Origin of the sequence: Streptomyces sp. WMMC1477, assembly GCF_027460245.1 — a bacterium.
Taxonomy (GTDB): Bacteria; Actinomycetota; Actinomycetes; order Streptomycetales; family Streptomycetaceae; genus Streptomyces.
The window spans coordinates 4,280,284-4,337,128 of sequence record NZ_JAPZBD010000003.1; the positions used below are offsets into that span (position 1 = coordinate 4,280,284).

Genomic DNA, 56,845 nt, shown 5'->3' on the forward strand with positions numbered 1-56,845 from the left:
ACCGCGGGACGCCGAGGGCCGGAACCCCGCCGGCGAGGAGGTCGGGGGCCGGGAAGGCCCCGGCGGGGACGGCTCCCGGTCCGGCGTGCTGCGCGACCGGCTGTTGCTCGCCCTCATCTGTCTCAACCTCGTCAACGGCGTGGTCGCCGCGCAGATCACCGTCGGCCTGCCCCTGGCCATCAAGGACGACGGCCTCAGCAGCACCGTCTACGGCTCGGTGTTCCTGGCCAGCGGGGTGATCATCGGCGTCAGCCAGCCCCTGCTGAGCGCCTGGCTGGAACGCTACGACCGGCTCACCGTCCTGTCCGTCTCCTGGCTGGTGTTCGGCGTCGGCATCGCCTGCACCGGGCTGGCCGACTCGGTACCCGAATACCTGATCACCGTCGTCGTCTGGACGCTCGGCGAGATCGGCGCGGCGAGCTTCGTCGGCTCGCTCGTCGCCGACCTGGCCCCCGACCACGCCCAGGGGCGTTACCAGGCCGCGTTCGGCTGGTCGTTCGCCGCCGCCCAGTTTCTCGGACCGCCCCTGGGAGCACAGCTGTACGTCTCCGTGGGGCCGGACGCCCTCTGGTGGACGTGTGCCGCCCTCGGCGTCGCCGGGCTGGCCGGCGGGCTGGCCCTGACCCGTCCGGTGCGCCGCAGGCTGCGTCCGGACACCAAGCCCCTCACCCTGCAGAAGGCGTTGTGAACCCGCAGACACCCAGCCCCGAACCGTCCCTCCACCCGCCTACCGTCCCGCTCCTGGAGCTCTACCGCCGGATGTGCCTGTCCCGACACATGGACGAGACCCTGCCCCGCCTGGTGGCCGAGGGCCTCGTCCGCGGCCCGATGCACCTCGGCGTCGGCCAGGAGGCCGTCGGCATCGGCGCCACCGCCGCGCTCCAGCGGGGCGACATCGTGACCGGAACCCACCGCCCCCACTCGCTCTACGTCGGACTCGGGCTCCCCCTGGGCCGCACCTTCGCCGAGATGATGGGCCGGGCCGACGGCCAGTGCCGGGGCCGCGGCGGCCACATGCTCGTGGGCGACCGGGAGCACGGGCTCCTCGGCCCCTCGGGCATCGTGGGCCACTCGCTGCTGCTCGCGGTCGGCCACGGCACCGCCCAGCGCCGGGCCGGGGACGCGCGCGTGACCCTGTGCATGACGGGCGACGGCTCCGTCAACTCCGGTGCGTTCAACGAGGCGTTGAACATGATGGCCTTGTGGCGGCTCCCCGTCGTGGTGCTCGTCGAGAACAACGGCTACGGACTCAGCGTCCGGCTCGACCGGCACGTTCGCGAGACCGAACTGCACCGCAGGGCCGCCGGGTTCGGCATGCCCGGCCGCCAGGTCGACGGCGGCGACCCGGAGGCGGTGCGGGACGCCGTCGCGGAGGCGGCCGAGCGCGCCCGCGCGGGCGACGGACCGACGCTGGTCGAGGCCGTCACCTTCCGGGACAGCGCCTTCTCCGGCTCCGACCGCGGCGGCTACCGGCCGGACGAGGAGTGGGAAGGCTACGTCGACCCGCTGGAACGCGCCGCGGCCCGGCTGCGCGAGCGCGGCGTCCCCGCCGAGGCTCTCGCCGGGGCCGCGGCCGACGCGGCACGGCGGATCGCCGACGCCGTCGACTTCGCCCGGGCGAGCCCCTGGCCGGACCCGGAGGAACTGCTCGCCTACGCGGCGGCCTGGGACGAGGGAGGTGCGCGATGACGCGCATGACGTACAGCGGAGCCCTGAACGCCGCCCTGCGCGAGGAGATGCGGCGCGACGAGAGCGTGGTGCTGCTGGGCGAGGACATCGGCGTCTACGGCGGTGTCTTCTCCGTGACGCGCGGCCTGCTGGAGGAGTTCGGCGCCGAGCGCGTCATGGACACCCCGATCTCCGAGAACGGCATCGTCGGTGCGGCGGTCGGCATGGCCATGAGCGGTCTGCGGCCCGTCGTCGAGATGATGTACACGGACTTCATGACGCTCGCCCTGGACAGCATCGCCAACGCCGCCTCGGTGTTCCCGTTCGCCTACGGCGGCCAGGTGCGCGTGCCCCTGGTGATCCGCACGCAGGGCGGCGCGGGCGTCAACGCCGGTCCGCAGCACTCCAAGTCGCTGGAGGCGTGGACGGCGCACCTCCCCGGCATCCACACCGTCATGCCGAGCACGCCCGCCGACGCCAAGGGCCTGCTGACCGCCGCCCTGCGCGGCGACGACCCGGTGGTGCTCGTCGAGCACAAGCTGCTGTACGGCACCGAGGGCCCGGTGCCCTCCGGTGAGCACGTGGTGCCCCTGGGCACCGCCCGGGTCGTCCGGCCCGGCCGGGACGTCAGCGTGCTGGCCCTGTCCCGCATGGTGGGGGAGGCGCTGACCGCCGCCGAGCGGCTGGCCGAGCAGGGCGTGGAGGCCGAGGTCGTCGACGTGCGCTCGCTGCGCCCGCTCGACCTGGGCACGCTCACCGACTCGGTGCGCCGGACCGGGCGGGCCGTCGTGGTGACCGAGTCCTGGGTGCGCTACGGCCCCACCGCGGAGATCGCCGCCGCGGTGACCGAGTCGGTCTTCGCCGAACTCCGCGCCCCCGTCGTCCGTCTGGGCTCGCTGGGCGTGCCCTACCCGGCCAGCCCCGCGCTGGAGCCCAGGGTGCTGCCCGACGCGGCATCCATCCAGCAGTCCGTCGAACAACTGATCAAGGAGTAGTCATGCGGTTTCAGGACCGGGTCGTGCTGGTCACCGGAGGTGGCACCGGCATCGGCCGGGCGGCGGCCCTCGCCTACGCCCGGGAGGGGGCGCGGGTCGTGCTGAGCGGCCGTCGGCCCGAGCCGCTCAAGGAGACGGTCGCGCTCATCGAGGCGGAGGGCGGCAGCGCGGACGCCTGCCCGGCCGACGTCACCGACGAGAAGCAGATGTCCGACCTCGTGGACACCGTCCTCGACCGGCACGGCGCCCTGCACGTGGCCTGCAACAACGCCGGCGCCCCCGGGTCGGGGCGCAAGCTGCACGAGTTCGGGGCGGAGGACTGGCGGCGCGTCGTCGACACCAACCTCCAGGGCGTGTGGCTGTCGATGAAGTACCAGGTGCCCGCCATGCTGGAGCGGGGCGGCGGCGCCATCGTCAACGTCTCCTCCATCGCCGGGGTGATCGGCTACCTCAACGCCGCCCCCTACACGGCGGCCAAACACGGCGTCGTCGGCCTCACCCGGAACGCGGCGGTCGACTACGGCCCGCAGAACATCCGGGTCAACGCCGTCTGCCCGGGCCCGGTGCTCACCCCGATGCTCGAACAGGCGCGCCGCGACCGGGGGCCGTCGGCCGACACGTTCTACCTGCGCAACATCCCCCTCGGCCGGCTGTGCCAGCCCGAGGAGGTCGCGGGGCCGATCCTGTGGCTGTCCTCCGACGAGGCCGCCTACGTCACCGGCCAGGCGCTCGCCGTCGACGGGGGCTGGACCGCGCAGTGACGCACCCGCCCGGCCGTGCACCGACCCGTGCGCGGCCGGGCCGGCGGCCCCCGACGCGGGTGGGGACGCCCGGCACCGCACCGGGGGCCGCGGGTCAGAAGCCGCCGAAGTCCCCGCCGAACCCGCCGCCGAAGCCGCCGACGTCGCCACCGCCGCCCCAGTCGCCGCCGAAGTCGCCGGAGTCGAAGTCGGAGCCCGAGACGTCGCCGCCCGCCGGGCCCGTGCCGTCGCCGTAGCCGTAGCCGTAGGCGCCGGGTGCCGTCATCATGCTGCCGAGCATCGTGCCCATGAGCATGCCCGGCAGCAGCCCGCCGCCGAAGTAGCCGCCCGCCCACGGCCCGTAGACGGGACCGGCGTTCCAGTACGGCTGCCGGCCGCCGTCCGTCTCCACCATGCGGGCGGCCGGCTCCTCGCCCTCCGCGAGCCGCGCCGCGTCCGCCGCGCAGGCCGGCACCGGCCGACGGGCGCCGCCGTGCGGGGCCCACTCCACATCGGTGACGGACGGGCCGTGCCGGGGGTCGAAGAAGCACGGCCTGCGCTCCTCCTCCGGCAGCGGCTCGCCGGTGCGCCGCGCGTCCAGGGTGGCCAGGGCGAGGCGGCCCTCGGCCAGCTTCTCCGTCACCGGCTGGACGTCCCGGGGGCCACGCGCCAGCTCCATGCGGTCCTTCGCGGCGTCGTAGGCGTCCAGCGCCCGGGTGTAGTCCGTGCTCATGGCGTCCGTGGCGCCCGCCTCGCCGGGGTGGAAGTCGAGCCGGTTCAGCTCCTCGCCGAACGCGGTGATGTCCTCGTCGACGACGACGCGCAGCTTCTCCAGGTCCGCGCGCTCGCGCCGCTCGCGCTGCCGGTCGGCGCGGCGCCGCAGGGCGACGAAGCCCGCGCCGCCGACCAGCAGCAGCCCGCCGAGCGTCAGCAGCCCCGCCGCGCCGGAGCCCGCGTCGCCTGGCCCGCCCTCGTCCCAGGACGCGGGCGCCTGCCCGCTGACCTGCGGCAGCGCCTGGTCGACGAACGCGGTGAGCTGCGCGGTGGCGTCGTCCTGGTCCCGCTCGACGGCGCCCTCCAGGTTGCGCACGGCGTCGCGGGACATCACCTGGTCGTCCGCCCCGGCGCTGAACCGGTCGCCGAGCTGGACGGCGTACAGCCCGGTGACGCCGGTGAGCGCCCGCAGGTCCGCCAGCACGGTGTCCGGCGGGAACTCCTCGGACTGCGGAAGCACGGCGACGAAGACCGGCTTGTCCGCGCGCTCGATCCGCTCCTCCAGCGCGGACTCGTCACCGCGGGACAGCTCGTCGCGGGCCTCGGGGTGGACGTAGACGGGGTCCTGCCGCAGCTCCTCGGCCACCGTGCCGACGCCCTGCGCGGGCGCGGCCGGTGCCGCGGCGGCCGGTGCCGCCCCCACCGCGGTGACGAGGACGGCCAGCACGGCCAGTACGGCGAACAGGCCGGTCAGGGCCGCCGGGGGTGAGGGGGCCCGCAGGGCCGGAAGCGGGGACGGCGCGGGCGCCCGGACACGGCCGGGGCGGGCGCGGAGCGTCGACGGGGCTGACGGGGCGGAGGTCATGGCGCAACTCCTCGGGGCGACCGCCCCGCGGCGTCCACACGGCCGTCGTCGGGGCCTGCGTACCCCCACGGTAACCCGTTCGGCGCCTTCGGGGCCCGGCCCGCCACCGGGCCCCGCGCCCGGCTCAGCGGCCCGGGTGCAGGGCTTCGAGGTGGGCCCAGAAGTGCTCGCCGACCTCGTCGAGGAACTGCCGGCCGGCGTCCACCGAGTTGCTGCCCGTCTCCGTGGAGGTGTCGATCCAGCTCAGCGAGGAGAAGCTCCGCTTGTGGAACTCGTCGTTGAGGCGCTCGAGTACCCGTTCGACCGTCGGGCGGTCCAGTGCGGGCAGCAGCTTGTGCACCGGCCGTACGTACGCCTGCCAGCGGGAGCCGGCGGCGCTGCGCAGGTGCTCGCGCAGCTTGCGGTCCTTGCCGGTCAGCTCGGTGTGGGTGCGCACGGACAGGCCGAGAATCGCCGCGAGCGTGGCGGCCTGCTGCTCGTTGCCGGTCCAGGTGCCGGTGCGCTCCACCTCCGCGTACTGGGCGGTCGGCATGCCGACCTGGAGCGCCACGTCGGACAGGGCGACGCCCTTGACCAGGCGGTATTCGTGCAGGGTGCGGGGTGTGCCCAGCAGGTCGGCGGGGGAGCACCACAGCGCTCCGGCCAGCGCTGCCAGCTCCGTCTCGTTCGGTGTCTCCTCCTGGAGCTCCCAGGCGGCGATCGTCTCAGGGGTGATCCGTAGCCCGAAGGCGGCCCACATGCCGTAGGAGACGTGGGCCGGGGTCATGCCGAGGGATTCCCGCAGCCGGCGGGCTTTCGCGGCATCGAAGGGCGGTCGTGCGTGCATTCCCGCAACGTTAAGACCAGTAACTGCGAGTAACCAACAGTGTGAACCCCTGAATCAACAAATTGTAGAAAGCTCTAGCCGGGGCCGGCGGCGGGCCCCGGACCGGCTCATCACCCGGCGGTGCACTCCCCGCGCCTTCCAAGATCACCGTATCCACGTCCGGCCGTCGGCGGCAGCCCTCCGCAGCGGGCAAAGTGGGAGACGGCCGGTGGACCCGTCCGAGGGCCGGCCCGGTGCCCATGCATTTCGGCCACTCTCGCCGCGCCCCCGGTTGTGCGGGGTCGCATCGGGGGTAGAAGCGGCCACGGACGAGCCGCAGCCACCACCAGCGCGGGGGCGAAGCCCGCGCGCGGGAAGGACCGCGACCACGTGGACAAGGATCTGGAGCACCACTACGAGCATCTGGCCGCCGCCTACGACGCCAACTGGGCGAGACGCCAGGAGTACGTGGACTGGATGGAGGAGCAGATCCACCGGCGGCTGAGCCTCGCGCCTGGCCGCCCCCTCGCCGACATCGGCGCGGGAACAGGACTGTTCCTGCAGCGCCTGATGGAACGTTACGCCGCCCCCGACCGCCCCATCACCTGCGTAGACCCGTCCCAGGCGATGCTCGACCGGCTCCCCGACGACCCCCGGCTGCGCCCCCTGCGGGCCACCGCCGAGGAGCTGGCCTCCGGTGCCGTCCGGCTGCCCGGCGACGCTCCCCTGGGAGGGCTGCTCATCAAGGAGGCCGTGCACCACTTCGCCGACCTCGGCCGCACCCTCACCGGCCTCGCCGAGCTGCTCGCCCCCGGCGGGCGCATCGTCATCGTCACGCTGCCGCCGAAGATCGGCTACCCGCTGTTCCAGTCCGCCCTCGACCGCTTCGCCGAGCGCCAGCCGGAGCCGGCCGCCCTGGCCGGCATCCTGCAGGACGCGGGCCTGACCACCACCGTCGACCACGGCGCCTACCCGGTGCGGCTGGACCGCGACGAGTGGACGCGGCTGGTCCAGGGCCGCTGGATGTCCGTCCTCTCCTCCTTCCCCGACGCCGAGCTCGCCGCCGGCGTCCAGGAGATCGAAGAGCGGTACCCGGCCGGCGAGCTGGAGTTCTCCGACACCTTCGCCTTCGTGGTCGCCACCCGCGAGGAGCGGCCGCACGACGAGGCGCCCGTTGCCGGCTGAGGCACCCGGCACGCCGGTGCGCGGGGCGGGCGGGACGCGGCGGCACGGCACCGCGACCGCCGCCCCGCGAGCCCTCGCCCTGTGGTGGAACCACTTCGACGCCGCCGACGGCTGGCTCGCCGACCAGCACGCCCGCATCGCCCGGTTCCTCGGCGAGGACGACAGCGCCGGTCACGACGCGGGGGCACCGCTGCGCGACCTCCCGGACACCCTGCCCTGGGCCACCCGCCGGCTCCGCTGGGCCCGCCGCGTCACGCTCGACCGCCACCTGGCCAACCTCGGCAGCCACTCGGCGTTCCTGGTCCGCGGCGCCGAGGCCGCCCACGCCTTCCTCGCCGAGGAGCGCGCCCGGCTCGCCCGCCTCTTCCCCGACGGCCACGTCGAGGAGCGCTACCTCGTCAACCTCGCGGTGGCGCGCCGCTGAACAGCGCGCGCCACCAGGTGCGCAGCACCAGCGCCAGCGCCGAGGCGCCGAACAGGACGGCGCTGATCAGCAGCCACCGCCCGAGGAAGACGTCGTCCGGCAGCGCCGTGTAGCGGGTGAAGTGGTCCACCCGGCCCAGGATCAGCGGATACCAGGTGAGCAGCAGCAGCCCGGACAGGAACGCCGGAACCCGGACGAAGTTGACCACCCCGCGCGGCGGGACCCGCAGCACGCCGCGCCCCACCCGGTCGACGGTTCCGTACAGCGGCAGGAAGACCAGGTCGTGCAGGAGCGCCGCGCCCACGAACCACACCAGGACGCCGACCGTGTCCCCGTCCAGCAGCCGCACTCCCGCGTACATCGTCAGCGCGAACGAGGCCAGCACCACGAGCAGATGCAGCGGCGAGGCCCCGTACCGGCGCCGGAACAGCCCGCGCATCAGACCTCCCCGAACGTCAGCCGCGTCACCCACTTGGTGTTGTGCACACCTGGAGCCGCCGGAACGATGACCCGCGCCGGATACCCGTGATCCGGCGACAGCTCGGCGCCGTTGACCCGCAGCGCCAGCAGCGAGCGCGGATCGCGCACCTGGTTGTCCCGCAGCGACGCCGAACGGAACGCCCCCCGCCGCTGCACCGACTCCACGAACACCCCGGGCGCCGCCTCCGCCTCCTCGTACCCCACCAGCGCTGCCAGCCGCGTCAGCCGCACCCCGCCCCACCGCTGGTCCACCGTCGACCAGCCCTCCACGCAGGCGATCGGCAGCGACGCCTCGTCCTGTGGCAGCTCCAGCAGCCGCGCCCGCGTGAACACCTCCTCCCGCCCCCGGCCCCGCACGACCAGCCGCCAGCCGTCACCGAGTTCCTCGGCCCGGATGCCCACCGCCGCCGGCGTCTTGTTGACCTGGAAGCCGTTCGGCCCCGGCCCGGTGTCCTGCCCGTGCGGTGCGAGGAGCGCCGTCCTGCGCAGCGACCCACCCAGCGACTGGCCCGCCGTCACCGCGAACAGCAGCACCGACCCCGCCCCCACCAGCCCCAGCGCACCCCGCCGCGAGACCGTCGCGGCCGCAGGACGCGGCGTCGCCAGCCCCGCGCTCTCCTCCGCGTACTCCGCCCGCCGCCCTCCCCGCAGCGCCCGCACCACCACCGGAATCCGAAAGGCCACATGGACGACGAACGCCGCGGCGAACACCCACGAACCGTAGAAGTGCAGCGGGTAGAACGAGCCCGGGAAGACGTAGTCCAGCTGCACGTTGAGCACGCCGGTCGCGAAGACGAACAGCGCACCGCCGACGAGCAGCAGCAGCGACAGCCGTTCCAGGGCGTGGGAGAGCGACCGCAGCGGCGGCCACACGAACAGCCTCGGGATCACCGACCACAGCTTCGCCAGCAGCACCGGGATCAGCACGATGCCCAGCGTCACGTGCACCCCTTGGGTCAGCCGGTACAGCCAGTGCGGGTCGGTGGGCCAGGCGAACAGGTAGAAGCCCAGCCAGCCCCGGTCCGGCGTCGTGTCGTTGCCCCGCAGATCGGGGTTGTACGCCGCGTACGACAGCAACCCCGTCAGGAACAGCACCGGAACGCCGACCAGCAGCACCACACCCAGCACCGAGGTGAACCGCACCCCGCGCACCGGGGACCGCCAGAACCCCGGCCGCGTCGGCCCCGGCGGCGCCCGCCGCGGCCCCCGGTGCCTCCCTCGTCCGGACTCCTCCCTCGTCGTCCCGTGCCCTGACGGCTCGTCGTCTCGTCGCCCCTCGTCCTGCTGCATGGCACCCTCCGGCGGCAATGGCCCCGCCCGACGCTAACCACGCCGAGCCCCCGCACCCCTGCGACACACGCGGCCGGTACGCTGACCGGATCAAGCACGGAACGAGGAGGTGGGACCCATTACCGCCGTTGCAGGCCGGGTGCTCTCGCCACCTCTCCGCGTGTGAGGAGCGCGACCGCGAGAGCGCCCTTCGGTACCCCGAAAGGCAGTCACCATGCGCCCCGCGTACGCGTACTCCCCACCGCCCTTCCCGTCGCCCGAGATCGTCACCCGCCTCCGGGCCGCCGGCTGCGTCTTCGCCGAGGACGAGGCCGCGCTGCTGGCCACCGCAGCCCGTAACCCCGCCCACCTCACCGCCCTGGTGGACCGGCGCGCCTCCGGGCTCCCGCTCGAACACGTGCTCGGCTGGGCCGAGTTCCGCGGTCTGCGGATCGCCGTCGACGAGGGCGTCTTCGTCCCGCGCCGCCGCACCGAGTTCCTCGTCCGGCAGGCGCTCGCCGCAGCCGGGCGCCCCGCCGTCGTCCTCGACCTGTGCTGCGGCTCCGGAGCCGTCGGCGCCGCGCTCGGAGCGGCCGTCGCCCCCACCGAGCTGCACGCGGCCGACCTCGACCCCGCCGCCGTCCGCTGCGCCCGGCGCAACCTCGACCCCTACGGCGGCCACGCCCACACGGGCGACCTCTTCACCCCCCTGCCGCCCGGCCTCCGCGGCCGCGTGGAGCTCCTGACGGCCAACGTCCCCTACGTCCCCACGGACGAGGTCGCCCTGCTCCCGCCGGAGGCCCGCCTCCACGAGCCGCGCACCGCGCTCGACGGCGGCTCCGACGGCCTCGACGTCCTGCGCCGCCTCGCGGCCGAAGCCCCCGCCTGGCTGGCCCCCGGCGGCGTCCTCCTGGCCGAGACCACGGACCACCAGACCCCGGCCGCCGTCGCCCTCCTCACCGGGCACGGCCTGACGCCCCGCGTCCACACCTGCCCCGACCTCTACGCCACCGTCGTGACCGGCACGGCTCCCGAGGGAGCGGCGTGACCCGTGCACGACGCTCCCCGTTGAGCCACGCGACAGTGCGATCCAGCGGTCCTGGAAGGGGCGGCATGGCGGACGACACCGTCGATGAACAGATTCTGGACGATCTCTTCGCGCGCCTGGAACGCATGCCGACTCCCGAGGGGTACACGCTCGACATCGTCGACGGGGCCATCCACATGGCGCCGAAGACGCGAGCGCACCAGCGGATCATCCTCGGTGTGGCGCTCCAGCTCGCAAAGCACCACGGCCGCAACGAGGACATCGACTCCGGTGTTCGGGTCGACTTCCCCGGCTTCAACGGCTTCGCCCCCGACCTCACGAAGGTGCGGGCGGGGGCGGAGGCCGACGCCAAGGAGCGCCTGTCGCCGGACGACCTCGAAGGTGTGCTGGAGGTCGTCTCGGAGGCGACGGCCGCCAACGACTATGGCCCCAAGCTGCGGACGTACGCCGCCGCGAAGGTGCCGGTGTACCTCATCGCGGACCCGTACGTGGGCCGCTGCCACGTGTACGTCCACCCCAAGGACGGCGCGTACGGCACGCAGATCACCGCCGACTTCGGCGAGCCGCTCGACCTCACGGACACGGTCTTGGGCCTGGTCCTCCAAACGGACCGCTTCCCCCGGGACTGAGCCGGGGGAGGCTCAGGCGAGGGCGTCGGCCAGGAGCGCGGCCGTCGCGGCGACCAGCGCGCTGTCGTTCGGGCCCTCGGGCAGGGTGGGCCTGGTCGTCAGCACGGCCATGACGATCGGCGGGGCGCCCGGCGGCCAGACGACGCCGACGTCGTTGGCCACCCCGTAGTCGGAGCCGCCGCCCGTCTTGTCGGCCAGGACCCAGTCCGCGGGGAGCCCCGCGCGAAAGCGCTGACGGTTCGTCGTGTTGGCCTTCAACCAGCCGGTGAGCAGGTCCCGGTCCGGGCGCCGGAGCGCGTCACCGAGGACGAGGCGCGCGTACGACCCGCCGACGGCCCTCGGCGTGGTGGTGTCGGTGACCCGCCACGGCTCGGCGGAGTTCAGCTCCGACTCCCAACGGTCGAGCCGTGTCCGGCGGTCCCCGACGGACCGGGCGAACCGGGTGACGGCCGTGGGCCCGCCCAGCTCGCGCAGCAGGAGGTTCGCGGCGGCGTTGTCGCTCTCGCTGACGGCGGCGGCGCACAGCTCGGCGACCGTCATGCCGTGGGCGAGGTTCTCCTCCTCGCCGGTGACGGGCGCGTAGCCCGCCCGCTCGACGCACTCCCGGGTGTACCGGACGCGCCGGGCGAGGAACGCGCCGTCCCGGTCGAGGTCCCGCAGGACGGCGGCCGCTGCGAGGGTCTTGAACACCGAGCACATCGGGAAGCGCTCGTTCGCCCGGTGGACGACGGTCCTGCCGGTGGCCAGATCGCGCGCGAAGACGCCCAGCCGGGCGGAGTGCTCCCGCTCCAGCGCCCGCAGCCGCCTGCCGAGGGCGGACCCTTCGGGCGGTGACGACGCCTCAGCGACCCCCGCCGGGGCCGGGGCGAGCGCGGCGGCGAGCGCCGTGCCCGTGCCGAGCGCCAGCACCCTGCGGCGCGACGGCCGGACCGCCGAATCCCTCCCCGTCAACGCTCCTCCTCCGGGCCGAAGCGGCGCACGAACCGGCGCTGCCAGGGGGTCTCCACCGCGCGGGGGTGGTAGTGGCGGCGGACGTAGTCGACGGCCTCACCGGGCGGGACGCCGTCGAGCACGGCCACGCAGGCCAGCGCCGTGCCCGTCCGCCCGATTCCGCCTCCGCAGGCCACCTCCACCCGCTCGGTGGCGGCCCGCGCCAACACCTCCTCGAAGAGGATCCGGGCCTGCAACGGGTCCCTCGGCAGCCGGAAGTCCGGCCACGGCACCCAGCGGGCCTCCCACGTGGTCGGCGGCGGTTCCCTGCCGAGCAGATACACGCCGAACCGGGGCTCCGGCCCCGGTGGCGCCGGCTTGCGCAGCCCGCGCCCGCGGACGAGCAGCCCCGAGGGCAGCCGGAGCACCCCGGCGTCCCCGGGCTCCCACGTATCGCTCCCCACTCCCGCCCGCGTTTCCATGCACCCAGGCTGCTCGCCGACCGCGGTCGGGAAACCCCGGCCGAGCTGTGGCGCGGGTCAGGACTCGTCGAGGCGGAAGCCGACCTTGAGGCCGACCTGGAAGTGCTCCACGCGGCCGTCCGCGATGTTGCCGCGCACCTCGGTGACCTCGAACCAGTCGAGGCCGTGGAGGGTCTGGGCGGCGCGGTCGACGCCGTTGCGGATGGCCGCGTCGACGCCCTCGTGCGAAGTGCCGACGATCTCCGTCACCCGGTAGGTGTGCTCGCTCATGGGTCGTCCTCCGTATTCCGTGGCTCCCATCCACGGTGCCCCAGGGGAGGACGACCCGCGAGCGGAGCTCAGGCCGGGCGGAGCCAGACGGTGGCGAGGGGCGGGAGGGTGAGGGCGATGCTGGCGGGGCGGCCCTGGGACGTCACGGGCTCGCTCCTGACCAGCTCGGGCACCTCCACGCCGGAGCCGCCGTAGCGGGCGGCGTCGGTGTTGAGGGCCTCCCGCCAGGCGGGGACGCCGTCGGGCACGCCGAGCCGGTAGTCGTGGCGGACGACGGGGGAGAAGTTGCTGACGGCCAGCAGGGGGCTGCCGTCGGCGGCGTACCGGAGGAACGCGAAGACGTTGTCGTCGGCGGCGTCGGCCTCGATCCAGGCGAAGCCGGCCGGCTGGGTGTCGCGCTCCCACAGGGCGGGGGTGGCCGCGTAGACGGTGTTGAGGTCGCGGACGAGGTCCTGCACGCCGGCGTGGTCGCCGCGGGCGGAGTAGGCGGGGTCGAGGAGCCACCAGTCGGGGCCCTGGTCCTCGCGCCACTCGCCCCCCTGGGCGAACTCCTGCCCCATGAAGAGGAGCTGCTTGCCGGGGTGGGCCCACATGTAGCCGAGGTAGGCGCGGTGGTTGGCGCGCTGCTGCCACCAGTCGCCGGGCATCTTGGCGACGAGCGCGCCCTTGCCGTGGACGACCTCGTCGTGCGAGATGGGCAGCACGTAGTTCTCGCTGTAGGCGTACACCATGGAGAACGTCATCTCGTTGTGGTGGTACTTGCGGTGGACGGGCTCCTTGGAGGCGTAGACGAGGGAGTCGTGCATCCAGCCCATGTTCCACTTCAGCCCGAAGCCAAGGCCGCCGACGCCGTGCGGGCCGGTCTCGTGGGTGGGCCGGGTGACGCCGTCCCAGGCGGTGGACTCCTCGGCGACCGTGACGACGCCGGGGCAGCGCCGGTAGACGGTCGCGTTCATCTCCTGGAGGAACCGGACGGCGTCCAGGTTCTCCCGGCCGCCGTGCTCGTTGGGCGCCCAGTCGCCGTACTCGCGCGAGTAGTCGAGGTAGAGCATGGAGGCGACGGCGTCGACGCGGAGCCCGTCGATGTGGAACTCCTCGCACCAGTACACGGCGTTGGCGACGAGGAAGTTGCGGACCTCGGTGCGGCCGTAGTCGAACTCCAGGGTGCCCCAGTCGGGGTGTTCGGCGCGCCGGGGGTCGGGGTGCTCGTAGAGGGGGGTGCCGTCGAAGCGGGCGAGGGCCCAGTCGTCCTTGGGGAAGTGGGCGGGCACCCAGTCCATGAGGACGCCGATGCCCTCGCGGTGCAGGGCGTCGACGAGGTACCGGAAGTCGTCGGGGCCGCCGAGCCGCGCGGTGGGGGCGTAGTAGCCGGTGACCTGGTACCCCCAGGATCCGCCGAACGGGTGCTCGCACACCGGCATGAGCTCCACGTGGGTGAAGCCGAGGTCCTTGACGTAGCGCGGGAGCTGTTCCGCCAGCTCCCGGTAGCCGAGCCCGGGGCGCCAGGAGGGCAGGTGCACCTCGTAGACCGAGAACGGGGACGTGTGGACGGGGCGGGCGGCCCGGCGGGCGAGCCACTCGGCGTCCTGCCACGCGTACGTCGAGGACGTGACGACGGAGGCCGTGTCCGGCGGGCACTCGGTGCGCCGGGCCATGGGGTCGGCCCGCAGGCTGCGGACGCCGTCGGGGCCGTGGACGTCGAACTTGTAGCGGGTGCCCTCGCCGACGCCGGGGAGGAACAGCTCCCACACCCCGCTGGAGCCCAGGGAGCGCAGGGGGCAGCCGGTGCCGTCCCAGTAGTTGAAGTCGCTGGCGAGCCGCACGCCGAGCGCGCCCGGTGCCCAGACGGTGAAGCGGGTGCCCGCGACGCCGTCGACCGTCATCGGGTGGGCGCCGAGCGCCTGCCAGAGCTGTTCGTGGCGGCCCTCGGCGATGAGGTGCAGGTCCAGCTCGCCGAGGGTGGGCAGGAAGCGGTAGGCGTCCTCGGACTCCACGACCGCGCCGCCCTCGTAGGCGACCCGCAGCCGGTATCCGGAGGGCCGCGCGCCGGGCAGCAGCCCGGCGAAGAGCCCGTCCGCCTCGTGCGGGAGCTGGGCCGAGCCGTCCGGTGTCACGACCGTTACGCTGCGGGCGAAGGGGCGCAGCACGCGTACCACGTGGCCGTCGGCGGCCGGGTGCAGGCCCAGCAGTCCGTGCGGGTCGTGGTGGGCTCCGGCGAGGAGCCGGGCGCGCTCGCCCTCGTCCAGCGCGGGGGCGACGCGCACGGCCAGCGGCGTGGCGGGCACCTCCTCGGCAGCCGGGGTGCGGGGCCGGGGGGCGGCCTGGCCGTCCGTGGCCGGTTTGCCGTCCGTGGCGGCCTCGCCGCCCGTGCCGGTCCGGGGGGTCTTCGCCGCCCTGGACGCCGACGACGCCGAGGGGGGTGCGGAGCGGAAGGTGTCGGGAACCTCGGGGCGGGGGGTCACGAGAGTGTCCTCCTGGGGGAACGCGGGGTCTGTGCGAGGCGACGGACCGCGGCGAGCGGGATGGGGAGCCAGTCGGGGCGGTGGTGGGCTTCGTAGAGCACCTCGTAGACGGCCTTGTCCGTCTCGTAGGCGCGCAGCAGGGCGGTGTGCTCACGGGGGTCGGTGCCGCTGCCCTCGGCGTAGCCGACGCAGAAGGCGTCCCGGGTGGCCTCCGCCCAGTCGCGGGCGAAGGGGGTGGCGCCGCGCTGGCAGGCGGCGTAGTCGAAGGAGCGCAGCATCCCCGCGACGTCCTGGAGGACGGGCTGCGGGCGGCGGCGCTCGGAGAGCCGCTTGGCGGGTTCCCCCTCGAAGTCGATCAGGGACCACCGGCCCTCGGTGTCCCCCGCGGTGCGCAGCACCTGGCCGAGGTGCAGGTCGCCGTGGATGCGCTGCACCGGGCAGCCGCGGCCGGAGTGCGCGAGGTCGTCCACGGCGGCGAACGCCTCCCGCAGCCCGGCGCGGTAAGGGCGGAGCTGGGGTACGGCGTCGCAGGCGACCTTGAGCCGGGCCGCCATGTCCCCGGCCAGCGAGGCCAGCGGGGCGCCGCGCAGCTCGGTGGTGGGCAGGGCGGTGGCCAGGGCGGTGTGGACCTCGGCGGTGGCCCGCCCCAGGGTGCGGGCGGCGCCGGTGAAGTCGGCCTGCCGGTGGAGGGCGTGCAGGGCGAGCCGCCAGCCGTCGCTGGAGCCGGGCAGGTAGGGCTGGAGGACGGCGAGGGTGACGGGGTCGTCCGCCTCGGCCTCGATCCAGGCCACCGGGGCGGGCACGCGGGCGCACCCGGTGCGGGCGAGGGCGAGGGGCAGCTCCAGGTCGGGGTTGAGCCCGGGGCTGACCCGCCGGAACAGCTTGAGGATGAGCCGGTCGCCGTAGACGAGCGAGGAGTTGGACTGCTCGGCGCGCAGCGGGCGGGCGGGCAGCTGCCCGGGGATGACGGTGCCCTCCTCGCGGACGAAGCGCAGCGAGCCGAGCCTGCCGGGGGTGCGCAGCCGTTCCAGCAGGACGGCCGTGAGCCGGGCGTCGGGGACGGCGTCGTAGACGGCGCGTCCGGCGAGCGGGCCGGAGGCGGGCCGTCCGATGAGGGCGGGGGACAGCGCCGGCGGCAGCACGTCGCGGACGCCGAGCAGCAGTTGGTAGCAGTCGGCGCTCTCGCCCTGGTGCGCGGTGAGCAGGAGGTGCAGCAGCCCCGGCCTCCGCCCGGTGCCGCTGCCGCTTCCGGTGCCCGGACAGGGGAGCAGCTCGGTGGCGGCGGTGAGGGTCAGGCCGTCCAGCGCCCGTCCCTTCCCGGCGAACCAGCGCTGCCGGGGCAGCCAGTGGGTCAGTATGGGGCTGAGCGAGCGCAGCAGCTCGGGTCCCGCCCCGCTGCCGGTGAGCAGGGTGGTGCGGAGCGAGGCGCCGTCCGGCGTCGCGGTCAATGGATTCCTTCCCCCGGGCACACGAAACGTAGGCAGAGTGTCCCGGAATGCGGCATCGGCTGTCCGGCTGTGCGGGACGTGTTGCGGGAGATCGACCGTGCGGAGGATGCGCTCACTGGGCCGCACGGGTGTCTCTACATGTGCCTGCGGCGATGGGGACGTAACCGGTCCAGTCCTGGTATTGCGGATTCGCCCCGGTCCGGGGCCTTCGCCGGGGCGGGTCCGTCCCTCCCCGGTCGGGAGGGACGGACCCGAGGGGGCGTCAGCGCATCGGCGAGGTGGGCCGGACGGGGACGCCGGGGGTGTCGGGGCCCACCGGTGCGGCGGGCGGAACCGACTCGGCGGACCGGGTCAGCTCGGGCGCCGTCGCGTGGGTGGGCCGGCGGCGCAGCCGGAACCAGTAGAAGCCGTGCCCGCCGAGGGTGAGCAGGTACGGCAGGTCGCCGATGGCCGGGAAGCGCACGCCGCCGATGAGTTCCACCGGGTGCAGGCCGCGCCACGGCCCCAGGTCCAGCTCGGTGGGCTGCGGGAAGCGGGAGAAGTTGTTGACGCACATGACGAGGTCCTCCTCGCCGCTCTCCAGCCGCACGTGACGCAGGAACGCGAGGACGGCCGGGTTGCTGGAGGGCAGCTCGGTGTACTCGCCGAGGCCGAACGCCGGGTTCTGCTTGCGGATCTCCACCATGCGGCGCGTCCAGTGCAGCAGCGACGACGGGGAGCTCATCGACGCCTCGACGTTGGTGACCTGGTACCCGTAGACCGGGTCCATGATCGCGGGCAGGTACAGCCGTCCCGGGTCGCTGGAGGAGAACCCGGCGTTGCGGTCGGGCGTCCACTGCATCGGGGTGCGGACCGCGTCCCGGTCACCGAGCCAGATGTTGTCGCCCATGCCGATCTCGTCGCCGTAGTACAGGATCGGCGAGCCGGGCAGGGACAGCAGCAGGGCGGTGAACAGCTCGATCTGGTTGCGGTCGTTGTCCAGCAGCGGGGCGAGCCGGCGCCGGATGCCGATGTTGGCCCGCATACGCGGGTCCTTGGCGTACTCGGCGTACATGTAGTCGCGTTCCTCGTCCGTCACCATTTCGAGCGTCAGCTCGTCGTGGTTGCGCAGGAAGATGCCCCACTGGCAGCCGGACGGGATCGCGGGCGTCTTGGCCAGGATCTCCGAGACCGGGTACCGGGATTCGCGCCGCACCGCCATGAAGATGCGCGGCATGACGGGGAAGTGGAACGCCATGTGGCACTCGTCGCCGCCCTTGGCGTAGTCCCCGAAGTAGTCGACGACGTCCTCCGGCCACTGGTTGGCCTCGGCCAGCAGCACCGTGTCGGGGTAGTGGGCGTCGATCTCGGCCCGCACCCGCTTGAGGAAGTTGTGCGAGGCGGGGAGGTTCTCGCAGTTGGTGCCCTCCTCGGCGTACAGGTACGGCACGGCGTCCAGCCGGAACCCGTCGATGCCGAGGTCCAGCCAGAACCGCAGGGCGGAGATCATCTCCTCCTGCACGATCGGGTTCTCGTAGTTGAGGTCCGGCTGGTGCGAGAAGAACCGGTGGAAGTAGTACTGCTTGCGGACCGGGTCGAAGGTCCAGTTGGACGCCTCGGTGTCGACGAAGATGATGCGCGCGTCGGCGTACCGCTTGTCGTCGTCCGCCCAGACGTAGTAGTCGCCGTAGGGGCCCTCGGGGTCCGTGCGGGACTGCTGGAACCACTCGTGCTGGTCGCTGGTGTGGTTCATCACCATGTCGATGATGACGCGGATGCCGCGCTGGTGGGCGGCGTCGACGAACTCCACGAAGTCGGCCAGGTCACCGAACTCGGGAAGGACGGAGGTGTAGTCCGAGACGTCGTAGCCCCCGTCGCGCAGCGGCGATTTGAAGAACGGCGGCAGCCACAGGCAGTCGACCCCCAGCCATTGCAGGTAGTCGAGCTTGGCGGTGAGGCCCTTCAGATCGCCGATGCCGTCGCCGTTGCTGTCCTGGAAGGAGCGGACCAGGACCTCGTAGAAGACGGCACGTTTGAACCACTCGGGGTCGCGGTCCTTGGCAGGAGTGTCCTCGAACGTGTCGGGGACGGGCTCATTGACGCTCATCGTTGGGTGACCCTCCGGTCGGTGAGGACGGTCGCAGGGTCAGAACGTGGGCCGGGGCCGGGGAGCCGGGCCGCCCGGGTTCCAGTCGCACGTAGTTGTCCCTGCCCCAGTGGTAGGTCTCGCCGGTGAGCTCGTCGCGCACCGGGAACGGCTCGGCGCCGCTCTCTTGCGCCGCGGTCAGTCCGAGCTGTCCCGTATCCAACGACACCGTGGCCTCGTGGGTGTGGTACGGATCGAGGTTCACCACGACCAACACTGAGTCGGCGTAGGGTTCGATGCTGCGCTTGGAGTACGCGATGATCTGCTCGTTGTTCGTGTGGTGGAAGTGGAGCGAGCGGAGCTGCTGCAGCGCGGGGTGCCGGCGGCGCAGCCGGTTCAGCGTCGTGAGCAGCGGGGCGATCGAGCGTCCCGCGCGCTCGGCCGCCGCCCAGTCGCGCGGGCGCAGCTCGTACTTCTCCGAGTTCAGGTACTCCTCGCTGCCCTCCCGCACGGCCGCGCTCTCGCACAGCTCGTAGCCGGAGTACACGCCCCAGGTGGGGGAGAGCGTGGCCGCGAGCACGGCCCGCACCTCGAAGGCCGCCCGTCCGCCGTGCTGGAGGTAGGCGTGCAGGATGTCGGGCGTGTTGACGAAGAGGTTCGGCCGCATGTAGGCGGCGGTCTCCTGGGAGAGCTCGGTCAGATACTCCGTCAGCTCGCGCTTGTCGTTGCGCCAGGTGAAGTAGGTGTACGACTGCTGGAACCCGATCTGGGCGAGTGCCCGCATCATCGCGGGCCGGGTGAAGGCCTCGGCCAGGAAGATGACGTCCGGGTCGGTGCGGTTGATCTCGGTGATCACCTTCTCCCAGAAGCGGACGGGCTTGGTGTGCGGGTTGTCGACGCGGAAGATGCGCACGCCCTGCTCCATCCAGAAGCGCAGCACCCGCAGCGTCTCGGCGACCAGGCCGCGGTAGGCCTTGAGGCCGTTGTCGAAGTGGATCGGGTAGATGTCCTGGTACTTCTTCGGCGGGTTCTCGGCGAAGGCGATCGTGCCGTCGGCCTGCCGGCGGAACCACTCCGGGTGCTCGGTGACCCACGGGTGGTCGGGGGAGGCCTGGAGCGCGAAGTCCAGGGCCACCTCCATGCGCAGGTCGCGGGCGGTCTCGACGAAGTGCGCGAAGTCGGCGAAGGTGCCCAGGTCCGGGTGGATGGCGTCGTGTCCGCCGTCCGCGGAGCCGATCGCCCACGGTGAGCCGACGTCCTTCGGCCCGGCCGTCAGGGCGTTGTTCCGGCCCTTGCGGTAGGCCGAGCCGATCGGGTGAACGGGCGGCAGATAGACGACGTCGAAGCCCATCGCCGCGATGGCGGGCAGCCGCTCGGCCGCCGTCCGCAGCGTGCCCGAGCGCCGCGGCTCGCCGTCCTTCGCGACGACGGCGCCCTCCGAGCGCGGGAACATCTCGTACCAGGAGCCGACGAGCGCCCGCCGCCGTTCCACCTGCACCGGCATCGCCCGGGAGGCCGTGACCAGCTCGCGCAGCGGATGCCGCCGCAGCACCCCGGCCAGCTCCTCGTCCTGGGCCGCCGCCAGCCGCTCGGCGTCGGGCATCGCGGTGTTGCGCAGGGCGTCCACGACGTCCAGGACGACGGCGCGGCCCTCGCTCTTGGGCACCTCGCCCGCCGCCTTCTCCAGCAGCTGCGCCCCCTCGGCGAACACCAGCTCGACGTCGACGTTCGCCGGCACCTTGAGGCCCGCCTTGTGCAGCCAGGTGCCCACCGGGTCGCTCCACGCCTCCACCACGAACGTCCAGCGGCCCTCGGCGTCCGGGGTCACCTCCGCACCCCAGCGGTCGGTGCCGGGGGCCAGTTCCCGCATCGGGGTCCACGGGCCGCTGCGTCCGCTCGGATCGCGCAGGACGACGTTGGCGGCCACCGCGTCATGCCCTTCCCGGAAGACGGTGGCGGACACCTGGAACGTCTCGCCCACCACCGCCTTGGCGGGGCGGCGCCCGCACTCGACGAGTGGCTGGACATCCAGGACGGGAATGCGACCGATCATGGGCTCTCACCTATGGTCGAGGGAAGGGATTTTGTACTTTGTATCCGCTTTACGGCGGCCGGAGGGCGTGCGGCCATGGCCGCCCCTGCCCGCGTTCACTCGGCCGGGCGTCTCGTCGCGCAGGTGGATTACCTGCCCATGCCGCACTCCCTGGATGCCACGGACGTGTGAACTACTCGTAGGTAGTCCGAAACCCAGAGTGATCATGTCGGGTGCCGGGTCCTCCACGGCGGTCCGCGGCCCTCGGGTGGCGGCCCGGTATGAGGGGTGCGCACCCGGCGCAGAGAGGCGCGATCCGGGTGGATTCAGGAGAAAAACGGGAGGAAAGCGCCGCAATGCAGCGCGATGCCCGCCCTTGCCCGGATACCTTCGAGACGTGAAGGCCATCCGTCGCTTCTCCGTACGCCCCGTTCTTCCCGAGCCCCTCCGACCCCTCAGCGACCTCGCGCGCAACCTGCGCTGGTCCTGGCACCACGAAACCCGTGAGCTGTTCCGCTACGCCGACCCGGACGGCTGGCACGCGACCGGCGGCGACCCGCTGCGGCTGCTCGGCTCCGTCTCGGCCGGACGGCTCGCCGAACTCGCCCACGACCGCCGCTTCCTCCGGCGCCTCAAACTGGGCGCCGGAGACCTGGGCGACTACCTGACCGAGCCGCGCTGGTACCAGAACGCCGCCGCCGACCTCCCGGCCGCCATCGCCTACTTCTCGCCCGAGTTCGGCATCACCTCAGCCCTGCCCCAGTACTCCGGCGGCCTCGGCATCCTCGCCGGCGACCACCTCAAGGCCGCCAGCGACCTCGGCGTCCCGCTCGTCGGCGTCGGGCTCCTCTACCGCCACGGCTACTTCCGCCAGTCCCTCTCCCGGGACGGCTGGCAGCAGGAGAGCTACCCCGTGCTGGACCCGGACGAGCTGCCGCTCGAACTCGTCCGCGAGCCGGACGGCACCCCCGTCGACATCGCCCTGACCCTCCCCGGCGGACGCACGCTGCACGCCCACGTCTGGCTCGCCCGGGTCGGCCGCGTCCCGCTGCTCCTGCTCGACTCCGACGTCGAGGAGAACGCCCCCGGCGAACGCGGCGTCACCGACCGCCTCTACGGCGGGGGCCGCGAGCAGCGCCTCCTCCAGGAGATGCTCCTCGGCATCGGCGGGGTGCGCGCCGTCCGCGCCTACTGCCGCCTCTCCGGCCACCGGGCCCCCGAGGTGTTCCACACCAACGAGGGCCACGCCGGCTTCCTCGGCCTCGAACGCATCCGCGAGCTGCGCGCCGACGGCCTGCCCTTCGACGCCGCTCTGGAGGCCGTGCGCGCGGGCACCGTCTTCACCACCCACACGCCCGTCCCGGCCGGGATCGACCGCTTCGACCGCTCCCTGATCAGCCGCTACTTCGGCGACGACGGCGAGCTGGCGGGTGTGGACGCCGCCGACGTCCTGGCCCTCGGCGTCGAGACCGCGCCCGAGGGAGACCCGGCCCTGTTCAACATGGCCGTCATGGGGCTGCGCCTGGCCCAGCGCGCCAACGGTGTCTCCACCCTGCACGGCGCCGTCAGCCGCCGGATGTTCGCCGGGCTGTGGCCCGGGTTCGACGCCGCCGAGGTGCCCATCACCTCCATCACCAACGGCGTCCACGCCCCCACCTGGGTCGCCCCCGAGATCACCGACCGCACGCCCCGGCTCGCCGACGGCGAGCTCTGGGACCTCCGCCGCGATCTGCGCGAACAGCTCGTCGAGGAGGTGCGGCGGCGGCTGCGCGCCGCCTGGCGGGAACGCGGTGCCGCCGACGCGGAGCTGGGCTGGATCGACCACGTCCTCGACCCCGACGTGCTGACCGTCGGCTTCGCCCGCCGCGTCCCCTCCTACAAGCGGCTCACCCTCATGCTGAGCGACCCGGACCGGCTGCGGCGGCTGCTGCTCCACCCCGAACGGCCCATCCAGCTCGTCGTCGCGGGCAAGGCGCACCCGGCCGACGACGGCGGCAAGCGCCTCATCCAGGACCTCGTCCACTTCGCCGACGACCCCCGGGTGCGGCACCGCATCGTCTTCCTCCCCGACTACGGCATGGCGATGGCGCAGAAGCTCTACCCCGGCTGCGACGTCTGGCTGAACAACCCGCTGCGCCCCCTGGAGGCCTGCGGCACCAGCGGCATGAAGTCCGCCCTCAACGGCGGCCTCAACCTCTCGGTGCTCGACGGCTGGTGGGACGAGTGGTACGAGAGCGACTTCGGCTGGGCCATCCCCACCGCCGACGGTCCCACCGCCGACGGTCCCAGCGACGACGGGCCCGACGCCGAGCGCCGGGACGCCATCGAGGCCGCCGCCCTGTACTCGGCCCTGGAGGAGCAGGTCGCCCCCTGCTTCTACGACCGGCCGGAACGCTGGCTGGAGATGGTCCGTCAGACGCTCACCCGGCTCGGCCCGAAGGTGCTGGCCGGCCGGATGGTCCGCGACTACGTGCAGGGGCTCTACGCGCCCGCCGCGCAGGCGCACCGCGTGCTCGACCCCGCCGTCGCCCCCCAGGCCCCCGGCGAGCTCGCCGCCTGGAAGGCCCGGGTGCGCTCCGCGTGGCCCCGGGTCCGCGTCGACCACGTGGAGGCCGCGGGCCCCGCCTCCGACTCGCTCGAACTCGGCGGCTGCCTCACCCTCCGCGTCCGGGTCACCCTCGGGGAGCTGGAACCCGCCGAGGTGGAGGTCCAGGCCGTCACCGGACGGGTGGACCACAACGACACCATCACCGACCCGGAGACCGTCCTGCTCAAGCCCGCCGGCCGCCCCGACCTCGACGGCCGCCGGCTCTACGAGGGCGAGCTCGCCCTCGACCGCACCGGGCCCTTCGGCTACACCGTGCGCGTCCTGCCCATGCACCGCCTGCTCGCCGGGCCGGCCGAACTGGGCCTCGCGGCCATGCCGACGGACGGCGCCGCCGTGACCGAGTCCGGTGTCCTGATGCGCTGAGCGCACCGCCCGCGGCAGGCACGTGCCCGCCGCGGGCGGTGGCCCCTACGCGAGGCTCTCCCGCCAGGCGTGGTGGAGCTGGGCGAACCGGCCCTCGCCCGCGATCAGCTCGGCCGGGGTGCCGTCCTCCACGACGCGGCCGTCCGCCATCACGAGCACCCGGTCCGCGACCTCCACCGTCGACAGCCGGTGCGCGATGACGACGGCGGTGCGGTCCCCCAGGACCGTGTGCATCGCCCGCTGCACGGCCTGTTCCCCCGGCACGTCCAGCGACGAGGTCGCCTCGTCCAGGATCAGCACCGCCGGGTCGGCCAGCAGCGCCCGGGCGAAGGACACGAGCTGGCGCTGGCCCGCGGAGATGCGGCTGCCGCGCTTGCGCACGTCCGTGTCGTAGCCGTCGGGCAGGGCGGCGATGAAGTCGTGCGCCCCGATCGCCTTCGCCGCCTGCTCGATCTCCGCGCGGGTCGCCTCCGGGCGGCCCAGCGCGATGTTCTCCGCCACCGTGCCGGAGAACAGGAACGACTCCTGCGTCACCATGACGACGCCGCGCCGCAGCTCCGGCGTCGACAGGTCCCGCAGGTCCGTGCCGTCCAGCAGGACGCGTCCGGCCGTCGGGTCGTAGAACCGGGCCAGCAGCTTCGCCAGCGTGGACTTGCCCGCACCCGTGGCGCCGACGACGGCCACCGTCTGCCCGGCCGGGATCGTCAGGTCGAAGGGCGGCAGCACCTCGCCGCCCGTGCGGTAGCCGAAGCTGACCCGCTCGAAGACGACCGGGCGGCCCGGGCCCGCGCCCCGGGCGGCGGGCAGCTCCCGCGGCCGGGCGGGCTCGGGGATTCCGGGCTCCTGCGCCAGCAGCCCGGCGATCTTCTCCAGCGAGGCCGCGGCCGACTGGTAGGAGTTCAGGAACATCGCCAGCCGGTCGATCGGGTCGTACAGCCGCCGCACGTACAGCGCCGCCGCGGCCAGCGCGCCGAGCGCCAGCGTCCCGTCCGCCACCCGGTAGGCGCCCCACAGCACGATCGCGGCGACGACGATGTTCGCCGTCAGCCGGGAGGAGACGACGTAGCGGGCCATCTCCAGGATCGCGTCCCCGTTGCTCCGCAGGTGCGTGTGGTTGAGCCGGGCGAACGCCTCGTCGTTCGCCCGCTCCCGCCGGAAGGACTGGACCGGGCGGATGCCGTTGAGTGTCTCCGCGAACTTCACGATCACGGCGGCCATGGCCGTCGACCGCTTGCGGAACACCCGCATGGACCGCTTCTGGAAACTGCGCACCAGCAGGTACAGCGGGACGAAGGAAGCCAACGCCGCTCCGCCGAGCCCCAGGTCCAGGTAGAGCAGGAGCAGTGCGATGTAGGCCACGGACACCGCGACGCCCAGCAGCTCCTGGAGCCCCTCGTCGAGCAGCTCGCGCAGCGCCTCGACGTCCGTCGTCGCGCGGGAGATGAGCCGCCCCGAGGTGTAGCGGTCGTGGAAGTCCACGCTGAGGGCCTGCGCGTGCCGGTAGATCCGGCTGCGCAGCTCCAGCAGGATGGCCTGGTTGATCCGGGCCGCGGCGAAGACGAACGCGTGCTGCAGACCACCCGAGGCGAGGGCGCACAGCGCGTAGGCCGCCGCCAGCGCGAACAGCGGCCCGTTGTTCCCGTCCCGCAGCGCCGGCACCGCGTCGTCGATCGCGAACGCCACGAGCAGCGGGCCGCCCTGCACCGCCGCCTGCTGGGCGAGCAGCAGCAGGAAGGCGAAGGCGACCCGGGCGCGGTGCGGACTCAGCAGCGAGCGCAGCAGCGCGCGGGGCGCGTCCTTCGGCGCGGGCAGCACGTCCCGGTCGAAGGGATCGGGCTCCGGCGCGCCCCCGCCGTAGCTCTTCCGGGCCCCCGGCTCCGCGGAGCCGGGGGCGGCCGGGCTCGTCGTCGAAACGGTGGTCACAGTGCCCCTTCCCGAGATGCGTGGCCCGGTTCACCCTCGGCTGCGCGGGCTTCGGACCCGGACATCAGGCGCCGGTACTCCGCGCTGCGCGCGAACAGTTCGTCATGCGTACCCACTTCGGTGACGCGGCCCCCGGACAGCAGGGCCACCCGGTCGGCCAGCAGCACCGTGGAGGGCCGGTGGGCCACCACCAGGGCCGTCGTCGTCGCCAGCACCTCGCGCAGCGCCGCCTCCACCTTCGCCTCCGTGTGGACGTCCAGTGCGGAGAGCGGGTCGTCCAGCACCAGGAACCGGGGCCGCCCGGCCACGGCGCGCGCCAGGGCGAGCCGCTGCCGCTGTCCGCCCGACAGGCTCAGCCCCTGCTCGCCCACCTCGGTCTGGGCCCCCGCGGGCAGTGCGGAGACGAACTCCGCGGCCTGTGCCACGCGCAGCGCCCGCCACAGCTCCTCGTCGTCCGCGTCCGGCGCACCCATCGCCACGTTCTCCCTGACCGAGGCCGAGAAGAGCGTCGGCTCCTCGAAGGCGACGGCGACCAGTTCCCGCACCCGGTGGCGCGCCAGCGTGCCGACGTCGACGCCGTCCAGCGTGATCCGGCCCTCGGTGACCTCGTGCAGCCGGGGCACGAGCGCCGTCAGCGTCGTCTTGCCGCAGCCGGTCGCGCCCACCAGCGCCACCGTCTCGCCCGAGCGGACGTGCAGGTCCACGCCGTCCAGGACGGGTGGCGTGGCCGGGTCGGCGTCGGGGTAGCGGAACCGCACTCCCGCGAACCGCATGCCGTCGCCGGGCTCGGGGTCGCGCTCCCCGGCGGGTTCGGCCGGGACCGGTTCGTCCATGACCTCGAAGAACCGGTCGGCCGCCGTCGCCGACTCGTTGCTCATGGCCAGCAGGAAGCCCATCGCCTCCACCGGCCAGCGCAGCGCCAGTGCCGTCGACAGGAACGCCACCAGCGTGCCCGCCGACAGTCCGCCGTCCGCCACCTGCACGGTGCCCAGCACCAGCGCGAGGCCGAGTGCCAGCTCCGGCAGGATGAGGATCAGCGCCCACACCTGTGCGAGCAGCCGGGCCTTGTGCAGTTCCGTGCCCAGCAGTTGGCCCGACAGGGCGCGGAACGCCCGCGCCTGGCTGCGGTGCCGCCCGAACCCCTTGATGATCCGGATGCCGAGCACCGCCTCCTCGACGACGGTGGTCAGGTCGCCGACCTGGTCCTGGGCCTGCCGGGACGCGCGCGAGTACTTCTGCTCGAACAGCCAGCACAGCCAGATCAGCGGCGGCACGGGGGCCAGCAGGATCAGCCCCAGCGTCCACTCCTGGGCCAGCAGAATCCCGCAGCCGACCAGGATCGTGACGCTGTTGACCAGCAGGAAGGTCAGGGGGAAGGCGAGGAACAGCCGCAGCAGGTTGAGGTCGGTCGTCCCCCGGGAGAGCAGCTGCCCGCTCGCCCAGCGGTCGTGGAAGGACACCGGCAGCCGCTGGAGGTGGCCGTACAGATCGGCGCGCATAGCGGCCTCGACCCCGGCCAGCGGCCGGGCCACCAGCCAGCGCCGGAGCCCGAAGAGCGCGGCCTCCGCCACCCCGACGCCGAGCAGCAGCGCGCCGCCCAGCCACACCCCGGCGGTGTCCCGGTCGGCCACCGGGCCGTCGATGATCCACTTCAGGACAAGGGGGATGGCGAGCCCGGTGCACGACGCGACGATCGCCACGATGGCCGCCGTTCCCAGCCGGGCTCTCACCGGCCGGACGTACGGCCACAGCCGTAGCAGCGACCGCACCACCGACCGCTTGCCCGCGTCGGCCCCCGAAACGTCTCCCACGGCAGTCATAAGGACCGAGCGTACGGATGAGTCCTGACGCCCGCATCGGCATTTTCGCCCACCCGCAGCCCTCCTCCCGCCCTACATCCCGCTCCCCGCCCCTGGTTTCGACCCCTCAGGGCAGGGCGCGGTAGAGGTGTATCGAGCGGGGGCTCACGGGGACGGCCGTCCCGGCGGGGCGGACGGTGCCGGGCGGCCGGGCCTGGGCCTCGTGGCCCGTGTCCACGAGCAGCTCGTAGGACGTGGCCCAGGGCCGGCCCGGCAGGGGGAAGGAGAGCGGCTCGAAGGAGGCGTGCAGGACGGCGAGGAAGCTGGCGTCGGTGACGGGGCGCCCCCGTTCGTCCCGGCTGGGGATGTCGTTGCCCGAGAGGTACAGGGCGAGGGTGGAGCCGGGGGCGTACCAGTCGGACTCGGCCATCTCGGTGCCGCGCGGGGTGAACCAGGCGAGGTCGCGCAGGCCGTCGGGGCCGTGCGGACGGCCGGAGAAGAAGGCGCGGCGGCGCAGGACGGGGTGGGCGCGGCGGAGCCGGATGAGGCGGGCGGTGAGCTCGTACAGGGAGCGCCAGCCGGGGTCGTCCAGCAGGGTCCAGTCGACCCAGCTCGTCTCGTTGTCCTGGCAGTAGGCGTTGTTGTTGCCGCCCTGGGTGCGGCCCATCTCGTCCCCGGCGACGAGCATGGGCACGCCGGTGGACAGCAGCAGCGTGGTGATGAGGTTGCGCAGCTGGCGGCGGCGCAGCGCGGTCACGTCCGCATCGTCCGTCTCGCCCTCGGCGCCGCAGTTCCAGGAGCGGTTGTCGTCGGTGCCGTCGCGGTTGTCCTCGCCGTTGGCCAGGTTGCGCTTGTGGTGGTAGCTGACGAGGTCCCGCAGGGTGAAACCGTCGTGTGCGGTGATGAAGTTGACGGAGGCGTAGGGCCGCCGCCCGCCCCACGCGTAGAGGTCACTGGAGCCGGAGAGCCGGTAGCCGAGGTCGCGGACGTCGGGCAGGGCGCCGCGCCAGAAGTCGCGGGCGGCGTCGCGGTAGCGGTCGTTCCACTCCGTCCACAGCGGCGGGAAGGCGCCGACCTGGTAGCCGCCGTTGCCGACGTCCCAGGGCTCGGCGATGAGCTTGACGCGACGCAGCACCGGGTCCTGGGCGATGACGGCGAGGAACGGGGAGAGCATGTCGACGTCGTGCATGGAGCGGGCGAGCGCGGCGGCGAGGTCGAAGCGGAAGCCGTCGACGCCCATCTCCTGCACCCAGTACCGCAGGGAGTCGGTGATGAGGCGCAGCACCTGGGGCTGGACGACGTGCAGGGTGTTGCCGCAGCCGGTGTAGTCGGCGTAGCGGCGGGGGTCGCCGGCGAGGCGGTAGTAGCCGCGGTTGTCGATGCCCCGCAGGCTGAGCATGGGGCCCAGCTCACCGGCCTCGGCGGTGTGGTTGTAGACGACGTCGAGGATGACCTCGATGCCCGCGGCGTGCAGGGCGCGCACCATGCGCTTGAACTCGCCGACCTGCTGGCCGCGGGTGCCGGAGGCGGCGTAGGCGGCGTGCGGGGCGAAGTAGCCGATCGAGTTGTAGCCCCAGTAGTTGCGCAGGCCGCGGCGCAGCAGGTGGTCCTCGTGGGCGAACTGGTGGACGGGCAGGAGCTCGACGGCGGTGACACCGAGCCGTACGAGGTGGCCGACGGCGGCCGGGTGGGCGAGGCCCGCGTAGGTGCCGCGCAGGTGTTCGGGGATCTCGGGGTGGCGCATGGTGAAGCCGCGCACGTGCAGCTCGTACAGGACGGTGTCGGCCCAGGGCGTCTTCGGGCGGCGGTCGTCGCGCCAGTCGTCGTCGGGCGGGCTGCCGGGCGGCCCGGCGGGCGCGCCGTCGTGCACGACGACGCCTTTGGGGACGAAGGCGGCGGAGTCGCGTTCGTCGCGCACGGTGTCGGCGAGGTGCTGGTGCGGCCAGTCCCGGACGTGACCGTAGACCTCGGAGGGCAGCGTGAACTCGCCGTCGACCGCCCGGGCGTAGGGGTCGAGGAGCAGCTTGGCCGGATTCCACCGTGCGCCGGACCACGGGTCCCAGCGGCCGTGCACCCGGTAGCCGTAGCGCTGGCCGGGGTGGACGCCCGGGAGGAAGCCGTGCCAGATCTCGTGGGTGAGCTCGGTCAGCCCGTGGCGGGTCTCGCGGCCGGCGTCGTCGAAGAGGCACAGCTCGACGCGTTCGGCGCCGCCCGCCCAGAGGGCGAAGTTGGTGCCCGGGACGCCGCCGGGGCCGTTGCGGTAGCGGGCACCGAGCGGCTGCGGGCTGCCGGGCCAGACCTCCGGCGATGGCCCGTGCCGGACGGGATGCCCGTTGGCGGCGGGGCCGCGGCGGCGTTCCGGCTCGCGGTCGCGCTCTCCGATCGCCGTGCTGCCCGGCTCCTGCGTCATCGGCTGGCCTCCCCCGCGGCGGGTGGTCTCCGGGCGATTCTTCCCGCCCGGAGGACTTCGCTCACCCCGGGCGGCGTGCGATTGCGCCGAACGGATCGCGGGGTTTACAGGACTGCGGGGATTCTGCGACGGAACGGTGACAGATCGCGTGGGGTCACCGTGATCTTCGTGGGCTTCACTCGATGTCGTGCTCGCGTGGTGAAGCGCGGCAGGCCGTGAGGGGCGGTCGGGGAGCGAATGCACACCGGAGGGTCTAGGTGCGGGGCATAGGGATACGCGGAAGCCGTGGGGGGCGCGGGCTGGTCGCCGTCCTGCTGGGACTGACGCTGCTGGCGACGGGCTGCGGCGAGGACGAGCCGAAGAGCGGCCCGGAGAAGCCGGGCAAGTCGACACAGGTGCCGGACGGCCCCTCGACGGCGACGGTGGCCATCGCGCCCGAGCACGGCGCCGACGGCGTCGCGACGACGGGCGCGCTGAAGGTGACGGCGAAGGGCGGACGGCTCGTCGACGTCACCGTGAAGAACTCCGAGGGCAGCGCGGTCGAGGGGGAGATCACCGAGGACGGCTCCGGCTGGCGGCCCGACCACGCGCTCGCGACCGGCACGGAGTACCACGTCGAGGCGGTGGCCGAGGACCGGCACGGCCGCAAGGCGGCGAAGAACGCCACCTTCACCACCGTCGTCGCCCGGGACACCTTCATCGGCTACTTCACCCCCGAGGACGGCACCACCGTCGGCGTCGGCATGCCGGTGTCGCTGCGGTTCAGCCGGCCGGTGGAGGACAGGAAGGCCGTCGAGGGCGGCGTCGAGGTCACCGCGGACCCGGGGGTCGAGATCCGCGGCCACTGGTTCGGCGACCAGCGGCTGGACTTCCGGCCGAAGGAGTACTGGAAGCCCGGCACGGAGGTGACGCTGAGCCTCAGGCTGAACGGCGTCGAGGCCGCCGACGGCGTCTACGGCGTCCAGCACAAGGACGTGACGTTCACGATCGGCCGCTCCATGGTCTCCACGGTGGACGCGGAGAAGAAGACGATGACCGTGAAGCGGGACGGCAAGGTCGTCAGGACGATCCCGATCACCGCGGGCGAGCCGGCCACGCCCACCTGGAACGGGCAGATGGTCATCAGCGAGAAGCACAAGGTGACCCGGATGAACGGCGACACCGTCGACTTCGAGGGCGAGTACGACATCAAGGACGTGCCGCACGCCATGCGGCTGTCCACCTCGGGCACGTTCATCCACGGCAACTACTGGGCGGGCAAGCCCACGTTCGGCTCCGTCAACACCAGCCACGGCTGCGTGGGCCTCTTCGACCGCCGCGGCGGCGGCGACACCTCCACGGCCGGCTCCTGGTTCTACGAGAACTCGATCGTCGGGGACGTCGTCGTCGTGAAGAACAGCAAGGAGAAGACGATCGCCCCGGACAACGGCCTCAACGGCTGGAACCTGGACTGGGGTACGTGGGGCCGGTAGGCCCGGTGTCTCGGCGGCCGGCGTAGGCGGGCTCACGACGGGCGGCGGGGGACACCCGGGTTAACGGGCGTTACCCTGCCGCCATGACTGTGAATCTCGAAGTCGCCGACGGCGTCGGCACCATCCGCCTCGACCGGCCGCCGATGAACGCGCTCGACATCGCCACCCAGGACCGGCTGCTGGAGCTGGCCGCGGAGGCCACGCGGCGGGACGACGTGCGCGCCGTCGTGCTCTACGGCGGCGAGAAGGTGTTCGCGGCCGGCGCGGACATCAAGGAGATGCGCGAGATGGACCACGCGGCCATGATCGCGCGCTCCCGGGGCCTCCAGGACGCCTTCACCGCCGTCGCCCGCATCCCCAAGCCCGTCGTCGCCGCCGTCACCGGCTACGCCCTGGGCGGCGGCTGCGAGCTGGCGCTGTGCGCCGACATCCGGATCGCCGGCGACAACGCCAAGCTCGGCCAGCCGGAGATCCTGCTCGGCCTCATCCCCGGCGCGGGCGGCACCCAGCGGCTGTCCCGGCTGGTCGGTCCGTCCAAGGCCAAGGACCTCATCTTCACCGGCCGTCAGGTCAGGGCCGACGAGGCGCTCGCCATCGGCCTCGTCGACCGGGTCGTCCCGGCCGCCGAGGTCTACCAGGAGGCGCACGCCTGGGCCGCGAAGCTCGCCCAGGGCCCCGCGATCGCCCTCCGGGCCGCGAAGGAGTCCGTGGACTTCGGTCTGGAGGCCGACATCGACACCGGGCTGGCCATCGAACGCAACTGGTTCGCCGGACTGTTCGCCACCGAGGACCGCGAGATCGGGATGCGCAGCTTCGTCGAGGACGGCCCGGGCAAGGCCACGTTCCGCTGAGCCACCGGCCGTCGGCCTTCCGCGTGCTGCGGGGCGCCGCCCGTCCGCGTTCCGCCGGACGCCGGTGCGTCCGCGAGGGCCCGGCTCCGCGCGCCCCCCGGGGCCGGGCCCTTCGCCGTCCCACCGGGACGGCGTCGTTTGGCCCGGGACCCGTGGGGCACCCGGCCGCGCGCAGCCTCGATCCCGTCCGCAAGGGGAGCAGCATGCCGCCGACCGAACGCCGTCAGGCCCGCCGGAGCACCGGCCGCCCCGGGAGGGCCGAGCGGTGAGCGGCGGGCAGCGGGAGACGGCCGAGGCGCTGCTGCGCGCCCACGGGCGGACGTACGCCGCCGAGGCCGGGATCCGGCTGCGCGACACGCCGCAGCCGCTCTACCAGCTCCTCGTGCTCTCCACACTGCTCAGCGCCCGCATCCGGGCCTCCGTCGCGGTGGCCGCGGCCCGTGCCCTGTTCGCGGCCGGGCTGCGCAGCCCCCGGGCCATGGCCGAGGCGAGCTGGCAGCAGCGGGTGGACTGCCTGGGGGAGGGCGGCTACCGGCGCTACGACGAGCGCACGGCGACCCAGCTCGGGGACGGCGCCGAGCTCCTGCGCGACTCCTGCGGCGGCGACCTGCGCCGCCTGCGGGAGGAGGCGGACGGCGACCCGCACGCGCTGCGCAACGGCCTGCGCAAGATCCCGGGCGTTGGCCCGGCCGGGGCGGACATCTTCCTGCGCGAGGCCCAGGCCGTGTGGCCGGAGCTGGTGCCCTGCCTGGACGCCAAGGTGCGCCAGGGCGCGGAACGCCTCGGGCTGCCCCAGGACCCGCGCAGGCTGGCGGGCCTGGTGGCCGACGAGGACGTCGCGCGCTTCGCGGCGGCCCTCGTGCGCGCCGCGCTGGACGCGTCGGTCGTCGACGACGTGCGCCGGTAGCGTCCGCTGCGCCTCGTGTGGTTGCGGATTCCACCGAGTCGGCCACGCGGAGCGCCGATCGCCGTCATGATGGGGCCATGGCGGGACTGGAGGAGAGGGCGGCCCCGTGTGTGGAGCCTGCCGTCGTGCGTGCGGACCAGGACAACGCGCTGGAACTGCTGGGTGATCCGACCGAGGACGAGGTGCCCTTCCGCAACCAGCCGGAGTCGGCCTGGCTCGCCCGCCGGCTGGCGGCCTCCGTGCTCCAGGGCCGGTGGCGGCTCTCCGCCGCCGTGACCGACGACGCGGTGCTGCTCGTGTCCGAGCTGGTCGGGAACGCCGTGCGGCACACCGGGGCGGAGCACTTCACCCTGCGGATGCACCGCCGGCGCGGCTGGATCCGGGTGGAGGTCCGCGATCCCTCGCGCGGGCTGCCCTGTCTGCTGCCGGTGCGCGACCTGGACATCAGCGGACGCGGGCTGACCCACGTGCAGCGCCGCTCCCAGCGCTGGGGGGTGGACCTGCTGCCGCGCGGCAAGACCACCTGGTTCGAGATCCGCACCGCGGACCGTTGACGCACCCCTGCCGCCCGCCGCGCCCTTCGACGGTGACAATGGGCCGGTGATCTACGACGAGTTGCTCGCCCGGGCCCGGGAGGCCGCGCTGCCGGTGCTGGGGCAGGGCGCCCCGGCCGACTACATCCCCGCGCTCGCCTGCGCCGACACGCGCGACTTCGGCATGGCCCTGGCCACGGTGGACGGTGAGGTCCACGGCGTGGGGGAGTGGCGCAAGCCGTTCTCGGTGCAGAGCGTGTCCAAGCTGTTCGTGCTGGCCCTCGCCCTCGCCCACGGCGGCACCGCGCTGTGGCGGCGGGTGGGGCGCGAGCCGTCGGGGAACCCGTTCAACTCGCTCGTCCAGCTGGAGAGCGAGCACGGCGTGCCGCGCAACCCGTTCATCAACGCGGGCGCCCTCGTCGTCACCGACGCGCTGCTGAGTCTGACCGGGGACGCCGGCGGGGCGGTGGTCGACCTGCTGCGGGCCGAGTCCGGCAACCCGGACCTCGCCGTGGACGCGTCGGTGGCCGCCTCCGAGGCCGCGCACGGGAGCCGCAACGCCGCCCTGGCGCACTTCATGGCCTCGTTCGGCAATCTGCACAACCCGGTGGACGAGGTGCTCTCGCACTACTTCGCGCACTGCTCCATCGCCGCGGACTGCCGCGACCTGGCCCTGGCGGGCTGCTTCCTCGCCCGGCACGGGGTGCGGGCCGACGGCACCCGGCTGCTCGGCCGCAGCGACGCGAAGCGGATCAACGCCGTCCTGCTGACCTGCGGCACGTACGACGCCGCCGGGGACTTCGCCTACCGCGTCGGGCTGCCGGGCAAGAGCGGCGTGGGCGGCGGCATCCTCGCCGTCGTACCGGGACGCGGCGCGGTGTGCGCGTGGAGCCCGGGGCTGGACGCGGTGGGGAACTCCGTGGGGGCGATGGCGGCCCTGGAGGACTTCACCACCCGCTCCGACTGGTCGGTCTTCTGAACCGCCCCGGTGCCCCGCCGCTCAGCGGTGGTAGCGGCGGCGGTCGGTCATGGCACGGCGGCGCCGGTCGTTGCACAGCAGACACTTGCCCCAGCCCGGCGGCAGCGGGTCCTCCTTGTCCCCGTACAGCGGGTCGACCGCGCCCATCGGGTGCTCCCGGCAACCCGTCGTGCCGCCGTGGGCGGACTGCAGCGCGCGCACGGCGCCGAGCGCGCGCTGCAGGGCGTCCGCCACCTCGGCGAGCTGGTCCGCGGGTGGCTGCGCCTCCAGGTTGAACACGATGTCGCCCGCGGTGCTCAGCGCGTTCTGCAGCTCCCGTACCTCTGCGTTGCTCATATCAGTGGAGGCTAGCCGCCCGCACCGACATCCCGTCTCGCGCCGGACGCGGGCACGATGACGTCGACGGCGCCGGGTACCGCCTCCACCCGCACCGGCAGCCGTGTGAGCGGTTCGCCGTCGGCCGTGGCGAGCATGTCGGCCGTCTCCAGTGTGAGACCGCGGGTGTGGAAGGTGCGCACGTCCGGCCGCTCGACATGGCCGCCGCTCTGCATCAGCGGGAAGTAGCGCACGAGCTTGGCCCGGCTCAGGGCGGGGACGACGGTGACGGACAGCCGCCCGTCGTCGGGTACCGCGTGCGGGCAAATCGGCATGCCGCCGCCGTATGTCGTCGTGTTGCCCACGGCAATCAGCGTGGCCTCCACCTCCTCGCGCCGGCCGTCCATCTCCAGGACGAAGGGGCGGGGCCGCAGGACGCCCAGTTCGGCGAGGATGGCCAGCCGGTAGCGGGCCTGGCCGCGCGGCCAGCGCATGCGGTTGGCGCGCTCCAGCACCAGCGAGTCGAAGCCGCTGGTCATCACGGTGCCGAACCAGTGGCCCGGGCCGTCCGCGCCGCCGGGCCCGGTGACGCGGCCCAGGTCGATCGTGCGGCGGACGCCGCCGAGCAGCGCCTCGGCCGCCGCGAGCGGGTCCTTGCGGGGTATGCCGAGGACGCGGGCGAAGTCGTTGCCGGTGCCGGCGGGCAGGACGGCCAGGGCGGTGCGGGTGCCCGCCACCTCCTGGAGGGCGAGGTGGACCATGCCGTCCCCGCCGGCGACGGCCAGCACGTCGGCCCCGGCCTCGACGCACGCCCTGGCCCTGGCCCTGGCCTCCTCCGCGTTCCGTCCGGCGACGACGTCGACCTCGACCCCGGCACGCAGGACCCGGCGGCCCGCCGCTGCGGCGATCTGCTCGCCCGTGCGCCCGCCGGAGGCCGGGTTGACCAGGACCGTGACCCGTCCCGGGACGCGCCCGCCGGGCCCGGGCGCGCTCACGGCCGCTCCGGGATCAGTTTGCCGGGGTTGAGCATGCCCGTCGGGTCCAGGACGCCCTTCACGGCTCGCAGCACCTCCAGTCCGAGTCCGCCGATCTCGGCCTCCATCCACGGCAGGTGGTCGGCGCCGACGGCGTGGTGGTGGCTGATGGTAGCGCCGCAGGCGGCGATCGCGTCCCCCGCCGAGCGCTTGGCCCGCAGCCACCGGGCCAGCGGGTCGTCCCCGGCCGCCGCGACGACGGTGAAGTACAGCGAGGCGCCCTCGGGGTAGACGTGCGAGATGTGGCAGTTCACGACGGGCGGCTTGCCGTCGGTGGTGAGCGTGCCGGTGAGGGCCTCGGTGACGGCCTGCCGCAGCCTCGGCAGCCTGGACCAGGTGGTGGCCGTCTCCAGCGTCTCGGCCAGGACGCCCGCACGCAGCAGGGCGTCGCGCAGGTAGGGGCCCGAGTAGCGGCTGTGCCGCCAGTGCGCGACGGGGCCGGTGCCCAGCTCGGTGCCGCCCGCGGCCCGCAGGGTGGCGGCGGTCAGCTCCCGCAGGGCGGCCACCTGCCCGGCCTCCCCCTCGTGGGCGATCACGGCGAGGCAGCCGGGCACGGCCTCCTCACCGGAGAGCGCGGAGTTGACGAACGTCTCCGTCTCGTCGGACAGCCGCACGAGCGTGGGCCGCACGCCGCTCTGGGCCACGGCCCGCAGGGCCGCGGTGCCGGTGGCGAAGTCGGGGAAGGACCAGGCCTCGTCGAGCTGTTCGGCGGGGCGGGGGCGCACACGGAGCGTCACCTCCGTGATGACGCCGAGGGTGCCCTCGGAACCGAGGAGGAGCTGGCGCAGGTCGGGGCCCGCGGCGCTGCCGGGGGAGCGGCCCAGGTCGAGGGTGCCGCTGGGCGTGGCCACCCGCAGGCTGAGCACCATCGCCTCGAAGCGGCCGTACCCGGCCGAGGACTGGCCGGAGGAGCGGGTGGCCGCGTAGCCGCCGATGGTGGCGTACGCGTAGCTCTGCGGCTGGTGGCCGAGGGTGAGGCCGTGCGCGGCGAGCAGTTCCTCGGCCCGCGGGGTGCGCAGGCCCGCCTGGAGGGTCGCGGTGCGGGCGACGTCGTCCACGTCCACGAGCCGGTCCAGGCGGCGCAGGTCGAGCGCGACGACGGAGCCGAACCGCCCGCGCAGGGGCTCCACTCCGCCGACGACGCTGGTGCCGCCGCCGAAGGGCACGACGGCGACGGCGTGCTCGGCGCAGGCCCGCAGCACGGACTCGACCTCGGCGTGGTCGGCGGGGAGCAGGACGGCGTCGGGCGCGGCCTCGACGTCCCCGGCCCGGCGGCGTAGCAGGTCGGGTGTGCTCTTGCCGCCGGTGTGCAGGACGCGGGCGTCGTCGTCGGTGCGGACGTGCTCGGCGCCGAGCACGGACTCCAGCGCGGCGCGGGCCGCGTCGGGCAGGGCGCAGGGCCGCAGGACGAGCTCCTCCGCCTCGACGCCCGGGCTCGGGCGCAGCGGGGCGCCGAGCACCTCGCCGACGAGTCCGCGCACGGACTCGGGCAGGGAGGTGGCCTGCGCGGGGTCGCCCCAGGCGTTCCATGACATGTCGGTGTTCGCGCCGACGCGGTGGGTGGGTTCCGTCATGCGTTACAGTGTTGCACATGATGTCAATCAGTAACTCGGCTGACGGGGTGGACGAGCAGAACGGCGAGCCGGCGGCCGACCCGCTGGCGGACACGCTGCTGGACGCGGCGCGCGAGTCCATCGCCACGTTCGGGCTGCGCCGCCTCACCCTCACCGACATCGCCCGGCGTGCCGGAGTGAGCCGGCCGACCATCTACCGCCGCTGGCGGGACGTCGACACCCTCGTCGGCGACCTCCTGACCCGGGAGATGCGCACCGTCCTGCTCGCCGCCGTCCCGCACGCCACCGCCGAGGGACACGACGGCCGCACCCGGCTCGTCGCCGGAGCCGCCCACATCGTCCGCGCGCTGCGCCACCACGCCCTGCTCGCCCGCATCCTCGACACCGAGCCGGAGCTGCTGGTCACCTACACCTTCCAGCGCCTCGGCTCCAGCCAGCGCCACGCCCTGGAGTTCGTCGGCGAGCAGGTGCGCGCCGGGCAGGCGGACGGCTCCATCCGCGCCGGAGAACCGGCCGAGCTGGCCCGCATGGTCATGCTCGTCGTCCAGAGCACCGTCCAGTCCTGGCGACTGGTCGACGACGTCCTGCCGGAGGCGCGGCTCGCCGCCGAACTGCGCCACATGCTCGACGCCTACCTCCGCCCCGAGGAGGGCACCCCGTGAACACGCCCGATCCCCGCACCTCCCTCAACGCCGCCCGGCGCACCCGCGAACTCCACGCACTCGGCGAGCGCCCGCACGTCGACCTCCTCGTCGTCGGCGGCGGCGTCACCGGCGCCGGCATCGCCCTCGACGCCGCGTCCCGCGGCCTGAGCGTCGTCCTCGCCGAGAAGCACGACCTGGCCTTCGGCACCAGCCGCTGGAGCTCCAAGCTCGTCCACGGCGGCCTGCGCTACCTCGCCACCGGCCAGCTCGGCATCGCCCACGAGAGCGCCCGCGAACGGCACCTCCTCATCACCCGCACCGCGCCGCACCTCGTCCGCGCCCTGCCCATGCTGCTGCCGCTCCACGACGCCGTCGGCCGCCTCGACTCGGCCGTCCTGCGCGCCGGCTTCCTCCTCGGCGACGCGCTGCGGCTCAGCGCGGGCACCCCCGGGCGCACCCTCCCCGCCGCCCGCCGCGTCTCCCGCCGCCGCGCCCTCGACCTCGCCCCCGGACTGCGCCCCGAGGGGCTGCGCGGCGGTCACCTCGCCCACGACGGCCAGCTCGTCGACGACGCGCGGCTCGTCGTGGCCCTCGCCCGGACCGCCGCCGGGCACGGCGCCCGCGTCCTCACCCGCTGCGGCGCCGAGCAGCTGCGCGGCGACGGCGCCGTCCTGCGCGACGAGCTGACCGGAGAGCGGCTGGAGCTCCGGGCCAGCGCCGTCGTCAACGCCACCGGCGTCTGGGCCGGGCAGCTCGTGCCCGACGTGCGGCTGAGCCCCAGCCGCGGCAGCCACCTCGTCCTGCCCGGGGAGGCCTTCGGAGGCCTCCGCAGCGCCCTCACCATCCCCGTCCCCCGGGGCCGGGGCCGCTTCGCCCTCGTCCTCCCGCAGCCGGACGGCCGCGTCTACGCCGGGCTGACCGACGAGCCCCAGGACGGCCCGGTCCCGGACGTGCCCCGCGCGCCCGAGGACGACGTCACTTTCCTCCTCGACGCCGTCAACACCGTCCTGGCCCGCCCGCTGACCCGCGCCGACGTCCTGGGGACCTTCGCCGGGCTGCGCCCCCTGCTCCGGGCCCGCGGCGGTGACACCGCCGATCTCTCCCGCCGGCACGCCGTCCTCACCTCGGCGGACGGGGTGATCACCGTCGTCGGCGGCAAGCTCACCACCTACCGGCGCATGGCCGAGGACGCCGTCGACACCGCCGCCGCCAATGCCGCCCTCCCGGTGCGGCCCTGCCGTACCCGCAACCTTCCGCTCGTCGGCGCGGGCACGCCCGCCGGGCCGGCGGGCGTGCCCGCCCGCCTGGTGGCGCGCTACGGCACAGAGGCCCCGGCCGTCCTCGCCGAGGCGGCGGGCCGGCCCGAACTCCTCAACCCCGTCGCCGCCGGGGTCACCGGGGCCGAGCTGCGCTTCGCCGTCCGCCACGAGGGCGCCCTCGACGAGGCCGACCTCCTCGAACGCCGCACCCGCATCGCCCTGGTCCCCGAGGACCGCGAGGCAGCCCGGGCCGTCGCCCGCGCTCTCCTGACGGAGGACGGATGAGCGTCGTGTGCGAGCAGTTGACGGCCTGCTGGAGCCGCGCCGCTGTCCGGCGTGGCGGGTGTCCGCGACACCCGGCCCAGCACTACGCTGCGGCAGGTGGAGAGCCCAGACACCCCCGTTGCCCCGCAGGAGGGGCGGGCCGGCATGACGTCACCGTCCGCTCCGCCCGACGGCGCGGACGGCTCGTCCCACGAGCCCCTGCGGGTTTTCGTGCTGTCCGGGTCCTCCCGCGAGGCTTCGGTGAACTCCCGCCTTGCCCGTCTGACGGCGCGTCTCGTCGCCCGGAGGGGTGTCGAAACGGAGTTCGCGACCGTCCGTGACACCGTCCTGCCGGTCTACGACGGCGACGACGAGGCCGCCCACGGGCCCCCGGAGCCGGCGGCGGTGCTCCGCGACCGGATCCGGCAGGCGGACGCGATGGTCATCGCCTCCCCCGAGTACAACGCGTCGGTGCCCGGCGTGGTGAAGAACGCCGTGGACTGGGTCTCCCGGTTCCGCCCACAGCCGTTCAAGGACAAGCAGACCCTCCTGGTCTCCGCCTCTCCCTCGCTGGTCGGGGGCAACCGGGGCCTGTGGGCGCTGCGTGTCCCACTGGAGCATCTCGGTGCGCGTGTCTACCCGGACATGTTCAGCCTGGCCGAGGCGCATCAGGCCTTCGCGGAGAGCGGCGACCTCCACGACCAGGGGCTGCAGGAGCGGCTCACGTCCACGGTGGACTGCTTTCTCGAACTCGTCGAGGCCGACGTGCGCTACCCCGCACTCCGGCACCGCTGGTACGAGTTCCCCGGCGACCGCTCCGACGCCCCCGTGACACTGCGCGCCGAGGGCTGAGGGATGGCGTTCCCCTCCGGTGTGGAGCTGACCCATATCCTGGTCGTCGGGGACCTGGACCGTTCCCACGCCTTCTACCGGGACGTCGTCGGCGCCGAGTCCGTCCGGGAGTAAGGCGGCACCAGTGTCGTGCTGCGGCTGGCGGGGACGTGGCTGCTGCTGGTCACCGGCGGCGGGCCGACGCCGGACAAGCCGGGTGTGTTCTTCGCCCCGCCGTCCGATCCGGCGAGGGTCTCCCACGCGATGACCTTCCGTGTCGAGGACTGGAAGGTTCCAGGGACCTTCCGCTCGCAGGGGCAGAGGTGGCCCTGACAGCGCTGAAAGATGCGAACGCGCTGGTCAGGGGCCATCCGCTCAGCACTCGATGATGTTCACCGCGAGGCCGCCGCGGGCGGTCTCCTTGTACTTGACGCTCATGTCGGCGCCGGTGTCCTTCATCGTCTTGATGGCCTTGTCCAGCGAGACGTGGTGGCGGCCGTCGCCGCGCAGGGACATCCGCGCGGCGGTCACGGCCTTGACGGCCGCCATGCCGTTGCGCTCGATGCAGGGGATCTGCACCAGGCCGCCGACCGGGTCGCAGGTCAGGCCCAGGTTGTGCTCGATGCCGATCTCGGCGGCGTTCTCCATCTGCTCGGGGCTGGCGCCCAGCACCTCCGCGAGGCCGCCGGCCGCCATCGAGCAGGCGGAGCCCACCTCGCCCTGGCAGCCGACCTCGGCGCCGGAGATCGAGGCGTTCTCCTTGAACAGCATGCCGATCGCGCCGGCGGCGAGCAGGAAGCGGACCACGCCCTCGTCGTCCGCGCCCGGGACGAAGTTCACGTAGTAGTGCAGCACGGCCGGGATGATCCCGGCGGCGCCGTTGGTCGGGGCGGTCACGACGCGCCCGCCGGCCGCGTTCTCCTCGTTGACCGCCATCGCGTAGAGGGTCACCCACTCCATGGCGTGCGCCTGGGCGTCGCCCTCGGCACGGAGCTGGCGGGCCGTCGTCGCGGCCCGGCGGCGCACCTTCAGCCCGCCGGGCAGGATGCCCTCCTGCGTGCTGCCGCGCGCCACGCACTCCCGCATGACCTGCCAGATCTCCAGCAGCCCGGCCCGGATCTCCTCCTCGGTGCGCCACGCCTTCTCGTTCTCCAGCATCAGCGCGGAGATCGACAGACCCGTCTCGCGGGTGAGCCGCAGCAGCTCGTCGCCGGTTCGGAACGGGTAGCGCAGGACGGTGTCGTCCAGCTTGATGCGGTCCTCGCCGACCGCGTCCTCGTCGACGACGAAGCCGCCGCCGACCGAGTAGTAGGTCTTCTCCAGCAGAGGCCGGCCCTCGGCGTCGTAGGCGAAGAGGGTCATGCCGTTGGCGTGGTAGGGGAGGGAGCGCCGACGGTGCAGGATCAGATCGGTGTCGGCGTCGAAGGCGATCTCGTGCGCGTCGCCTATCTCGGTGCCGAGCAGCCGCAGGGCGCGCTCGCTGCGCACCCGCTCCACCCAGGCGTCGGCCCGGGCCACGTCCACGGTGCGGGGGGAGTGGCCCTCCAGGCCGAGCAGGACGGCCTTCGGCGTGCCGTGGCCGTGCCCGGTCGCGCCGAGCGAGCCGAAGAGCTCGGCGCGGACGGAGGCGGTCTGCGCCAGCACCCCGTCGTTCTTCAGCCGGCCGGCGAACATGCGTGCCGCGCGCATCGGGCCGACGGTGTGCGAGGAGGACGGGCCGATGCCGATGGAGAACAGGTCGAAGACGGAGATGGCCATGGGGCGGACTCCCTTTCCCGGTACGGGGGATCTTCCCGGCTCCCCGGACGGCGCCGGGAGGTGTTCGGCGGTGCCGGGGAGCTCGGGCGGTGCCCCACGCTCGTGGGTGGAGCGTTGTGCGGACGGTGGCGCCGGGACGCCGCACGGGGTGCCGTGCGGCGTCCCGGCGGGTCCGGGTTACCTGCCCAGACCCGGGTACAGCGGGTGCTTCTCGGCGAGCGCCGTCACCCGGGCGGCGAGCGCCTTGGCCTTGGCCTCGTCGAAGTCCGGCAGCAGCGCCTCGGCGATGACGTCGGCGACCTCGCGGAAGTCGTCCTCGCCGAAGCCGCGGGTGGCCAGCGCCGGGGTGCCGATGCGCAGCCCCGACGTGACCATCGGCGGACGCGGGTCGTTGGGCACCGCGTTGCGGTTGACGGTGATGCCGATCTCGTGCAGCCGGTCCTCCGCCTGCTGGCCGTCGAGCTCGCTGTCGCGCAGATCGACCAGCACGAGGTGCACGTCGGTGCCCCCGGAGAGCACCGCGACGCCCGCCTCGACGGCGTCCGGCCGGGTCAGCCGCTCGGCGAGCAGCTTCGCCCCCGCCAGCGTACGCTCCTGGCGCTCCTTGAACTCCTCGCTCGCCGCGATCTTGAACGAGACCGCCTTGGCCGCGATGACGTGCTCCAGCGGACCGCCCTGCTGACCGGGGAAGACCGCGGAGTTGATCTTCTTGGCGTGCTCCTGCCTGGACAGGATCACGCCACCGCGCGGGCCGCCGAGCGTCTTGTGCGTCGTGGTGGTGACGACGTCGGCGTAGGGCACCGGATTGGGGTGCAGCCCGGCCGCGACCAGGCCCGCGAAATGCGCCATGTCCACCATGAGCAGCGCCTCGGTGGCGTCCGCGATCCGGCGGAAGGCGGCGAAGTCCAGCTGCCGCGGGTAGGCGGACCAGCCCGCGATGATCAGCTTGGGCTTGTGCTCCTGCGCGAGGCGCTCGACCTCCTCCATGTCGACGAGCCCCGTCTCAGCGTCCACGTGGTACGCGACGACGTTGTAGAGCTTGCCGGAGAAGTTGATCCGCATCCCGTGCGTGAGGTGGCCACCGTGGGCCAGGTCCAGGCCCATGATGGTGTCGCCGGGCTTGAGCAGGGCGAACATCGCCGCCGCGTTGGCGGAGGCGCCGGAGTGCGGCTGGACGTTCGCGGCCTCGGCGCCGAACAGCGCCTTGATCCGCTCCCGGGCGATGTCCTCGACGACGTCGACGTGCTCGCAGCCGCCGTAGTAGCGGCGGCCCGGGTAGCCCTCCGCGTACTTGTTGGTCAGGACCGAGCCCTGGGCTTCGAGGGCCGCCACCGGAGCGAAGTTCTCGGAGGCGATCATCTCCAGGGTGGACTGCTGGCGGTGGAGCTCGGCGTCGACGGCGGCGGCGACGTCCGGGTCCACCTCGTGGAGGGAACTGTTCAGAAGCGACATGGAAATGTGTCCGTCCGGGTCGGGAGGGGATCAGCCGGCGGTGTACGCGGTGTACTCGTCCGCCGAGAGCAGGTCGTCCTGCTCGCCGGTGACGCGCACCTTGAAGAGCCAGCCGCCCTCGAAGGGCGCGCTGTTGACGAGGCTCGGGTCGTCCACGACGTCCTGGTTGGCCTCCACGACCTCGCCACTGACCGGCGAGTACAGGTCACTGACCGACTTCGTGGACTCCAGCTCACCGCAGGTCTCGCCGGCGGTCACGGTGTCACCCACCTCGGGCAGGTCGACGTAGACGACGTCACCGAGGGCGCTGGACGCGTGTTCGGTGATGCCCACCGTGGCGACGCCGTTCTCGGCGGCCGACAGCCACTCGTGCTCCTTGCTGTAACGGAGCTGCTCAGGATTGTTGCTCATGGTGTGGATTCTCCCGGATGACGGTGGGGCGGGTGGCACAGGGGAAAGGTGGCACAGGCCGAGGGGGGAAAGGGGGACGGGGGAAGGGGGAAAAAGCGGTGAGCGGTGCGACGCTCAGCGTTCCCGCTTGTAGAAGGGCAGCGCCACGACGGCGTACGGCTCCTGCTTGCCGCGGATGTCGACGGACACGCCCGTCGTGCCCGGCGCCGCGTGCGCGGCGTCCACGTAGGCCATGGCGATCGGCTTGCCCAGGGTGGGGGAGGGTGCGCCGGAGGTGACCTCGCCGATCGGCGTGCCGTCGGCGGCGACCACGGTGAAGCCCGTGCGGGGCACGCGCCGGCCCTCGGCCACCAGCCCGACCAGCACCCGCGGCGGGGCGGCGGCGGCCCTCGAAGCGGCGGCCTCCAGGGCCTCGCGGCCGACGAAGCGGCCCCCGTTCGTCGTCTTCTCGAACTTCACCACCCGGCCCTGACCGGCGTCGAAGGGCGTGGTGGCGCGGGTCAGCTCGTTCCCGTACAGCGGCATGCCCGCCTCCAGACGCAGGGTGTCGCGGCAGGACAGGCCGCAGGGCACCAGGCCCTCGCCCTCCCCGGCCCCCAGCAGGGCCTGCCACAGCTTCTCCGCGTGCTCGGGGGCGACGAACAGCTCGAAGCCGTCCTCGCCGGTGTAGCCGGTGCGGGCGATGAGCGCGGACGCCCCGGCGACGGTCCCGGGCAGCCCGGCGTAGTACTTCAGGCCCTCCAGGTCGGCGTCGGTGAGCGAGGCGAGGATGCCGTGGGCCTTCGGGCCCTGGACGGCCAGCAGCGCGTAGGCGTCCCGGTCGTCCCGCACGGCGGCGTCGAACCCGGCCTGCCGCTCGGTCAGCGCGTCCAGCACGACCTGGGCGTTCGAGGCGTTGGCCACGACCATGAAGGCGTCCTCGGCCAGCCGGTAGACGATCAGGTCGTCCAGGATGCCGCCGTTCTCGTCGCAGATCATGGTGTAGCGGGCGCGGCCCGGTTTCAGCGCCGAGAGGAAGCCGACGAGGGCGTGGTCCAGCAGTTCACCGGCCTGCGGGCCGGTGACGGTGATCTCGCCCATGTGGGAGAGGTCGAAGAGACCGGCGCGGGTGCGGACGGCGTGGTGCTCGTCACGCTCGCTGCCGTAGCGCAGCGGCATGTCCCAGCCGGCGAAGTCGGTCATCGTCGCCCCCAGCGCGCGGTGGACGGCGTCGAGGGCGGTTCGTCGGGGCTGGGCGTTCTCAGGCAGGGCGTCAGACATTCAGGGCTCCCAGGCAGGGCGGACACGTCCTCCCCATCTGTCATCGGAACCTGAGAGGTTCGCCGCAGGCCCATTCGGGCCACGGCTTGCACCTTCGGTGGGACGGCCCGGAGATCCGGAGCCCGCCCGCTTTTCAGATCTGCCTCGCTCGCGCGGTATCGGGGCCTGAGAGATTCAAGGGAGGACTTGCTCCTTCGGCGCCCCCCATCCGGCGACCGGTGCCCCGGTGACCAGAATGCGGAGACTCTCCCGCGCGTGCTCGAACGGCCGGTATGAAGTTCGCGGGCACATCATTGCACGCGAAATCGTGCCCGAACCAGCCACCCGTGAGGCCCGCGGGAAAAGGTCCGCGTTCGGGTCGCACCGTAGCCGGAGGGAACCGCAGCGTGGCGGGCGGTCATCATAGGAGATGCTGCGTAGGGAAGGCTGTACAGGAAGGGCCGCACAGGAGCGCCGCGCCGAGCGCGGGGCCCCGGGAGGGAGAAGCGGCATGATCCGGAACGAACCCGGGTTCGGCCCAGCCCAGCCCTGCCCCGCCGTGGTCGGGGTGCCGCGGCAGCCTGCCGCGCCCCCGCGTGAGCGCGTCCCCGCCACCGTCCGGGATCTGCGGGCCCCGGCCCGCGCGCTCCCCGTGACCTTCCCCGGCGGCGACCGGGTGGTCGTCTCCGGGCTGCCCGGCAGCGGCAAGTCCACCCTCATCCGCGCCCTGACGGCGCGCTCCGAGGACGCCGTCGCGGTGGACTCGCAGGAGGTCCGCGAGCTGTGGGAGCGCCGCGTGCCGCGCTGGCTGCCGTACGCCCTGTACCGCCCCGCGGTGCGGATCGACCACTACCGGCGGCTGCGCCGCGCGCTCGCCGGCGGCTCGGGGGTGGTCGTCCACGACTGCGGCAACCTCCCCTGGGTGCGGCGCTGGCTCGCCCGCGACGCACGGCGGCGCGGCGTGCGGCTGCACCTGGTCGTCCTCGACGTGTCCCCCGGCACCGCGCTGGACGGACAGGCCGAACGCGGCCGGACGGTCTCCCCCTACGCCTTCGCACGGCACCGGCGTGCCACGGGCAGGCTGCTGGCCGAGCTGGAGGCGGGCCGCCTGCCCGTGGCCTGCGACGCGGCGCTCATCGTCGACCGTTCCTACACCGACGCCCTGCACGGCCCTCGCGACTGATTCCGGGGCACCGGGGAGCCCCGGTGGCCGGGCCGCGCACCCGGAGGCCGAAGATCACCCGCCTGCCGCCGGGGCCGCGGGACGCCGACAGTAAGGTGCAGCCATGACCGTTCCGCCGCAGTCAGGGCAGCCCCGGCCGGGGACGCCGCACGCTCCAGCGCCACCCCCGCACTCCGGGCCCGGGCACGGCGGCGGCTGGCCCGGCAACGAACTGGAGGAGACGCTCGCGGCCGCCGTGGGCAGCCCCGGCGCCGGGGCCCGGCTGATGGAGGTCCTGGGGCGCAGCAGCCTGTGGGTGCCGCTGCCGGAGGGCGGCGGCCCGGACAGCCGTGACGTGGACCTGCCGACGATCGAGCTGGACGGCGGCGCGGTCTTCGTGCCCGTCTACAGCTCCGAGCAGCAGTTCCACCAGTGCGTGCGGGTGCCGATGAACTTCGCCGTCGTCCCGGCCCGGGAGTTCGCCCGCGGCCTGCCCCCGCACGTCGGCGTCGCGATCAACCCCGAGGGCGTCGTCGGCGCCCCCCTGCCGCCCGAGGCCGTGGCGCTGCTGTGCCGCGAGGGCGGAACCGAAGGCGTCCCCGGCACGCCGAGCGGCGCCCGGGTGCGCCTCTTCGAGCCGGACTGGCAGGACGATCCGGTCGACTTCCTCTCCGCCGTCGCCGCCCAGTTCGCCGCTCTGCCCCAGATCCACAGCGCCCGCCGCGGGCTGGCCAGCGCCGAGGGCGACCCGCCCGCGCTGTTCGTCGGCGTCGAGCTGGACCTGCTGGAGCCCGAGGCCCGGCAGGCCACCCACGACGCCGTGGCCGGGGTCCTGGGCGTGCACGCGGTGCGCTGGCCCGTGCAGCTCGTCTTCCTCGACGCAGCCCCGCAGGACCCGGTCGTGGGCTGGCTCCGCGAGTGCGTGCGTCCCTTCTACTCACGCGCCCCTGAGTAGACTGCCCCGTCGGCCTGAGGAGGGGCGGTCCCGCCGGGCCGGGCGCGGCACGGCACGGCTGAGTAGTCCCGGACCTGCCACCTCTGGCTCGTAAGGTGATTGGATACCTCAAGGGGGCGCTCGCCGGTGCCCGGAGCACGGACGAGAGCGGAGAAGGGCGGCGGACGTGAGCGCGGGTGAGAGCGTCAAGGGGCTGCTGCGCCAGGTGTCGCCCGGCCGGGACGACAGGTACGACCGCTACGAGGCACTGCTGCACGCCCTCGCCGACGCCCCGGTGTGGCCGCTGCTGTGGGACGGCGCGGCGGACGACCCGGAAGCGCACTACGCGCGCATGGACGTGGCGGGCCACCCCTACGTCCCCTGTGTGACCTCGCCCCAGGAACTGCACGCCAGCGGCTGGGCCCGCGGCCACACCTCGGCCACCGGACGGGACGTCGCCGCGGCCCTCTACCCGCACCGCATCGGCCTGTGGCTCGACCCGCACGCCCCCGGCGGCGGGCTCGGCGTCCCCTGGCCGGACCTGCGCCGCGTCGCGGGCGGGCTGGACCGGCTGGCCGCGGGGCCGCTCCACATCAGCGAGCCCACCGTGCGCGCCCCGCAGTTCTACGCCCAGCTCACCCACCACGCCCAGCGCACCCCCGCCGTGCGCAGCCTGCGCCGCGCCTGGGTCCGCCCGGCGGTCGGCGCGGCCTTCCTGGCCATCGGCGTCGACGTGTACGAGCCGGGCCCCGGCGCCGCGCACACCGGGCTCGCGGTGGTCCGTCAGGCCGCCGGTGCGCTGCCGCCCGGGCTGCCCGTCTCCGTCGTCACCATGTCCGACGCGCACGAGCCCGTGGCGATGTGGCTGCACGCCAACTCCCGCCCGTTCTTCGACCGCGACGCCGCGGTGGCGGCGGGCCCTTCCGCCCGCGGGTACGGCTACCCGCACGCTCGCTGACAAGCCGCTGGACCTGTACGCATTTGCGCCCGTGGGGCGCCTTTCGAGCGGCTGTCGACGCGGTGCGGCGTATCGCCCCATACGCCGCCGTGCCCCGCCCCCGAGGGCTGGTCTCAGCTCGGTATCACCGGCATGCGGACGGTTCACACCTCTATGGATGCACAGTAATGTGCGGGCGACCAGAATCTGTTGCACCACCAGACCCCTGAGGTGGACGATGCGTAAAACCAGATCCAGGGTCGTCAAGGCGATCGCGGCCACCCTAGCGGTCGGACTGATAACGGCCGGATGTGCCAGCGAGCGGGACGACGACGGCGGCAACGGCGAGGGCGGCGGAACGTTCGTCTTCGGCGCCCCGGGCGACCCCTCGTCCCTGGACCCGGCACTGGCCAGCGACGGTGAGACGTTCCGCGTCACCCGGCAGGCCTTCGAGGCGCTGATCGAGCACGAGCCGGGCGGTTCCAAGCTCGTCGGCGGCCTGGCGGAGTCGTGGGAGAGCAACGACGCCGGCACCGAGTGGACGTTCAACCTCCGCGACGGCGTCGAGTTCCACGACGGCGAGAAGCTGACGGCCGAGGCCGTCTGCGCCAACTACGACCACTGGTTCAACTGGACCGGTACGTACCAGAACAAGGCGGTCTCCTACTACTGGCAGACCATCATGGGCGGCTTCGCGAAGAACGAGAGCGAGGACACCGCCGAGCCCAACTACAAGGGCTGCACCGCCGAGGACGAGCTCACCGCCGTCATCTCGGTGCACGAGGCCTCCGCCAACCTCCCGGGCGGCTTCTCCCTCCAGGCGCTGGCCATCCACTCGCCGAAGGCCATCGAGGCCTACGAGAAGGAGGCCGCCAGCGGCGAGGGTGACGCCATCAAGTACCCGAAGTACAGCCAGGAGGCCGGCACCGTCGCCGGCACCGGCCCGTTCCGCATCAAGGAGTGGGACAAGGGCAACAAGGAAGTCACCCTGGAGCGCTTCGACAAGTACTGGGGCGAGCAGGCCGGTGTCGAGAAGCTCGTCTTCCGCACCATCTCCGAGGAGAACGCCCGCCGCCAGGCGCTGGAGGCCGAGGGCATCCACGGCTACGACCTGGTCGCGCCCTCGGACGTCTCCGGTCTTGAGGAGAAGGGCTTCCAGGTCCCGGTCCGCGGCGTCTTCAACATCTTCTACCTCGGGATGTCGCAGGGCGGGAACGACGCCCTGAAGAAGAAGGAAGTCCGGCAGGCGATCACCCACGCCATCGACCGGGAGAACATCGTCAGCACCCAGCTCCCCGAGGGCGGTGTCGCGGCCACCCAGTTCATGCCGGACACGGTGGACGGCTACTCGGAGAACGTCGCGACCTACGAGCACAGCACCGACAAGGCCAAGAAGCTGCTGGCCGACGCGGGCGAGTCGGATCTGACGATCGACTTCTGCTACCCGACCGAGGTCACCCGCCCGTACATGCCGGCCCCGGCCGACATGTTCGAGCTGATGAAGGCCGACCTGGAGAAGGCGGGCATCACGGTCAACCCGAAGCCCATGACCTGGGCCCCCGACTACCTGGACGCCACCGAGAAGGGTTCCTGCGCCCTGCACATCCTCGGCTGGACCGGTGACTTCAACGATGGCTTCAACTTCATCGGCACCTGGTTCAACGGCTTCGACGAGCAGTGGGGCTTCCGTGAGCCGGCCATCTTCGACGCGGTGAAGACCGCCGGATCGGAGCCCGACGTCGCCAAGCGCGTCGAGCTCTACAAGAAGGCCAACGAGGCGATCATGGAGTACATCCCGGGCGTGCCGATCTCGTCCTCGCCCCCGTCGATCGCGTTCGCCAAGAACGTGAACCCGCCGACGACCTCCCCGCTGACCCAGGAGAACTTCGCCGAGGTCAGCTTCAAGTAAGCACACCAGCACGTGCGGTCCGCCCGGCCACCCCATCCCGTGGCCGGGCGGACCACGTCTCAAGCCCTAGTTCGAACCCCAAGAAAGGGGGTAGTGCGGGGTGTTGCGTCTCGTCGTACGCAGACTGCTGCAGCTCATACCCACCCTGTTGGGCCTGTCGGTCCTCCTCTTCGTCTGGGTCCGCCTGCTGCCGGGCGGACCGGCCGCCGCCATCCTCGGCGAGAGAGCCACGGCGGCCGACAAGGCCCAGATCGAGAAGGCCCTCGGTCTCGACCAGCCGTTGTGGGTGCAGTACTGGCGCTTCCTGGAGCGGCTCGGCCAGCTCGACCTCGGTACGTCGACCCAGACCGGACAGCCGGTGTGGGACGAGTTCACCCGCGCCTTCCCCGCCACCGTGGAACTGGGCATCACGGCCATGGTGATCGCCGTCGCGGCCGGCATCCCCCTCGGCTACTTCGCCGCCCGGCGGCGCGGCGGCTGGCTGGACGTCACCGCCGTCTCCGGCTCCCTCGTCGGTATCTGCATCCCGGTGTTCTTCCTCGCCTACATCCTCAAGGCGGTCTTCGCCGTCGAGCTGGGCTGGTTCCCCAGCTACGGCCGCCAGACCACCGGCATCGACGCCACCGAGGTCACCGGTTTCTACGTCCTCGACGGCCTGCTCACCGGTGAGTTCGACGCCTCCTGGGACGCCCTGCGGCACCTCGTGCTGCCCGCCCTGGCCCTCGCCTCGATCCCGCTGGCGATCATCACCCGCATGACGCGGGCCAGCGTGCTGGAGGTCCTGGGCGAGGACTACGTCCGCACCGCCGAGTCCAAGGGCCTCAAGCAGAGCGTGGTCCGCGGCCGGCACGTCATGCGCAACGCCCTGCTCCCCGTCGTCACCGCGATCGGCCTGCTGACGGGCGGCCTGCTCTCCGGGGCCGTGCTCACCGAGTCGGTGTTCGCGTTCGGCGGCATCGGCTCCTTCATCAAGACGGGCATCGACCAGCGCGACTACCCCGTGCTCGTCGGCTTCATCATGTTCATCGCCCTGGCCTACGTCATCATCAACCTGCTGGTCGATCTGGCGTACAGCCTCATCGACCCGAGAGTGCGGGTGCACTGATGAGCACCAAGACCGACAAGATCGACCGGCTCGCGGAGCTGACCGCGAGCAGCGAGGCCACCACGGGGCAGAGCCTGTGGGTCGAGGCCATGCGCCGGCTGCGGCGCAGCAAGATGGCGCTCATCGGCGCCGCCGTGATCAGCGTGTTCCTGGTCCTGGCCGTCATCGGCCCGTGGATCGCGCCCTACGACCCGACCGCGCAGCTCTGGCGCGGTGAGGTCTTCACCAACCGCAACATCTTCGTGGGCCCGCGCGGCGAGAACTGGCTGGGGCTCGACCACCTCGCCCGGGACGAACTCTCCCGGATGCTGGTGGGCGCGCGGCAGACCCTGCTCGTCGGCATCGTCGCCACCCTGCTCGGCCTCTCCGTCGGCGCCCTCATCGGCGGCGCCTCCGGCGCGGCCCTCACCCTCGGCGGCGCCGTCGGCAAGCGCGTCGACACCGTGGTCATGCGCTTCATCGACATGATGCTCGCGTTGCCCTCGCTGCTGCTGGCCGTCTCCATCGCCGCCGTGATGGGCCAGTCGCTGCTGGCCGTCATGATCGCGGTGGGTGTGGTGCAGATCCCCATCTTCGCCCGCCTGCTGCGCGGCGCGATGCTGGCCCAGGGCGGCTCCGACTACGTGCTGGCGGCCCAGTCGCTCGGAGTGCGCAAGCGGCGGATCGCCCTCGGCCACGTCCTGCCCAACTCGCTCAGCCCCGTCATCGTGCAGGCGACGCTGAGCCTGGCCACCGCCATCATCGAGGCCGCCGCGCTGTCCTTCCTGGGGCTCGGCAACCCCGACGCCTCCCAGCCGGAGTGGGGCGTCATGCTGGCCCAGGCCCAGGACTACCTCGACGCCGCGCCGATGCTGGCCGTCTACCCGGCGCTCGGCATCATCATCACCGCCCTCGGCTTCACCCTGCTGGGCGAGGCGATGCGCGAAGCCCTCGACCCGAAACTGCGGAGCTGATGACATGCCGTTGCTTTCCGTGGACGAACTGACCATCACCTTCAGCGGGCGCGGCAGCCGCGACGTCCGGGCCGTGGACGGGGTCTCCTTCGACGTCGACCAGGGTCAGGTCGTGGGGCTCGTGGGGGAGTCGGGCTGCGGCAAGTCCGTCACCTCGCTGGCGCTCATGGGCCTGCTGCCCGGACGCGGCGTGCAGATCGGCGGCCGGGCCGAGTACGACGGCACCGACCTGCTGAAGCTATCCAGGGCGCGCATGCGGGACATGCGCGGCTCCCAGCTCGCCATGATCTTCCAGGACCCGCTGTCCTCCCTGAACCCGGTCGTCCCCATCGGCGTCCAGGTGACGGAGATCCTGCAGCGGCACCGGGGGATGAAGGGGGAGGCCGCCCGCAAGGAGGCCGCCCACCTGCTCGACCGGGTCGGCATCCCCGACCCGGACCGGCGGCTCAAGGAGTACCCGCACCAGCTCTCGGGCGGTATGCGGCAGCGCGCGCTCATCGCCATGGCCGTGGCCTGCGCGCCCAAGCTGCTCATCGCGGACGAGCCGACCACCGCGCTCGACGTCACCATCCAGGCGCAGATCCTGGAGCTGCTCAAGGAGCTGGTGGACCAGGAGGGAACCGCCCTGCTGATGATCACCCACGACCTGGGTGTCGTCGCCGGGCTGTGCGACCAGGTCAACGTGCTCTACGCGGGCAAGGTCGTCGAGTCGGCCGAGCGGCGCCCGCTCTTCGACGCGCCGACCCACCCCTACGCGCACGGCCTGCTCGGCTCCATCCCCCGGCTGGACGCCCCGCGCGGGGAGCCGCTCCAGCCCATCCGCGGCTCCATCAACGACCGCATCGACTGGGCCGACGGCTGTGCCTTCGCCCCGCGCTGCGACCACTACACCCTGGAGTGCCTGAGCGGTACGCCGGAGCTGCGCGAGCCGTTCACGCCCGGTCACCAGGCCCGGTGCGTGAACCCGGTCGCGCAGGAGGGCGCCCCCGGACGGGAGGCGGCCGGTCCGGAGCGGCCGGGCCCGAACAAGCCGGGCGCGCAGCGGTCCGGTGCGCAGAAGTCCGACCTGGAGAAGACGGAGGCCGGATCATGAGCCTGCTCGAACTCGACGACGTCAAGGTGCACTTCCCGGTCAAGAAGGGCCTCTTCTTCGACCGGACCGTCGGTCACGTCTACGCCGTCGACGGGGTGTCCCTGAGGGTGGAGGCCGGGCAGACCTACGGACTGGTGGGCGAGTCGGGCTGCGGGAAGACGACGCTCGGCCGCGCCGTGCTCCGGCTGGTGGACATCACCTCGGGCGGTGTCGTCTTCGACGGCACGGACCTCGCCCAGCTCCCGAACGAGGAGATGCGGCAGCGGCGGCAGCGGCTCCAGATGGTCTTCCAGGACCCGCTGGGCAGCCTCAACCCGCGGCAGAACATCGAGTCCATCCTCGCCGAGGGCATGGCCGCGCACGGCATCGGCGCGAGCGCCGAGGAGCGCCGCGAGCGCATCCTCGACATCCTGGCCAAGGTCGGGCTCCCGGCCAACTCGCTCTCCCGCTACCCGCACGAGTTCTCCGGTGGCCAGCGCCAGCGCATCGGCATCGCCCGCGCGCTGGTGCTGGAGCCGGACGTCGTCATCTGCGACGAGCCGGTCTCCGCGCTGGACGTGTCCATCCAGGCGCAGGTGCTCAACCTGCTGGAGGAGCTCCAGGAGTCGATGGGCCTGACGTACCTCGTCATCGCCCACGACCTGGCGGTGGTGCGGCACATCTCCGACGTCATCGGCGTCATGTACCTGGGCTCGCTGGTGGAGGAGGCGCCCAGCGACCTGCTGTACGCCCAGCCGCGCCACCCCTACACCCGGGCACTGATGTCGGCCGTGCCGGTGCCCGACCCGGAGGTGGAGGACGCCCGCGAGCGCATCCTCCTCACCGGCGACCTGCCCTCCCCGGCCAACCCGCCGACCGGCTGCCGGTTCCACACCCGCTGCCCGTGGAAGCAGGAGAGGCTGTGCGCCACGGACCGGCCCGAGCTGACGGACGTCGGCGACGGTCACCGGGTGGCCTGCCACTACGCCGCAGAGATCGCCGACGGCACGATCACGCCCGCCGGCGAGCGGAAGGCCCCGGCGGAGGCCCCGGCCTGATCACCGCCGTTCCCCGCGCCCCGCACGGGCGCGGGGAACGGCGTGAGCGGCCTCGCGCCTTCGGCGCGGACCTCCCCGGCGGGCAGGGGTCCCGCTCAGCCCGCCTCCTGCTGTTCGTGGGAGCGCGAGCGGGGCAGGCTGAGGCCGAAGTACATGGCGGCGATGCGCAGGGCGAAGACGACCGCGGCGGAGACGATGGTCGCCGGGGTCTGGGCGACCTCCAGCCAGTGCAGCACGAGGTAGCACAGCGCTCCGGCGAAGGCTGCCGTCGCGTAGACCTCCTCGCGCAGCAGCAGCGGCGGCAGCTCTCCGCACAGGATGTCGCGGACGACCTCGCCGGTGACGCCGGTCAGCACCGCCAGGATGAGCACGGCCAGCGGGGTCACCCCGGACTCCAGGGCCGCGCGGGCGCCGATCACCGTGACGACGGCGAGCCCGACGGCGTCCACGAGCAGGAGGGTGCGGTGCGGCAGCCTGCGGAAGCGCAGGTAGACCATGGTGCTCACCCCGACGGAGGCGATGACGGTGAGCAGCACCCAGTCCTGCGTCCAGTACAGGGGGTCGCGGTCGAGGATGAGGTCGCGCAGGGTGCCGCCGGAGACTCCGGCGGCGAAGGCGAGGACGAGACCGCCGAAGGGGTCCATGTTGGCGCGGTGCGCCGCGAGGACTCCGCTGGCGGCGAAGGCGGCGACGCCGACGAGGTAGAGCACGTGGAGCATGACCCGATGATCCCACCTCTCAACTTACTGAAAAGTAATAAAATCGATGTACTGTGCATGCCATGACCCAGGCACTGCACGACGGGCCGGTTCCCCGCGCCAGGCCCGCCACGATCGGAAACAGCGAGTTCGACCGTGACACCCGGGTGGAGCGGCAGGAGCCCGGACAGTACGCCGTGGACCTCTCCGCGGGCTGGTCCGTCGGGGGCGCTGTCAACGGCGGCTACCTCCTGGCCGTCATGGGCCGGGCCCTCGCGGACGCCCTGCCGTACCCCGACCCGTTCACGATCACCGCCCACTACCTCACCGCCGCCCAGCCCGGCCCCGCGGTCATCCGCACCGACCGGGCCCAGGCCGGGCGCACGCTCGCCGCGGGCTCGGCCTCCCTCGTCCAGCGGGACGCGTACGGCACGGAGGTCGAGCGCCTCCGGGTGCTGGCCTCCTACGGTGACCTGGCGGCGCTGCCCGACGACGTGCGCACCAGCGCCGAGCCGCCCCCGATGCCGCCCCCCGGGACGTGCCTGGGCGCCCGGGACGACCCGAACCACGACCCGGCCACCGCGCCCCCCATCGCCGGCCGGCTCGACCTGCGGCTGGACCCGGCCACGGTGGGCTGGGCCGCCGGCGCCCCGAGCGGGCGCGGGGAGATACGGGCCTGGTTCGCCCTGGCCGACGGCCGCGAGCTCGACCCGCTCGCCCTGCTCCTGGCGGTCGACGCCCTGCCGCCCACCGCCTTCGAGCTCGGCCTGACCGGCTGGGTCCCGACCGTGGAGCTGACGGTCCACGTCCGCTGCCGCCCGGCCCCCGGGCCGGTGCGGATCGCGCTCACCACCCGCAACCTGGCCGGCGGCTTCCTGGAAGAGGACGCCGAGGTCTGGGACGGTGCGGACCGGCTCGTCGCCCAGTCCCGCCAGCTCGCCCGCGTCCGGCTCTGACGCCCGGGGCCCGCGCGAGGACGGCCCGGGAACGCGCGAAGGCGGCCCTCCCGCCCGGGGAGAGCCGCCTTCCGTCGTCCGCGGCGTCAGGACACGGGAGCGTCCGCGGGCTTCTCCTCGTCCGGTGCCGCCTCAGCGGCCCGCGGGGCCGGCGGACGGCCGCGCTGCGTCCCGGTCCGGGCGTGGGTCGCGTAGAGGGTGAGGCCGACGAAGGTGATGCCGCCGACCAGGTTGCCGACGACGGTGGGGATCTCGTTCCAGAGCAGGTAGTCGGAGAGGGAGAACTCGCCCCCGAGCATCAGGCCGGAGGGGAAGAGGAACATGTTGACGATCGAGTGCTCGAATCCCATGTAGAAGAAGACGAGGATCGGCATCCACATGCCGATGACCTTCCCGGAGACCGAGTCGGACATCATCGCGGCGACGACGCCGGTGGAGACCATCCAGTTGCACAGCACGCCGCGTATGAAGAGGGTCAGCATGCCGGCGGCCCCGTGCTCGGCGTAGCCGACGGTACGGCCCTCGCCGATGACGGCGATCTTCTGGGCGACCTCGTTGGGATCCGTGGTGAAGGCGTAGGTGAAGATCACCGCCATCATGACCGCGACGGTGAACGCCCCGGCGAAGTTGCCGAAGAAGACGAGCGTCCAGTTGCGCAGCACCGAGCGCGTGGTGACGCCGGGCCGACGGTCGATCAGGGCGAGGGGGACCAGGGTGAACACGCCGGTCAGCAGGTCGAAGCCGAGCAGGTAGAGCATGCAGAACCCGACCGGGAACAGCAGCGCCCCGATCAGCGGCTCGCCCGTCTGCACGGTGACGGTGATCGCGAACGCCGCAGCCAGCGCCAGGATGGCACCGGCCATGAAGGCGCGGATGACGGTGTCGCGGGTGGACATGAACACTTTGGACTCGCCGGCGTCGATC

50 protein-coding genes and 2 riboswitches (2 of these 52 running past the window's edge) are annotated in these 56,845 nt (G+C 73.4%); of the genes, 27 read left to right on the forward strand and 23 right to left on the reverse strand.

Translation table 11 applies throughout. The features are described 5' to 3' along the window. The 4 genes in view from O7609_RS19230 to O7609_RS19245 are tightly spaced (at most 2 nt apart) and all read left to right on the forward strand, a layout consistent with a single transcriptional unit that may run on beyond the window. Positions 1-688: the 3' portion of an MFS transporter gene (locus tag O7609_RS19230; protein ID WP_269743951.1), read on the forward strand. The gene continues 620 nt to the left of window position 1, outside the view; the window shows 688 of its 1,308 coding nt (coding positions 621-1,308); the start codon falls outside the window, past its left edge; its stop codon occupies positions 686-688. Next, positions 685-1,689, forward strand: coding sequence for a thiamine pyrophosphate-dependent dehydrogenase E1 component subunit alpha (locus tag O7609_RS19235; RefSeq protein ID WP_269735753.1), 1,005 nt, complete (start codon positions 685-687; stop codon positions 1,687-1,689). Before O7609_RS19230 ends, O7609_RS19235 begins: the two co-directional genes overlap by 4 nt. After that, entirely contained in the window at positions 1,686-2,663 is a 978-nt protein-coding gene (locus O7609_RS19240) for an alpha-ketoacid dehydrogenase subunit beta (protein ID WP_269735752.1), read from the forward strand. The genes O7609_RS19235 and O7609_RS19240 overlap by 4 nt, the downstream gene beginning before the upstream one ends. 2 nt (positions 2,664-2,665) lie before the next feature. Further along, complete coding sequence (locus O7609_RS19245) at positions 2,666-3,424, forward strand: SDR family NAD(P)-dependent oxidoreductase (RefSeq protein ID WP_269735751.1); 759 nt, start codon at positions 2,666-2,668, stop codon at positions 3,422-3,424. 94 nt (positions 3,425-3,518) lie between these two features. Here O7609_RS19245 and O7609_RS19250 read toward each other — a convergent pair whose 3' ends face one another. Further along, positions 3,519-4,898 carry a hypothetical protein gene (locus tag O7609_RS19250; protein WP_443072265.1) on the reverse strand — a complete coding sequence of 460 codons (1,380 nt, stop codon included), beginning with the start codon at positions 4,896-4,898 and terminating at the stop codon, positions 3,519-3,521. A gap of 208 nt (positions 4,899-5,106) precedes the next feature. Beyond that, positions 5,107-5,808: a helix-turn-helix domain-containing protein gene (locus O7609_RS19255; RefSeq protein ID WP_269743953.1), complete on the reverse strand. Its 702-nt coding sequence runs from the start codon at positions 5,806-5,808 to the stop codon at positions 5,107-5,109. Between the two features lie 369 nt (positions 5,809-6,177). Between O7609_RS19255 and O7609_RS19260 the strand changes: the two genes are divergently transcribed. Both O7609_RS19260 and O7609_RS19265 read left to right on the forward strand, forming a co-directional pair. Further along, positions 6,178-6,972, forward strand: coding sequence for a class I SAM-dependent methyltransferase (locus O7609_RS19260; protein ID WP_269743954.1), 795 nt, complete (start codon positions 6,178-6,180; stop codon positions 6,970-6,972). Further along, the gene (locus O7609_RS19265) at positions 6,962-7,396 is read left to right on the forward strand and encodes a hypothetical protein (protein ID WP_269735747.1); all 435 of its coding nucleotides are present in this window, start codon (positions 6,962-6,964) and stop codon (positions 7,394-7,396) included. The genes O7609_RS19260 and O7609_RS19265 overlap by 11 nt, the downstream gene beginning before the upstream one ends. Here O7609_RS19265 and O7609_RS19270 read toward each other — a convergent pair. Both O7609_RS19270 and O7609_RS19275 read right to left on the reverse strand, forming a co-directional pair. Next, complete coding sequence (locus O7609_RS19270; RefSeq protein ID WP_269735746.1) at positions 7,371-7,835, reverse strand: hypothetical protein; 465 nt, start codon at positions 7,833-7,835, stop codon at positions 7,371-7,373. The genes O7609_RS19265 and O7609_RS19270 overlap by 26 nt on opposite strands. Then, complete coding sequence (locus O7609_RS19275; protein ID WP_443072166.1) at positions 7,835-9,166, reverse strand: molybdopterin-dependent oxidoreductase; 1,332 nt, start codon at positions 9,164-9,166, stop codon at positions 7,835-7,837. Before O7609_RS19275 ends, O7609_RS19270 begins: the two co-directional genes overlap by 1 nt. A gap of 214 nt (positions 9,167-9,380) precedes the next feature. Here O7609_RS19275 and O7609_RS19280 point away from each other — a divergent pair, with 214 nt between their 5' ends. Further along, positions 9,381-10,193 (forward strand): putative protein N(5)-glutamine methyltransferase, encoded by an 813-nt coding sequence (locus O7609_RS19280; protein WP_269743955.1) that lies wholly within the window; start codon positions 9,381-9,383, stop codon positions 10,191-10,193. 65 nt (positions 10,194-10,258) lie between these two features. Next, the gene (locus O7609_RS19285) at positions 10,259-10,822 is read left to right on the forward strand and encodes a Uma2 family endonuclease (protein ID WP_269743956.1); all 564 of its coding nucleotides are present in this window, start codon (positions 10,259-10,261) and stop codon (positions 10,820-10,822) included. 12 nt (positions 10,823-10,834) lie between these two features. Here O7609_RS19285 and bla read toward each other — a convergent pair whose 3' ends face one another. The 7 genes from bla to O7609_RS19320 all read right to left on the reverse strand — a co-directional run bounded on the left by bla (position 10,835) and on the right by O7609_RS19320 (position 20,532). Continuing rightward, positions 10,835-11,773, reverse strand: coding sequence for a class A beta-lactamase (gene bla / locus O7609_RS19290; protein WP_269743957.1), 939 nt, complete (start codon positions 11,771-11,773; stop codon positions 10,835-10,837). Further along, entirely contained in the window at positions 11,770-12,234 is a 465-nt protein-coding gene (locus O7609_RS19295; RefSeq protein ID WP_269735743.1) for a protein-tyrosine phosphatase family protein, read from the reverse strand. The genes bla and O7609_RS19295 overlap by 4 nt, the downstream gene beginning before the upstream one ends. 57 nt (positions 12,235-12,291) lie before the next feature. Then, entirely contained in the window at positions 12,292-12,504 is a 213-nt protein-coding gene (locus tag O7609_RS19300) for a dodecin (protein ID WP_269735742.1), read from the reverse strand. Positions 12,505-12,572: 68 nt separating this feature from the next. Next, on the reverse strand, positions 12,573-14,966 hold the full coding sequence (gene glgB, locus O7609_RS19305; RefSeq protein WP_269743958.1) for a 1,4-alpha-glucan branching enzyme: 2,394 nt from the start codon (positions 14,964-14,966) through the stop codon (positions 12,573-12,575). Further along, a complete protein-coding gene (locus O7609_RS19310; protein WP_443072167.1) occupies positions 14,963-16,414 on the reverse strand; it encodes a maltokinase N-terminal cap-like domain-containing protein in 1,452 nt (483 codons plus the stop codon). Before O7609_RS19310 ends, glgB begins: the two co-directional genes overlap by 4 nt. 262 nt (positions 16,415-16,676) lie before the next feature. Further along, the gene (treS, locus tag O7609_RS19315; RefSeq protein WP_269735740.1) at positions 16,677-18,500 is read right to left on the reverse strand and encodes a maltose alpha-D-glucosyltransferase; all 1,824 of its coding nucleotides are present in this window, start codon (positions 18,498-18,500) and stop codon (positions 16,677-16,679) included. Further along, complete coding sequence (locus tag O7609_RS19320; protein WP_269743959.1) at positions 18,487-20,532, reverse strand: alpha-1,4-glucan--maltose-1-phosphate maltosyltransferase; 2,046 nt, start codon at positions 20,530-20,532, stop codon at positions 18,487-18,489. Before O7609_RS19320 ends, treS begins: the two co-directional genes overlap by 14 nt. Before the next feature lie 376 nt (positions 20,533-20,908). Here O7609_RS19320 and glgP point away from each other — a divergent pair, with 376 nt between their 5' ends. Then, positions 20,909-23,482, forward strand: coding sequence for an alpha-glucan family phosphorylase (gene glgP / locus O7609_RS19325; protein ID WP_269735738.1), 2,574 nt, complete (start codon positions 20,909-20,911; stop codon positions 23,480-23,482). Positions 23,483-23,527: 45 nt separating this feature from the next. Here the strand turns inward: glgP and O7609_RS19330 are convergent, their stop codons facing one another. The 3 genes from O7609_RS19330 to glgX form a co-directional block, all read right to left on the reverse strand. Then, positions 23,528-25,405 carry an ABC transporter ATP-binding protein gene (locus tag O7609_RS19330; protein ID WP_269735737.1) on the reverse strand — a complete coding sequence of 626 codons (1,878 nt, stop codon included), beginning with the start codon at positions 25,403-25,405 and terminating at the stop codon, positions 23,528-23,530. After that, entirely contained in the window at positions 25,402-27,225 is a 1,824-nt protein-coding gene (locus O7609_RS19335) for an ABC transporter ATP-binding protein (protein ID WP_269735736.1), read from the reverse strand. The genes O7609_RS19330 and O7609_RS19335 overlap by 4 nt, the downstream gene beginning before the upstream one ends. Before the next feature lie 106 nt (positions 27,226-27,331). Beyond that, positions 27,332-29,614, reverse strand: a complete 2,283-nt coding sequence (gene glgX / locus O7609_RS19340) for a glycogen debranching protein GlgX (protein WP_269743960.1) — start codon at positions 29,612-29,614, stop codon at positions 27,332-27,334. Positions 29,615-29,871: 257 nt separating this feature from the next. Here glgX and O7609_RS19345 point away from each other — a divergent pair, with 257 nt between their 5' ends. From O7609_RS19345 to O7609_RS19365, 5 genes are all read left to right on the forward strand, one after another. Next, positions 29,872-31,086, forward strand: a complete 1,215-nt coding sequence (locus O7609_RS19345) for a L,D-transpeptidase (protein ID WP_443072170.1) — start codon at positions 29,872-29,874, stop codon at positions 31,084-31,086. Between the two features lie 83 nt (positions 31,087-31,169). After that, complete coding sequence (locus tag O7609_RS19350) at positions 31,170-31,937, forward strand: enoyl-CoA hydratase/isomerase family protein (protein WP_269735734.1); 768 nt, start codon at positions 31,170-31,172, stop codon at positions 31,935-31,937. Positions 31,938-32,202: 265 nt separating this feature from the next. After that, entirely contained in the window at positions 32,203-32,844 is a 642-nt protein-coding gene (locus O7609_RS19355) for an endonuclease (protein WP_269735733.1), read from the forward strand. Positions 32,845-32,969: 125 nt separating this feature from the next. Then, positions 32,970-33,398 (forward strand): ATP-binding protein, encoded by a 429-nt coding sequence (locus tag O7609_RS19360; RefSeq protein ID WP_443072171.1) that lies wholly within the window; start codon positions 32,970-32,972, stop codon positions 33,396-33,398. Between the two features lie 46 nt (positions 33,399-33,444). Continuing rightward, on the forward strand, positions 33,445-34,356 hold the full coding sequence (locus O7609_RS19365; RefSeq protein WP_269735731.1) for a glutaminase: 912 nt from the start codon (positions 33,445-33,447) through the stop codon (positions 34,354-34,356). A 21-nt stretch (positions 34,357-34,377) separates the two neighbouring features. Here O7609_RS19365 and O7609_RS19370 read toward each other — a convergent pair whose 3' ends face one another. The 3 genes from O7609_RS19370 to O7609_RS19380 are packed head-to-tail and all read right to left on the reverse strand — an operon-like array spanning position 34,378 to position 37,279. After that, positions 34,378-34,692, reverse strand: coding sequence for a hypothetical protein (locus O7609_RS19370; RefSeq protein WP_269735730.1), 315 nt, complete (start codon positions 34,690-34,692; stop codon positions 34,378-34,380). An 11-nt stretch (positions 34,693-34,703) separates the two neighbouring features. Then, the gene (locus O7609_RS19375; protein ID WP_269743961.1) at positions 34,704-35,666 is read right to left on the reverse strand and encodes a diacylglycerol kinase; all 963 of its coding nucleotides are present in this window, start codon (positions 35,664-35,666) and stop codon (positions 34,704-34,706) included. Further along, positions 35,663-37,279, reverse strand: a complete 1,617-nt coding sequence (locus O7609_RS19380) for an FAD-binding oxidoreductase (protein ID WP_269735728.1) — start codon at positions 37,277-37,279, stop codon at positions 35,663-35,665. Before O7609_RS19380 ends, O7609_RS19375 begins: the two co-directional genes overlap by 4 nt. Before the next feature lie 17 nt (positions 37,280-37,296). On the opposite strand from O7609_RS19380, the gene O7609_RS19385 reads away from it, so the two are divergent. The 4 genes from O7609_RS19385 (at position 37,297) to O7609_RS19400 (ending at position 40,610) form a co-directional block, all read left to right on the forward strand. After that, positions 37,297-37,941, forward strand: a complete 645-nt coding sequence (locus O7609_RS19385; protein ID WP_269735727.1) for a TetR/AcrR family transcriptional regulator — start codon at positions 37,297-37,299, stop codon at positions 37,939-37,941. Continuing rightward, positions 37,938-39,467, forward strand: a complete 1,530-nt coding sequence (locus O7609_RS19390; protein WP_269735726.1) for a glycerol-3-phosphate dehydrogenase/oxidase — start codon at positions 37,938-37,940, stop codon at positions 39,465-39,467. Before O7609_RS19385 ends, O7609_RS19390 begins: the two co-directional genes overlap by 4 nt. A gap of 144 nt (positions 39,468-39,611) precedes the next feature. Further along, positions 39,612-40,298 carry an NADPH-dependent FMN reductase gene (locus tag O7609_RS19395; RefSeq protein WP_269735725.1) on the forward strand — a complete coding sequence of 229 codons (687 nt, stop codon included), beginning with the start codon at positions 39,612-39,614 and terminating at the stop codon, positions 40,296-40,298. Between the two features lie 129 nt (positions 40,299-40,427). Continuing rightward, entirely contained in the window at positions 40,428-40,610 is a 183-nt protein-coding gene (locus O7609_RS19400) for a hypothetical protein (RefSeq protein WP_269743962.1), read from the forward strand. A gap of 42 nt (positions 40,611-40,652) precedes the next feature. Here O7609_RS19400 and O7609_RS19405 read toward each other — a convergent pair whose 3' ends face one another. The 4 genes from O7609_RS19405 to gcvT all read right to left on the reverse strand — a co-directional run bounded on the left by O7609_RS19405 (position 40,653) and on the right by gcvT (position 45,158). Continuing rightward, positions 40,653-42,035, reverse strand: a complete 1,383-nt coding sequence (locus tag O7609_RS19405) for an L-serine ammonia-lyase (RefSeq protein WP_269743963.1) — start codon at positions 42,033-42,035, stop codon at positions 40,653-40,655. Between the two features lie 177 nt (positions 42,036-42,212). Next, positions 42,213-43,487: a serine hydroxymethyltransferase gene (gene glyA, locus O7609_RS19410; RefSeq protein ID WP_269743964.1), complete on the reverse strand. Its 1,275-nt coding sequence runs from the start codon at positions 43,485-43,487 to the stop codon at positions 42,213-42,215. A 30-nt stretch (positions 43,488-43,517) separates the two neighbouring features. Continuing rightward, complete coding sequence (gcvH, locus tag O7609_RS19415; RefSeq protein ID WP_269743965.1) at positions 43,518-43,898, reverse strand: glycine cleavage system protein GcvH; 381 nt, start codon at positions 43,896-43,898, stop codon at positions 43,518-43,520. A gap of 114 nt (positions 43,899-44,012) precedes the next feature. Next, positions 44,013-45,158: a glycine cleavage system aminomethyltransferase GcvT gene (gene gcvT / locus O7609_RS19420; protein ID WP_269743966.1), complete on the reverse strand. Its 1,146-nt coding sequence runs from the start codon at positions 45,156-45,158 to the stop codon at positions 44,013-44,015. Between the two features lie 27 nt (positions 45,159-45,185). Then, positions 45,186-45,301: riboswitch (glycine riboswitch) on the reverse strand. Next, a riboswitch (glycine riboswitch) is annotated at positions 45,302-45,420 on the reverse strand. It abuts the riboswitch before it with no gap. A gap of 228 nt (positions 45,421-45,648) precedes the next feature. On the opposite strand from gcvT, the gene O7609_RS19425 reads away from it, so the two are divergent. From O7609_RS19425 to O7609_RS19460, 8 genes are all read left to right on the forward strand, one after another. Then, complete coding sequence (locus O7609_RS19425; protein ID WP_269735719.1) at positions 45,649-46,320, forward strand: AAA family ATPase; 672 nt, start codon at positions 45,649-45,651, stop codon at positions 46,318-46,320. A gap of 103 nt (positions 46,321-46,423) precedes the next feature. Beyond that, a complete protein-coding gene (locus O7609_RS19430; RefSeq protein ID WP_269735718.1) occupies positions 46,424-47,254 on the forward strand; it encodes an enhanced serine sensitivity protein SseB in 831 nt (276 codons plus the stop codon). Positions 47,255-47,420: 166 nt separating this feature from the next. Continuing rightward, positions 47,421-48,191, forward strand: coding sequence for an enhanced serine sensitivity protein SseB C-terminal domain-containing protein (locus O7609_RS19435; RefSeq protein WP_269743967.1), 771 nt, complete (start codon positions 47,421-47,423; stop codon positions 48,189-48,191). A gap of 217 nt (positions 48,192-48,408) precedes the next feature. Further along, on the forward strand, positions 48,409-50,079 hold the full coding sequence (locus O7609_RS19440) for an ABC transporter substrate-binding protein (RefSeq protein WP_269735716.1): 1,671 nt from the start codon (positions 48,409-48,411) through the stop codon (positions 50,077-50,079). Positions 50,080-50,179: 100 nt separating this feature from the next. Next, positions 50,180-51,184: an ABC transporter permease gene (locus O7609_RS19445; protein ID WP_269743968.1), complete on the forward strand. Its 1,005-nt coding sequence runs from the start codon at positions 50,180-50,182 to the stop codon at positions 51,182-51,184. Then, positions 51,184-52,137 carry an ABC transporter permease gene (locus tag O7609_RS19450; protein ID WP_269735714.1) on the forward strand — a complete coding sequence of 318 codons (954 nt, stop codon included), beginning with the start codon at positions 51,184-51,186 and terminating at the stop codon, positions 52,135-52,137. The genes O7609_RS19445 and O7609_RS19450 overlap by 1 nt, the downstream gene beginning before the upstream one ends. A gap of 4 nt (positions 52,138-52,141) precedes the next feature. Continuing rightward, positions 52,142-53,230, forward strand: a complete 1,089-nt coding sequence (locus O7609_RS19455; protein WP_269743969.1) for an ABC transporter ATP-binding protein — start codon at positions 52,142-52,144, stop codon at positions 53,228-53,230. Further along, positions 53,227-54,267, forward strand: coding sequence for an ABC transporter ATP-binding protein (locus O7609_RS19460; protein WP_269743970.1), 1,041 nt, complete (start codon positions 53,227-53,229; stop codon positions 54,265-54,267). Before O7609_RS19455 ends, O7609_RS19460 begins: the two co-directional genes overlap by 4 nt. A gap of 95 nt (positions 54,268-54,362) precedes the next feature. On the opposite strand, the gene O7609_RS19465 is transcribed toward O7609_RS19460, so the two are convergent. Then, complete coding sequence (locus tag O7609_RS19465; protein WP_269735711.1) at positions 54,363-54,986, reverse strand: trimeric intracellular cation channel family protein; 624 nt, start codon at positions 54,984-54,986, stop codon at positions 54,363-54,365. A gap of 62 nt (positions 54,987-55,048) precedes the next feature. Here O7609_RS19465 and O7609_RS19470 point away from each other — a divergent pair, with 62 nt between their 5' ends. Then, positions 55,049-55,921 carry a thioesterase family protein gene (locus tag O7609_RS19470; protein ID WP_269743971.1) on the forward strand — a complete coding sequence of 291 codons (873 nt, stop codon included), beginning with the start codon at positions 55,049-55,051 and terminating at the stop codon, positions 55,919-55,921. An 86-nt stretch (positions 55,922-56,007) separates the two neighbouring features. On the opposite strand, the gene O7609_RS19475 is transcribed toward O7609_RS19470, so the two are convergent. Further along, positions 56,008-56,845, reverse strand: the 3' portion of a protein-coding gene (locus tag O7609_RS19475; protein WP_269743972.1) for a formate/nitrite transporter family protein. The gene runs 38 nt beyond the window's last position; 838 of the gene's 876 nt are visible here — the last part of the coding sequence; its start codon lies beyond the right edge, outside the window — the gene reads right to left on this strand; it ends in the stop codon at positions 56,008-56,010.

Excerpts from the sequence above, each read along its gene's own strand:
- O7609_RS19240 (WP_269735752.1), top strand. The coding sequence starts at position 1,686 with ATGACGCGCATGACGTACAGCGGAGCCCTGAACGCCGCCCTGCGCGAG.
- O7609_RS19245 (WP_269735751.1), top strand. The coding sequence starts at position 2,666 with ATGCGGTTTCAGGACCGGGTCGTGCTGGTCACCGGAGGTGGCACCGGC.
- O7609_RS19255 (WP_269743953.1), bottom strand. The coding sequence starts at position 5,808 with ATGCACGCACGACCGCCCTTCGATGCCGCGAAAGCCCGCCGGCTGCGG.
- O7609_RS19270 (WP_269735746.1), bottom strand. The coding sequence starts at position 7,835 with ATGCGCGGGCTGTTCCGGCGCCGGTACGGGGCCTCGCCGCTGCATCTG.
- O7609_RS19275 (WP_443072166.1), bottom strand. The coding sequence starts at position 9,166 with ATGCAGCAGGACGAGGGGCGACGAGACGACGAGCCGTCAGGGCACGGG.
- O7609_RS19280 (WP_269743955.1), top strand. The coding sequence starts at position 9,381 with ATGCGCCCCGCGTACGCGTACTCCCCACCGCCCTTCCCGTCGCCCGAG.
- O7609_RS19285 (WP_269743956.1), top strand. The coding sequence starts at position 10,259 with ATGGCGGACGACACCGTCGATGAACAGATTCTGGACGATCTCTTCGCG.
- O7609_RS19295 (WP_269735743.1), bottom strand. The coding sequence starts at position 12,234 with ATGGAAACGCGGGCGGGAGTGGGGAGCGATACGTGGGAGCCCGGGGAC.
- O7609_RS19300 (WP_269735742.1), bottom strand. The coding sequence starts at position 12,504 with ATGAGCGAGCACACCTACCGGGTGACGGAGATCGTCGGCACTTCGCAC.
- treS (WP_269735740.1), bottom strand. The coding sequence starts at position 18,500 with ATGAGCGTCAATGAGCCCGTCCCCGACACGTTCGAGGACACTCCTGCC.
- O7609_RS19320 (WP_269743959.1), bottom strand. The coding sequence starts at position 20,532 with ATGATCGGTCGCATTCCCGTCCTGGATGTCCAGCCACTCGTCGAGTGC.
- O7609_RS19335 (WP_269735736.1), bottom strand. The coding sequence starts at position 27,225 with ATGACTGCCGTGGGAGACGTTTCGGGGGCCGACGCGGGCAAGCGGTCG.
- glgX (WP_269743960.1), bottom strand. The coding sequence starts at position 29,614 with ATGACGCAGGAGCCGGGCAGCACGGCGATCGGAGAGCGCGACCGCGAG.
- O7609_RS19350 (WP_269735734.1), top strand. The coding sequence starts at position 31,170 with ATGACTGTGAATCTCGAAGTCGCCGACGGCGTCGGCACCATCCGCCTC.
- O7609_RS19370 (WP_269735730.1), bottom strand. The coding sequence starts at position 34,692 with ATGAGCAACGCAGAGGTACGGGAGCTGCAGAACGCGCTGAGCACCGCG.
- O7609_RS19380 (WP_269735728.1), bottom strand. The coding sequence starts at position 37,279 with ATGACGGAACCCACCCACCGCGTCGGCGCGAACACCGACATGTCATGG.
- O7609_RS19385 (WP_269735727.1), top strand. The coding sequence starts at position 37,297 with ATGATGTCAATCAGTAACTCGGCTGACGGGGTGGACGAGCAGAACGGC.
- O7609_RS19395 (WP_269735725.1), top strand. The coding sequence starts at position 39,612 with ATGACGTCACCGTCCGCTCCGCCCGACGGCGCGGACGGCTCGTCCCAC.
- O7609_RS19405 (WP_269743963.1), bottom strand. The coding sequence starts at position 42,035 with ATGGCCATCTCCGTCTTCGACCTGTTCTCCATCGGCATCGGCCCGTCC.
- glyA (WP_269743964.1), bottom strand. The coding sequence starts at position 43,487 with ATGTCGCTTCTGAACAGTTCCCTCCACGAGGTGGACCCGGACGTCGCC.
- gcvH (WP_269743965.1), bottom strand. The coding sequence starts at position 43,898 with ATGAGCAACAATCCTGAGCAGCTCCGTTACAGCAAGGAGCACGAGTGG.
- gcvT (WP_269743966.1), bottom strand. The coding sequence starts at position 45,158 with ATGTCTGACGCCCTGCCTGAGAACGCCCAGCCCCGACGAACCGCCCTC.
- O7609_RS19425 (WP_269735719.1), top strand. The coding sequence starts at position 45,649 with ATGATCCGGAACGAACCCGGGTTCGGCCCAGCCCAGCCCTGCCCCGCC.
- O7609_RS19430 (WP_269735718.1), top strand. The coding sequence starts at position 46,424 with ATGACCGTTCCGCCGCAGTCAGGGCAGCCCCGGCCGGGGACGCCGCAC.
- O7609_RS19440 (WP_269735716.1), top strand. The coding sequence starts at position 48,409 with ATGCGTAAAACCAGATCCAGGGTCGTCAAGGCGATCGCGGCCACCCTA.
- O7609_RS19450 (WP_269735714.1), top strand. The coding sequence starts at position 51,184 with ATGAGCACCAAGACCGACAAGATCGACCGGCTCGCGGAGCTGACCGCG.
- O7609_RS19455 (WP_269743969.1), top strand. The coding sequence starts at position 52,142 with ATGCCGTTGCTTTCCGTGGACGAACTGACCATCACCTTCAGCGGGCGC.
- O7609_RS19460 (WP_269743970.1), top strand. The coding sequence starts at position 53,227 with ATGAGCCTGCTCGAACTCGACGACGTCAAGGTGCACTTCCCGGTCAAG.
- O7609_RS19465 (WP_269735711.1), bottom strand. The coding sequence starts at position 54,986 with ATGCTCCACGTGCTCTACCTCGTCGGCGTCGCCGCCTTCGCCGCCAGC.
- O7609_RS19470 (WP_269743971.1), top strand. The coding sequence starts at position 55,049 with ATGACCCAGGCACTGCACGACGGGCCGGTTCCCCGCGCCAGGCCCGCC.